The sequence below is a fragment of the Actinomadura kijaniata NBRC 14229 genome (genome assembly GCF_001552175.1).
GTDB lineage: Bacteria > Actinomycetota > Actinomycetes > Streptosporangiales > Streptosporangiaceae > Spirillospora > Spirillospora kijaniata.
The window spans coordinates 1-55,912 of record NZ_BCQR01000001.1; the positions used below are offsets into that span (position 1 = coordinate 1).

At 73.2% G+C, this 55,912-nt stretch carries 51 protein-coding genes, 4 tRNA genes and 1 pseudogene (1 of these 56 cut by a window edge); 32 read left to right on the forward strand and 24 right to left on the reverse strand.

The annotated features are described in order from the left end of the window. Positions 1-222, reverse strand: a 222-nt coding sequence (locus AKI01S_RS00005; protein ID WP_218009501.1) for a hypothetical protein, incomplete at its 3' end; no start/stop codon positions are given. A gap of 355 nt (positions 223-577) precedes the next feature. Here AKI01S_RS00005 and AKI01S_RS00010 point away from each other — a divergent pair. The 3 genes from AKI01S_RS00010 (at position 578) to AKI01S_RS00020 (ending at position 6,560) form a co-directional block, all read left to right on the forward strand. Next, on the forward strand, positions 578-2,947 hold the full coding sequence (locus tag AKI01S_RS00010) for an extracellular solute-binding protein (RefSeq protein WP_067810635.1): 2,370 nt from the start codon (positions 578-580) through the stop codon (positions 2,945-2,947). Between the two features lie 347 nt (positions 2,948-3,294). Continuing rightward, entirely contained in the window at positions 3,295-4,821 is a 1,527-nt protein-coding gene (locus AKI01S_RS00015; protein WP_067810643.1) for a sigma-70 family RNA polymerase sigma factor, read from the forward strand. Positions 4,822-5,069: 248 nt separating this feature from the next. Beyond that, positions 5,070-6,560 carry an RNA polymerase sigma factor gene (locus AKI01S_RS00020; protein ID WP_067810646.1) on the forward strand — a complete coding sequence of 497 codons (1,491 nt, stop codon included), beginning with the start codon at positions 5,070-5,072 and terminating at the stop codon, positions 6,558-6,560. 89 nt (positions 6,561-6,649) lie between these two features. On the opposite strand, the gene AKI01S_RS00025 is transcribed toward AKI01S_RS00020, so the two are convergent. Beyond that, complete coding sequence (locus AKI01S_RS00025; RefSeq protein ID WP_067810650.1) at positions 6,650-7,735, reverse strand: phosphotransferase family protein; 1,086 nt, start codon at positions 7,733-7,735, stop codon at positions 6,650-6,652. Between the two features lie 362 nt (positions 7,736-8,097). Here AKI01S_RS00025 and AKI01S_RS00030 point away from each other — a divergent pair, with 362 nt between their 5' ends. Beyond that, a complete protein-coding gene (locus AKI01S_RS00030) occupies positions 8,098-8,790 on the forward strand; it encodes a hypothetical protein (RefSeq protein WP_067810657.1) in 693 nt (230 codons plus the stop codon). 15 nt (positions 8,791-8,805) lie between these two features. Here AKI01S_RS00030 and pdxR read toward each other — a convergent pair whose 3' ends face one another. Continuing rightward, positions 8,806-10,176 (reverse strand): MocR-like pyridoxine biosynthesis transcription factor PdxR, encoded by a 1,371-nt coding sequence (gene pdxR / locus AKI01S_RS00035; protein WP_245681421.1) that lies wholly within the window; start codon positions 10,174-10,176, stop codon positions 8,806-8,808. A gap of 81 nt (positions 10,177-10,257) precedes the next feature. Between pdxR and AKI01S_RS00040 the strand changes: the two genes are divergently transcribed. From AKI01S_RS00040 to AKI01S_RS00050, 3 genes are all read left to right on the forward strand, one after another. Next, positions 10,258-10,899 (forward strand): pyridoxamine 5'-phosphate oxidase family protein, encoded by a 642-nt coding sequence (locus AKI01S_RS00040; protein ID WP_067810662.1) that lies wholly within the window; start codon positions 10,258-10,260, stop codon positions 10,897-10,899. 189 nt (positions 10,900-11,088) lie between these two features. Next, a complete protein-coding gene (gene orn / locus AKI01S_RS00045) occupies positions 11,089-11,691 on the forward strand; it encodes an oligoribonuclease (RefSeq protein WP_067810665.1) in 603 nt (200 codons plus the stop codon). Positions 11,692-11,770: 79 nt separating this feature from the next. Beyond that, positions 11,771-11,846, forward strand: a tRNA-His gene (locus tag AKI01S_RS00050). A 49-nt stretch (positions 11,847-11,895) separates the two neighbouring features. Here the strand turns inward: AKI01S_RS00050 and AKI01S_RS54125 are convergent. Further along, positions 11,896-13,638, reverse strand: coding sequence for a hypothetical protein (locus tag AKI01S_RS54125; protein WP_157419541.1), 1,743 nt, complete (start codon positions 13,636-13,638; stop codon positions 11,896-11,898). Between the two features lie 119 nt (positions 13,639-13,757). Here AKI01S_RS54125 and AKI01S_RS00060 point away from each other — a divergent pair, with 119 nt between their 5' ends. The 4 genes from AKI01S_RS00060 (at position 13,758) to AKI01S_RS00075 (ending at position 15,795) form a co-directional block, all read left to right on the forward strand. Next, positions 13,758-14,723: a TIGR03557 family F420-dependent LLM class oxidoreductase gene (locus AKI01S_RS00060; RefSeq protein WP_067810675.1), complete on the forward strand. Its 966-nt coding sequence runs from the start codon at positions 13,758-13,760 to the stop codon at positions 14,721-14,723. Between the two features lie 192 nt (positions 14,724-14,915). Beyond that, positions 14,916-15,494: a response regulator transcription factor gene (locus tag AKI01S_RS00065; protein ID WP_067810678.1), complete on the forward strand. Its 579-nt coding sequence runs from the start codon at positions 14,916-14,918 to the stop codon at positions 15,492-15,494. 122 nt (positions 15,495-15,616) lie between these two features. Beyond that, positions 15,617-15,689, forward strand: a tRNA-Lys gene (locus AKI01S_RS00070). A gap of 33 nt (positions 15,690-15,722) precedes the next feature. After that, positions 15,723-15,795, forward strand: a tRNA-Lys gene (locus AKI01S_RS00075). Positions 15,796-15,849: 54 nt separating this feature from the next. Here the strand turns inward: AKI01S_RS00075 and AKI01S_RS00080 are convergent. Continuing rightward, on the reverse strand, positions 15,850-16,869 hold the full coding sequence (locus AKI01S_RS00080; protein ID WP_218009502.1) for a M4 family metallopeptidase: 1,020 nt from the start codon (positions 16,867-16,869) through the stop codon (positions 15,850-15,852). A 151-nt stretch (positions 16,870-17,020) separates the two neighbouring features. On the opposite strand from AKI01S_RS00080, the gene AKI01S_RS00085 reads away from it, so the two are divergent. Continuing rightward, a tRNA-Lys gene (locus tag AKI01S_RS00085) sits at positions 17,021-17,093 on the forward strand. Between the two features lie 76 nt (positions 17,094-17,169). Here the strand turns inward: AKI01S_RS00085 and AKI01S_RS00090 are convergent. Further along, positions 17,170-17,856 carry a hypothetical protein gene (locus tag AKI01S_RS00090; protein WP_157419543.1) on the reverse strand — a complete coding sequence of 229 codons (687 nt, stop codon included), beginning with the start codon at positions 17,854-17,856 and terminating at the stop codon, positions 17,170-17,172. A gap of 355 nt (positions 17,857-18,211) precedes the next feature. On the opposite strand from AKI01S_RS00090, the gene AKI01S_RS00095 reads away from it, so the two are divergent. The 4 genes from AKI01S_RS00095 to AKI01S_RS00105 all read left to right on the forward strand — a co-directional run bounded on the left by AKI01S_RS00095 (position 18,212) and on the right by AKI01S_RS00105 (position 21,861). After that, complete coding sequence (locus AKI01S_RS00095; RefSeq protein ID WP_169813882.1) at positions 18,212-19,006, forward strand: helix-turn-helix domain-containing protein; 795 nt, start codon at positions 18,212-18,214, stop codon at positions 19,004-19,006. Between the two features lie 309 nt (positions 19,007-19,315). Then, positions 19,316-19,477 carry a sensor histidine kinase gene (locus AKI01S_RS53175; RefSeq protein ID WP_157419547.1) on the forward strand — a complete coding sequence of 54 codons (162 nt, stop codon included), beginning with the start codon at positions 19,316-19,318 and terminating at the stop codon, positions 19,475-19,477. Next, positions 19,474-20,139: a response regulator transcription factor gene (locus AKI01S_RS00100; protein ID WP_067810685.1), complete on the forward strand. Its 666-nt coding sequence runs from the start codon at positions 19,474-19,476 to the stop codon at positions 20,137-20,139. The genes AKI01S_RS53175 and AKI01S_RS00100 overlap by 4 nt, the downstream gene beginning before the upstream one ends. A gap of 120 nt (positions 20,140-20,259) precedes the next feature. Next, positions 20,260-21,861: an ArnT family glycosyltransferase gene (locus AKI01S_RS00105; RefSeq protein ID WP_083998624.1), complete on the forward strand. Its 1,602-nt coding sequence runs from the start codon at positions 20,260-20,262 to the stop codon at positions 21,859-21,861. Here AKI01S_RS00105 and AKI01S_RS00110 read toward each other — a convergent pair. Further along, entirely contained in the window at positions 21,846-22,478 is a 633-nt protein-coding gene (locus AKI01S_RS00110) for a TetR family C-terminal domain-containing protein (protein WP_067810687.1), read from the reverse strand. The two genes, AKI01S_RS00105 and AKI01S_RS00110, sit on opposite strands and share 16 nt — an antisense overlap. Before the next feature lie 166 nt (positions 22,479-22,644). On the opposite strand from AKI01S_RS00110, the gene AKI01S_RS00115 reads away from it, so the two are divergent. The 4 genes from AKI01S_RS00115 (at position 22,645) to AKI01S_RS00130 (ending at position 27,281) form a co-directional block, all read left to right on the forward strand. Further along, positions 22,645-23,172, forward strand: coding sequence for a hypothetical protein (locus AKI01S_RS00115; protein WP_067810691.1), 528 nt, complete (start codon positions 22,645-22,647; stop codon positions 23,170-23,172). A gap of 38 nt (positions 23,173-23,210) precedes the next feature. Then, positions 23,211-24,425, forward strand: a complete 1,215-nt coding sequence (locus AKI01S_RS00120; protein WP_067810694.1) for a cytochrome P450 — start codon at positions 23,211-23,213, stop codon at positions 24,423-24,425. Between the two features lie 145 nt (positions 24,426-24,570). After that, positions 24,571-26,442, forward strand: coding sequence for a neutral/alkaline non-lysosomal ceramidase N-terminal domain-containing protein (locus AKI01S_RS00125; RefSeq protein ID WP_067810697.1), 1,872 nt, complete (start codon positions 24,571-24,573; stop codon positions 26,440-26,442). A 20-nt stretch (positions 26,443-26,462) separates the two neighbouring features. Beyond that, the gene (locus AKI01S_RS00130; RefSeq protein ID WP_067810700.1) at positions 26,463-27,281 is read left to right on the forward strand and encodes an SDR family oxidoreductase; all 819 of its coding nucleotides are present in this window, start codon (positions 26,463-26,465) and stop codon (positions 27,279-27,281) included. On the opposite strand, the gene AKI01S_RS00135 is transcribed toward AKI01S_RS00130, so the two are convergent. From AKI01S_RS00135 to AKI01S_RS00165, 7 genes are all read right to left on the reverse strand, one after another. Then, positions 27,278-28,111, reverse strand: a complete 834-nt coding sequence (locus tag AKI01S_RS00135) for an alpha/beta hydrolase (protein ID WP_067810703.1) — start codon at positions 28,109-28,111, stop codon at positions 27,278-27,280. The two genes, AKI01S_RS00130 and AKI01S_RS00135, sit on opposite strands and share 4 nt — an antisense overlap. Next, positions 28,108-29,352 carry an RNA polymerase sigma factor gene (locus AKI01S_RS00140; RefSeq protein WP_067810706.1) on the reverse strand — a complete coding sequence of 415 codons (1,245 nt, stop codon included), beginning with the start codon at positions 29,350-29,352 and terminating at the stop codon, positions 28,108-28,110. The genes AKI01S_RS00135 and AKI01S_RS00140 overlap by 4 nt, the downstream gene beginning before the upstream one ends. After that, positions 29,349-29,702: a YciI family protein gene (locus AKI01S_RS00145; protein ID WP_218009510.1), complete on the reverse strand. Its 354-nt coding sequence runs from the start codon at positions 29,700-29,702 to the stop codon at positions 29,349-29,351. The genes AKI01S_RS00140 and AKI01S_RS00145 overlap by 4 nt, the downstream gene beginning before the upstream one ends. Before the next feature lie 117 nt (positions 29,703-29,819). Then, positions 29,820-31,889, reverse strand: a complete 2,070-nt coding sequence (locus tag AKI01S_RS00150; protein WP_067810711.1) for a xanthine dehydrogenase family protein molybdopterin-binding subunit — start codon at positions 31,887-31,889, stop codon at positions 29,820-29,822. Further along, positions 31,886-32,860, reverse strand: coding sequence for an FAD binding domain-containing protein (locus AKI01S_RS00155; protein WP_067810714.1), 975 nt, complete (start codon positions 32,858-32,860; stop codon positions 31,886-31,888). The genes AKI01S_RS00150 and AKI01S_RS00155 overlap by 4 nt, the downstream gene beginning before the upstream one ends. Further along, complete coding sequence (locus AKI01S_RS00160) at positions 32,857-33,369, reverse strand: (2Fe-2S)-binding protein (RefSeq protein WP_174567336.1); 513 nt, start codon at positions 33,367-33,369, stop codon at positions 32,857-32,859. Before AKI01S_RS00160 ends, AKI01S_RS00155 begins: the two co-directional genes overlap by 4 nt. A gap of 57 nt (positions 33,370-33,426) precedes the next feature. Further along, positions 33,427-33,861, reverse strand: coding sequence for a hypothetical protein (locus AKI01S_RS00165; protein WP_067810723.1), 435 nt, complete (start codon positions 33,859-33,861; stop codon positions 33,427-33,429). A 173-nt stretch (positions 33,862-34,034) separates the two neighbouring features. Between AKI01S_RS00165 and AKI01S_RS00170 the strand changes: the two genes are divergently transcribed. Continuing rightward, a complete protein-coding gene (locus AKI01S_RS00170; protein ID WP_067810726.1) occupies positions 34,035-36,245 on the forward strand; it encodes a terpene synthase family protein in 2,211 nt (736 codons plus the stop codon). Here the strand turns inward: AKI01S_RS00170 and AKI01S_RS00175 are convergent. Then, the gene (locus AKI01S_RS00175; protein ID WP_083998626.1) at positions 36,223-36,621 is read right to left on the reverse strand and encodes a phage holin family protein; all 399 of its coding nucleotides are present in this window, start codon (positions 36,619-36,621) and stop codon (positions 36,223-36,225) included. The two genes, AKI01S_RS00170 and AKI01S_RS00175, sit on opposite strands and share 23 nt — an antisense overlap. A gap of 55 nt (positions 36,622-36,676) precedes the next feature. On the opposite strand from AKI01S_RS00175, the gene AKI01S_RS00180 reads away from it, so the two are divergent. Next, a complete protein-coding gene (locus tag AKI01S_RS00180; protein ID WP_067810732.1) occupies positions 36,677-37,231 on the forward strand; it encodes a hypothetical protein in 555 nt (184 codons plus the stop codon). Here AKI01S_RS00180 and AKI01S_RS51520 read toward each other — a convergent pair. From AKI01S_RS51520 to AKI01S_RS51530, 3 genes are read right to left on the reverse strand one after another with little or no spacing between them, the layout of a single operon-like run. Further along, positions 37,158-37,565: an ATP-binding protein gene (locus AKI01S_RS51520; RefSeq protein ID WP_169813883.1), complete on the reverse strand. Its 408-nt coding sequence runs from the start codon at positions 37,563-37,565 to the stop codon at positions 37,158-37,160. The genes AKI01S_RS00180 and AKI01S_RS51520 overlap by 74 nt on opposite strands. After that, positions 37,562-37,738 carry a hypothetical protein gene (locus tag AKI01S_RS51525; protein ID WP_169813884.1) on the reverse strand — a complete coding sequence of 59 codons (177 nt, stop codon included), beginning with the start codon at positions 37,736-37,738 and terminating at the stop codon, positions 37,562-37,564. The genes AKI01S_RS51520 and AKI01S_RS51525 overlap by 4 nt, the downstream gene beginning before the upstream one ends. Then, entirely contained in the window at positions 37,735-38,070 is a 336-nt protein-coding gene (locus AKI01S_RS51530; RefSeq protein WP_169813885.1) for a hypothetical protein, read from the reverse strand. Before AKI01S_RS51530 ends, AKI01S_RS51525 begins: the two co-directional genes overlap by 4 nt. A gap of 341 nt (positions 38,071-38,411) precedes the next feature. Here AKI01S_RS51530 and AKI01S_RS53180 point away from each other — a divergent pair. The 3 genes and pseudogenes from AKI01S_RS53180 to AKI01S_RS00210 all read left to right on the forward strand — a co-directional run bounded on the left by AKI01S_RS53180 (position 38,412) and on the right by AKI01S_RS00210 (position 39,557). Then, positions 38,412-38,993 (forward strand): annotated as a pseudogene (locus AKI01S_RS53180) (DUF5753 domain-containing protein). Beyond that, positions 38,990-39,181, forward strand: a complete 192-nt coding sequence (locus tag AKI01S_RS00205; protein ID WP_067810746.1) for a DUF397 domain-containing protein — start codon at positions 38,990-38,992, stop codon at positions 39,179-39,181. The pseudogene AKI01S_RS53180 and the gene AKI01S_RS00205 overlap by 4 nt, the downstream one beginning before the upstream one ends. Positions 39,182-39,368: 187 nt before the next feature. Continuing rightward, complete coding sequence (locus AKI01S_RS00210; protein ID WP_067810749.1) at positions 39,369-39,557, forward strand: DUF397 domain-containing protein; 189 nt, start codon at positions 39,369-39,371, stop codon at positions 39,555-39,557. Positions 39,558-39,670: 113 nt separating this feature from the next. Here the strand turns inward: AKI01S_RS00210 and AKI01S_RS00215 are convergent, their stop codons facing one another. Together AKI01S_RS00215 and AKI01S_RS00220 are read right to left on the reverse strand one after the other, a co-directional pair. Continuing rightward, positions 39,671-40,147 carry a hypothetical protein gene (locus AKI01S_RS00215; RefSeq protein ID WP_067810752.1) on the reverse strand — a complete coding sequence of 159 codons (477 nt, stop codon included), beginning with the start codon at positions 40,145-40,147 and terminating at the stop codon, positions 39,671-39,673. 576 nt (positions 40,148-40,723) lie between these two features. Beyond that, complete coding sequence (locus AKI01S_RS00220) at positions 40,724-41,743, reverse strand: LacI family DNA-binding transcriptional regulator (protein ID WP_067811007.1); 1,020 nt, start codon at positions 41,741-41,743, stop codon at positions 40,724-40,726. Positions 41,744-41,869: 126 nt separating this feature from the next. Here AKI01S_RS00220 and AKI01S_RS00225 point away from each other — a divergent pair, with 126 nt between their 5' ends. Next, complete coding sequence (locus tag AKI01S_RS00225) at positions 41,870-43,087, forward strand: MFS transporter (RefSeq protein ID WP_218009504.1); 1,218 nt, start codon at positions 41,870-41,872, stop codon at positions 43,085-43,087. 327 nt (positions 43,088-43,414) lie between these two features. Here the strand turns inward: AKI01S_RS00225 and AKI01S_RS00230 are convergent, their stop codons facing one another. Then, a complete protein-coding gene (locus AKI01S_RS00230; protein ID WP_067810758.1) occupies positions 43,415-45,616 on the reverse strand; it encodes an MMPL family transporter in 2,202 nt (733 codons plus the stop codon). 111 nt (positions 45,617-45,727) lie between these two features. On the opposite strand from AKI01S_RS00230, the gene AKI01S_RS00235 reads away from it, so the two are divergent. Both AKI01S_RS00235 and AKI01S_RS00240 read left to right on the forward strand, forming a co-directional pair. Then, positions 45,728-46,465, forward strand: a complete 738-nt coding sequence (locus AKI01S_RS00235) for a response regulator transcription factor (RefSeq protein WP_067810761.1) — start codon at positions 45,728-45,730, stop codon at positions 46,463-46,465. Next, positions 46,462-47,904 carry a sensor histidine kinase gene (locus AKI01S_RS00240; protein WP_067810764.1) on the forward strand — a complete coding sequence of 481 codons (1,443 nt, stop codon included), beginning with the start codon at positions 46,462-46,464 and terminating at the stop codon, positions 47,902-47,904. The genes AKI01S_RS00235 and AKI01S_RS00240 overlap by 4 nt, the downstream gene beginning before the upstream one ends. 40 nt (positions 47,905-47,944) lie before the next feature. On the opposite strand, the gene AKI01S_RS00245 is transcribed toward AKI01S_RS00240, so the two are convergent. Both AKI01S_RS00245 and AKI01S_RS00250 read right to left on the reverse strand, forming a co-directional pair. After that, positions 47,945-48,481: an HAD domain-containing protein gene (locus tag AKI01S_RS00245; RefSeq protein WP_067810767.1), complete on the reverse strand. Its 537-nt coding sequence runs from the start codon at positions 48,479-48,481 to the stop codon at positions 47,945-47,947. Positions 48,482-48,513: 32 nt separating this feature from the next. After that, positions 48,514-49,713, reverse strand: a complete 1,200-nt coding sequence (locus AKI01S_RS00250) for a cytochrome P450 (RefSeq protein WP_067810770.1) — start codon at positions 49,711-49,713, stop codon at positions 48,514-48,516. 569 nt (positions 49,714-50,282) lie between these two features. On the opposite strand from AKI01S_RS00250, the gene AKI01S_RS50120 reads away from it, so the two are divergent. From AKI01S_RS50120 to AKI01S_RS00270, 4 genes are all read left to right on the forward strand, one after another. After that, positions 50,283-50,726: a hypothetical protein gene (locus AKI01S_RS50120; RefSeq protein WP_067810773.1), complete on the forward strand. Its 444-nt coding sequence runs from the start codon at positions 50,283-50,285 to the stop codon at positions 50,724-50,726. Positions 50,727-50,814: 88 nt separating this feature from the next. Further along, positions 50,815-51,615 carry a tetratricopeptide repeat protein gene (locus AKI01S_RS00260; protein ID WP_067810776.1) on the forward strand — a complete coding sequence of 267 codons (801 nt, stop codon included), beginning with the start codon at positions 50,815-50,817 and terminating at the stop codon, positions 51,613-51,615. Between the two features lie 301 nt (positions 51,616-51,916). After that, on the forward strand, positions 51,917-53,278 hold the full coding sequence (locus AKI01S_RS50125) for a hypothetical protein (RefSeq protein WP_157419553.1): 1,362 nt from the start codon (positions 51,917-51,919) through the stop codon (positions 53,276-53,278). Beyond that, on the forward strand, positions 53,275-55,797 hold the full coding sequence (locus AKI01S_RS00270) for a hypothetical protein (RefSeq protein ID WP_067810788.1): 2,523 nt from the start codon (positions 53,275-53,277) through the stop codon (positions 55,795-55,797). The genes AKI01S_RS50125 and AKI01S_RS00270 overlap by 4 nt, the downstream gene beginning before the upstream one ends. Before the next feature lie 99 nt (positions 55,798-55,896). Here the strand turns inward: AKI01S_RS00270 and AKI01S_RS00275 are convergent, their stop codons facing one another. Continuing rightward, positions 55,897-55,912, reverse strand: partial view of a catalase gene (locus tag AKI01S_RS00275; RefSeq protein WP_067810791.1) — the final stretch only. It continues 1,649 nt past the right edge of the window; the window shows 16 of its 1,665 coding nt (coding positions 1,650-1,665); its start codon lies beyond the right edge, outside the window; its stop codon occupies positions 55,897-55,899.

Below are 55,912 nucleotides of genomic sequence, written 5' to 3' on the forward strand. Positions count from 1 at the left end.
CAGCGCGGCCACCACCGGCACCGGTGCGGCGGCCGCGACCAGCGGGGTCACGGCCAGCAGCGGCGCGGCGAACACCCCGATGCCGCCGATCCGGTCGCCCCCGGCCCACCGCACCAGCGACCAGAGCCCCCAGGCGGCGACCCCGGCCCAGGCGAGCACGGTCCGGCCCCGGCCCGCGGCCGCCGCCGCGCCGCCGTCCGGCACGCGTTCGCTTTCCGCCATGCTCCCCCGCCCTTCCCCCGCGCCATTCAAGATCATTTTTTATGGCGGCTCACGAGCGCTATCTCCGGGCCCGGCCGCCGTTCCTCCCCGACCATGCCGCCCACTTCTTTTTTGATCTTCGATCAGAAGACCCGTCGCCCTCGGAGGTAATGACGATCGACGCGGAACGGGAGTTGCGTCGGCGAGCCGTGGCGGATCAACTGCGGATCGTCACCGCACCCGCCGGATGCCCTGATTGTCAAGACATAAGGGCATGACCTGCGTCATTCTCATTTTTGAGCTCTTTGTAACCTCTTCTCCGTACCACTACAGTGCCGGGGAACATCGACGGGTTTCTGGTGAAGCGAGGACAGCCGTGAGCGGACGTCATGTCAATGACTTCCCGGAGGGGACGCCGGGCGACGGCGGGCGCGACGCGTCCGGGGCGTCCCGGCCGGTCTTCGGTCCGGCCAACGACGGTTCCTCCGACTGGTTCGCGCCGCGCGACAGCCAGGGCACGCCGATCGGGCCGGACGGCCCGCCCCTCCAGGGCCCGCCCATGCAAGGCCCGCCCCCGCAGGGGCCGCCCATGCAGGGTCCTCCTCCGCAGGGTCCGCCCATGCAGGGTCCGCCCGCACCGGGTCCGGGCGAGTCGTCGGAGACCCCCGAGTGGTTCACCCCGCGCCGTTCGGCCGAGCAGCCCGTCTTCGGGCAGGGCGGGTTCACCGGCGCGTCCGACGCCGGGGGCTACGGCCTGGGCCGCGCGTCCGGCACCCCCGACGGCTACGAGCTGCCCGCCGAACGCGCCCGCGCCGAGGGCCGTCCCGAGACGCGCCCGCAGGAGGCCGCCGCGTTCGGGGCCGCCGCCGCACAGGAGCCCGGCTACGGCGGCTACGACGCGATCAGCCGGTCCGACGAGCGGCCGAGCGGGTTCTTCGGCGGCCGTGCCGGGGACGGCTCCGGCGGTTCGGGCGGCTACGGCGGCGGCTCGGGCGACTACGAGTACGGGCGCCGCCGCAAGAAGCGCAGCGCCGCCGCGTTGATCGGTCCGCTGGCCGGCGCGGTGGGCCTGGCGCTGCTGCTGGGCGTCGGCGTGTACGCGTTCGCCGAGAGCGGGAGCTGCGGCGGCGACGACGCGCTCGCCCTGTCGGTGGCGGTGGCGCCGGAGCTCGAACCCGCCGTGGTGAAGGCCGCCAAGCGGTTCAACGACGCCAAGCACGAGGTCTCCGGCAAGTGCGTCAAGGCCAACGTCACCAAGACCGAGCCCTACTCGGTCGCCACCATGCTGTCGGGCACCGGCGTGCCGACCGACGGCGACCAGCGGCCGGACGTGTGGATCCCCGACTCCTCGCTGTGGGTGTCGCTGGTGCGCGGGTCGGGCAAGGGCCGCGACGCCGTCCAGACCACCCGGACCTCGGTCGCCTCCAGCCCGCTGGTGATCGGCATGCCGCGCACCCTGGCCACCCAGGTCCGCCAGCAGGGCCTCAACACCTCCACGCTGACCTGGGACAGCCTGCTCAAGGTGGTCGGCGGCGTGCAGGGCGGCGGCGTCACCAAGAACCAGATGCTCCCGCCCAACGCGGTGCGGCTGCTGGTGCCCGAGCCGTCCCGCAACACCGCGGGCATGGCCGGTCTGATGGTCACCAACGCGCTGCTGGCCAACGACGCCAACCAGGAGTCGATCTTCACCGGCATCGTGCGGACGGTCCGCGAGAGCACGGTGCCGACGACGCAGGCGCAGTTCCAGCAGTTCCGCAAGGGCCGCACCGGCAGGCAGCCGATCACGCTGTCGTCGGAGCAGGCGCTGTTCAGCTACAACAAGACCAACCCGGCCGAGCCGGCGGTGGCGCTGTACCCGAGCGACGGCACCCTGCTGATGGACCACCCGTTCACGGTGACCGCCAAGGACGGCGACCGGCAGAAGGCCGCCCAGCTGCTCGAACAGGCCATGAACACCGAGAACACGCGCAACGACGTGCGCGAGCTGGGCTTCCGCTCCCCCGACGGCAAGGCCCCCACGGCGTTCTCGGCCCGGCTGGGCGTCAGTCCGTCCCGGCCGTTGCAGCTCCCCGCGCCCAAGCCCACCGAGGTCGTGGGGGTCATGCAGGCCTGGTCGAAGCTGTCGCTGGGCCTGCGGCTGCTGACGCTGATCGACGTGTCGGGCTCGATGGCCGAGAAGGTCGCCCCGACCACCAACCGCATGCAGGCCACCGCGAAGATCGCCCAGGGCGGGCTGAGCATGATGTCCAACGACACCGAGCTCGGCGTGTGGCTGTTCTCCACGAAGATGCAGGGCGACCAGGACTACCGGGAGGCGGTGTCGGTCGGCCCGCTGGGCGAGCGGATCGGCTCGACCACCCGCCGCGGCCTGGTGCTGTCGCAGCTGGCGCAGATGCAGCCGAAGATGGACGGCGACACCGGCCTGTACGACAGCGTGCTGGCGGCGTACAAGCACATGAAGCGCACCTACAAGCCGGAGTTCGGCAACTCGATCCTGCTGCTGACCGACGGCGCCAACGACGACCCCGGCGGCCCGTCCCTCAAGCAGACCCTCGCCGAGCTGCGGGGCCTGCGCGACCCCAACCGGCCGATCCAGGTCAACATGATCGGTTTCGGCAAGGGCGTGGACCCGGACGAGCTGAAGCAGATCGCCGACGCGACCGGCGGCAGCGTGCAGGTCGCGCAGACCCCGCAGGAGATCTCCAAGATCTTCCTGCGGATGCTGTCCCGCCGGATCAAGGAGTAGGAGCGGCGCGGACCGCCCCGGCGCGGGGCGGGGACCGCGGGTCGCACTTGTGGCAGGGCGCCTTCCGGAGCACCGGGGGGCGCCCTGCGCGCTCCCGTCCCGGGCAGATCAGAAATCTCCGATTTTTCTTTGCACCCGGTGTCAACCGGACGCCGGAGCCGCTCGTCAATCTAGTGGAGGCCCGACGGGGAGCGGGGCCGTCGGGCCTCCGACCTTCTCCCCTCCTCCGGCCCGCGACGGAGAGCGACCCGGGATCCCCGGGGACCGCGGGGAGAGGACGGCACTTCCCCATGGGTTCCGTTCCGGAGCCCTGACGGCTCCACGCCTCAGTTCGCGGGAGGACCATCGTGTCCGCTTGGCCCAGTCTCGACCGCGTTGACGACCAGCGCCTGGCGCTGTCCCTGGCCGCCGGGAATCCGGGCGCGCTCCCCCAGATCGTCGACCACTACGCCACCCGGCTGTTCGACTACTGCCACGCCCTGCTGCGCGACAGCGACGCGGCGGCGGGCGCGCTGCACGACGCGTTCCTGGCCGCGCACGCCCACGCCGGGCGGCTGCGCGAGCCCGCGTGGTTCCGCGGCTGGCTGTACGCGCTGGTCCGCAACGAGTGCCTGCGCCTGCTGCGCGACCCGGACCGGCCCGCCGAGCGCCACGAGGCCCCCGAGGTGCACGACGTCTTCCTCGACGCCGCCGAACGCGCGCAACGCCTGGAGACCCGGCGGCTGGTGCACGGCGCGCTGGCGGGGCTGCGCGGCCGCGAACGCGAGGCGCTGGACCTGATGCTGCGACACGGCCTGGACACCGGCGAGATCGCCGGGGTGCTGGCGCTGGACGAGGGCGGGGCCGCCGAGCTGGTCGCCGCCGCGCGCCGCCGCCTGGACGACGCGCTGGCCGCCGCCGTGATCGTGCGGACCGGCGCGGGCGACTGCCCGACCGTGGCGACGCTGGCCGACGCCGACGCGCCCCTGGACGGGCCGCTCGGCGACGAGGCGGCCCGCCGGGTGGTCCGGCACATCGAGTCCTGCCCGATCTGCGCCGACCGCTGCGACCGCACGGTCTCGACGGTGCGGCTGCTCCAGGTGCTCCCGGTCGCGCTGATGCCGCCCGAGCTGCGCAACCACGTCCTGGCGGACGCGGCCTCCCCGGAGACCGCCGGGATGCGCATCGCGGTCGCCGCGCGGGCCGAGCCGTTCGACGAGGAGGGCTGGCCGCTGCCGGTGGAGACCGCGCCGCGCCCCGAAGCCCCCGGCCGGTCCGTTCCGCCGCGCCTGTGGCCCGCCGTCGCCGCGGCGGCCGCGGTGATCCTGATGGTGGCGGGCGCGTTCGCGCTGATGCCCGACTCGGGCCGCGAGCGCACCGGCGCCCAGCACCCCTCCCCCACCGCCCCGGCCGAGGTCCCCGCCGATCCGGAGCGCACCCCGGGGGACCCGCCGACGACCGTGGTGTCCCCCACCGTCACGCCCACCCGGACGACGCCGTCGCGGACCCCGTCCGGCACGCCGTCGCCGACGCGCCGCCCGCCCAGCCGCAGCCCCCGGCCCCCGGCCACGTCCGGCCCTCCCGAGGCCGCCGGCCACCTCGGTGTGAGCGGCTGTTCGATCCCCGCCGGGCAGACCTCCTGCCCGATCTCCGTCACCGCCGTGAACGGCCCGGTGAGCTGGTCGGTCACCGGCGCGCTCAACGTGTCGGCGGCCGGCGGCGGCCGGCTGCGCGCGGGGCAGGGCGCCTCCGTCCGGGCGACGCGCACCGGTCCGTGCGAGGGCGAGGGCGGCAGCGGCGTGGTCCGGTTCGCGCCCTCCGGCACGGCGACGGTCACGTGGCGGTGCGCGGAGAACGGTCCTCCGGACGACCGTGAGCCGCGCCCCGTTCGCTGATCCGATCCACCCCGGAACACCCCTGCGGCCAAACGAGACCCAGATCACATTCGGCCCGCAAAAGCGGTGGTCATCGCGGGGTGACGAGCACAGCGCGTACCCGTGAGATCACGCGTCAACGCCCTCCGAGAGGAAATATCCCAACATCGGTGGCAGTATCGGGCAACCAAAGCGGCCCCCGGGCGTCGTCCCGGGTCCCGCTCGCAAGGGGGGACTGTCCGAGACACCGACGTATCTGGAGGATCTTCGTGGCCGGTGGGCCTGGGCCCGGTCGGTTCGACGACCCCCGCCTGGCGGAGTCGCTGCGCGCCGGGGACGCCATCGCGCTGACCAAGGTCTACGACACCTACGCGCCGTTCCTGTTCGACTACTGCCACGGCCTGCTGCGCGATCGCGTGGAGGCGGCGGGGGCGCTGCGCGGCTGCCTGGTGGCGGCGCGCGAACACGTGGGCGGACTGCGGGAACCCGAACGACTGCGCGGCTGGCTGTACGCGGTCGCCCGCAAGGAGTGCATGCGGCGGCGCGACAACCCCTCCGGGGGATCGGGCCAGGAGGCGCCCGAGGTCGACGACGGCCTGTCGGAGATGCGGCGCGCCCGGCGCGCCGAACGGCGGATGCTCACCCACAGCATGCTCGCCGCGCTGACCGGGCGGCAGCGCGAGGTCGTCGACCTGGCGGTGCGGCACGAGCTGGACGCGGGGGATCTGGCCGGGATCTTCGGGCTGCCGGAGCCGGAGGCCGAGCGGATGCTGGCCGGCGCCCTGCGCGACCTCGACGAGGCCGCCCGCGCGGTGGCGATCGCGCACGCGCTGCGGGACGAGTGCCCCAGCCTGGCGCCGCTCACCGCGTCGTGGCCGCTGTCGCCGGGGGACGCGCGTTCGCTGGTGCGGCACGTGGCGTCCTGCCCGACGTGCCACGGGCAGCAGGTCACGCCGCCGCCCGCCGACCGCCTGCTGGCGGTGCTGCCGGTCGCGGCGGTCCCGCCGGACCTGCGGCTGGAGACGCTGACCACCGCCACCCACCCCGACCGCGCCGAGACCCGCGCCGCCATCGCCGCGGCGGCCGAGCCGTTCGACCACCGCGGCTGGCCGCTGCCCTACGAGCCGCACCCGGCGGCCGCGCCCGAACGGCGGCGGCGCGGCCGGACGCTGGCGGCCGTCGGCGGCGGGATCGCGGCGGTGGCGCTGCTCGGGGTGACGCTGACGGCGTTCACCGGCGGCGACCAGACCACGAACTCGGCGGCGCGGGGACCGCTGCGGGTCTCCGTCCCCTCGACCACCCCGCACCCGTCGTCGCCGGACCTGCCGCCCAGCGAGACACCGACGCCCACGCCGTCCTCCTCGTCGCCGACGCCGACCAAGAGCGCGACGCCGTCCAAGAGCCCGACGCCCACGCCGTCCGCGTCGTCCACGTCGTCGACGCCGCCGGGCACGCCGACGACCAGGCCCCCGACGACCACCAGGCCGCCCGCGCCGCCGACGCCGGGACGGCTCGCCGTGTCGGGCTGCTCGATGGGCGTGTCGGAGTCCTGCGCGGTCACCATCACCGCCGTGGACGGCCCGGTGGACTGGCGCGTGACCGGGACCTCCGGGAGGCTGCGCGCGTACGGCTCGGGCCGGCTCGCCGCCGGGGAGTCGACGCGGGTGCGGGTGGAGCGGACCAACGACTTCTGCTGGGGCCGCAGGACCGGCTCGGTGTCGTTCGCGCCGGGCGGGTCCGCGTCGGTCTCCTACTGCTGACCCGTCGACCGTCCTTCCGCCGACGGAGCCGGGGCGGCGTGGTGCGGCATGATCCGCCCCGGCTCACCTTCCGCCGACGCCCCCGGGGGCTACCAGGGGGAGCGCTCGTCCAGGGTCCGGTGGGCACGGTCCAGCAGCACCGGCACCGCGTCGCCGATCCGGTCGAAGCCCTCGCCGACGGTGGCGTTCTGCAGGTAGCGGGCGTGGATGCCCTCCAGGATCACCGCCAGCTTGAAGCACGCGAACGCCACGTAGAAGTCCATCTCCGACAGGTCGAACCCGGTGAGCGCGGCGTACCGCTCGGCGAACTCACGGCGGGTGTGGAAGCCGGGCGCGGTGGTGATGGTCGCGCCGACCGGCAGCAGCTCGGCGTCGCCCGCCTCGGCCCAGTAGACCAGCGTGAGGCCGAGGTCGGACAGCGGGTCGCCGAGGGTGGACATCTCCCAGTCCACGACGGCGGCGATCTCCGGGCGGGGCTCCAGCCGGGCCAGCGCGTTGTCCAGCCGGAAGTCGCCGTGGACCAGGCGGGCGGGGGCGTCGGCGGGCAGGCGCTCGGCCAGCCGGGACACCAGCCGGTCGTACTCGGGCAGGTCGTGGACGTTGCCGGTGGCGCGGATCGCCTCCTGGGAGGCGTCCCACTGCTTGCCCCAGCGCTTGAGCTGGCGGGTCATGTACCCGCCCGGACGGCCGAAGTCGCCCAGCCCGACGGCCTCGACGTCCACGGTGTGCACGGCCGCCAGCGCCGTCGCGAGGGCCTCGGAGAGCCCGCCCGCCTGCCCGGGGGTGAGGTCGGCGGCGTCCTCGACGGTGCGCAGCACCCGCCCCTCGACGTAGTCCATCAGGTAGAACCGCGCGCCGATGACGTCCTCGTCCTCGCAGAACGCGAGCGTCGTCGGCACCGGGACGTCGCTGCCCGCGCCGAGCGCCGACAGCACCCGGTACTCGCGGCCCATGTCGTGCGCGGTCGGCAGCACGTGCCCGAGCGGCGGCCGGCGCAGAACGATCCTGCGCCCGCCGTCCAGCGTGATCCCGTAGGTCAGGTTGGAGCGGCCACCGGCGATCAGGTCGATGGCGGTGATCCGTCCGGTGCCGGGCAGGGCGCGCGCCAACCAGTCCGCCAGGCGGGGGACATCGATGCCGGGGACCCCGGCGGGGAGTTCAGCGTCAACCGTCATGACGCCTTATTAGAACGTGACTCGGTTCGCGCTGGGAACCCCACCCCCGGGAAAGCACGGCCCGGCCGCGCCGGAACTGTCCGGCCACTTCCGGCCGTCGGCCGAAAATTTTTTACACGACTCGGTGATCCCATCCTGACCAGGGAGGATGCCGCCCCAGACCGACATGCCCACTACACCGCGTGAAGAAAACGTCGTACCCAGGTGGATATGGGGAGCCGAGGGGGTACGCATCTGCGACAGCACCGGAGTAAACCGGATCTCTTGGATTTTCGAGCCGGAAGGCCCCATGCCGGTCCACCGTCACGCCTGGGGCGTTCGACCGGTCCGGGGCCGTACCGCCCGATTGGGGGGGACGCATCGTGGCTGACGCATGGCTGCCCGAAGCCGGCCGGTTGCCGGCCCGCACCGACGGTGGCGCGTTGGGGGGAGGAGCGCCCCGAGCGGTCTGGTTCAGCAGCGAGTCGGACGCCCGCACGATCTCGGCCCGTTCGGTGGCCGCCGACCTCGCCCGCGCCGACCGGGCCCCGCACCTGGTCTGGAATCCCTGGAGCGGCGAGTTCGTCCAGCTGCTGCCCATCGTCCGCGCCGCCCGGATGCTGGACGCGGTGGGACGCGAGGGCCGGGTCTGCGCGCAGATCATGGTGGTGGGGCAGGCGCGCGACCCGTTCACCGGGACCCCGCTGAACGGCCTGGACCCGCTCATGGCCTGGCTGGACTCCTGGGGCGTGGCCCGCCGCTGGCCCGCCGGGCCACCGCTGCCGACGCCGCAGTCCTACCAGGCCCGCCGCGACCGCCGTAGCTGGGCCCGGGGCGGCCACTTCGGCGCCTCCCAGGTCCCGGGCGCCGACCGCCCCGACCCCGGCGGCATCGACATCCGCCGCGTCACCGGCCCCGAGACCCCGGTCGCGCCGATCCCCCGCCCCCGCCCCTCCGTGGGCCAGCCCGGCGGAAGCCCTCCGGCCCCGGCGTCCCCGCTGCACAACGGGATCCTGCCGCCGTCCCCTCCGGTGCTGGAGGTCCCGGTCCCCGAACCGGCCAACGCCCGCTCCTGACGCGCCACGGCGCGCTCAGCGGTCCCGGCGCTCCGCCGCCAGCCCGCGGATCACGGCGCAGCCCCGGCGGAGCTCGGTCAGGTTCGCCGCCGCGCCGTAACCGATGATCAGGCCGCCGGCGCGCTCGGGACCGGCGTGGTGGCGCCGCAGGGTGTCGACCAGGACGCCGCGCCGCCGCGCCGCCTCGGCGAGGCGCGCGGCCTCCTCCGGGGAGGTCTCCACGACCACGTGCAGGCCCGCCGTGTCGCCGCGCAGGCGCAGGCCGCCCAGGGCCTCCGCCACGGCGGCGCGGCGGCGGGCGTACTCGGCGCGCATCCGGCGGACGTAGCGGTCCAGGTCGCCGCGTTCCAGCAGCAACCGCATCGCCTCCTGCGGGACGACGGCCGTGCGGTCGTTGAGGTCCCGGCGGCGGTGCGCGATCGCCGTCACCAGGTCGGGGCGGGCCACCAGCCAGCCGACGCCCACGTCCGAGGTGAGGATCTTGGAGGTGGTGCCGAGGTAGACGACCACCTCCGGGTCCAGCCCGTACAGGGCGGGCAGCGGCGCGACGTCGTAGCGGAACTCCCCGTCGTAGTCGTCCTCGGCGACCAGCGCCCCGGTCCGCCGCGCCCACGCCAGCAACGCCTGCCGGCGCGGCACCGGCAGCACCCCGCCCAGCGGGTACTGGTGCGACGGCGTCGTGTAGACCAGCCGCAGGTCGCCCGGCAGCGCGTCCACGACCAGGCCGTGCTCGTCGACGGGACAGGGCACCAGCGTGAGGCCGCGTCCCGCCAGCACGGCCTTGGCCCCGGTGTAGCCGGGCTCCTCGACACCGACCCGGTCGCCGGGCCGCAGCACCGTCGCCGCGAGCATGTCCAGGCCGTTGGTCGCGCCCCGCGTCACCAGCACCCGTTCGGCGGTGCACGCCACGCCCCGGCCGCGCCGCACGTGGTCGGCCAGTGCGGCGCGCAGCCCCGGCAGGCCGTGCGGATCGGGGCGGCTGACGCGTTCCACGGTCGCCGCCAGCCGCCAGGCCCGCCGCCACGCGGGGGTGTCCAGCGCGCCGATCCACGGCACCCCCGGCCGCAGGTCCACCATCCCGGCGGCGTCCTCGGCGGCACCGGGCGCCGGAGCGGGCCCGGCGGGCTCGGGGACGACGGTGATCGCGCTGACGAACGTCCCCGACCCGTGCCGCCCCTCCAGCCAGCCCTCGGCGTACAGCTGCTCGTACGCCTCGGTCACCACGGTCCGGCTGACCCCGAGCACCCCGGCCAGCGCGCGGCTGGAGGGAAGGCGCTCCCCGGCCGCCAGCCGCCCCTCCCGCATGGCGGCGCGCAACTGCCCCACCAGCTGGGCGCTCATCGGCTCCCCGCGCCCCCGGTCCACGACCAGCGGCAGATCGATCACGGCACGCGACAAAGTGGTCTCCCGCAAAAACATCCGAGTGGCTCTAAGCACCAGGCCACTTCGTCCCTACCGTAGTCGGGCATGAGCACGCCCCTCTCCCCCACCGAACGCACCCGCGTCCGCCGCATCCGCGAACGGGCCCGCTCCGACCGCGCCGACCTGTACGCCGTCCTGGACGAGGGCATGGTCTGCCACCTAGGCGTGGTCGTCGACGGCACGCCGCGCGTGATCCCGACCGCCTACGGGCGCTCCGGCGACACCCTCTACCTGCACGGCTCCACCGGCGCGGCGAGCCTGCGCTCCGGCGCGGCCCAGGAGATCTGCGTGACCGTCACACACCTGGACGGGATCGTGGTGGCGCGTTCGCTGTTCCACCACTCGCTCAACTACCGCAGCGCCGTCGTCTACGGGACGCCGCGCGCCCTCACCGACCCCGCCGATAAGCTCACCGCCCTCCAGGCGATCACCGAGCACCTCGTCCCCGGCCAGTGGGACGCCCTGCGCCCGCCCTCCCCCAAGGAGCTGGCGGCCACCGCCCTGCTGGCCCTCCCGCTGGACGAGGCGTCGGTGAAGATCCGCCAGGGCCCGCCCACCGACGAGGAGGAGGACTACGCGCTGCCGGTGTGGGCGGGCGTCATCCCGGTGCGGCAGGAGTTCGGCGCCCCCGAGCCCGACCCCCGGCTGCGCCCCGGCGTCCCGGTCCCGCCCCACCTGACCAGGTGATCCCTCCCCCCGCCCGCACCGTCTGTCAATGTCCGGGACGGCCCCTTAGGGTCGTAGCCTGACAGGGGACCGGATCAGTGGAGGCCAGGCCCGCCACGACGGGCGTCGCGGCGGTTCTCGCCCCCACCGGCCGCCACCGTGCGCGGTCCCCGTCTGACAGAGCGAGAGCTACCGCAGGTGAGAGGGCAGATGGTCGTGGAGAAGCTGGTGTGGGTCGACTGCGAGATGACGGGCCTCGACCTCCGCAGGGACGCGTTGATCGAGATCGCCGCGTTGGTGACCGACAGCGAGCTGAACATCCTCGACGAGGGCGTCGATCTGGTGATCAAGCCCCCGCAGGAGGCCCTGGAGCAGATGTCGAAGATCGTCCGCGACATGCACACCTCCTCCGGCCTGCTGGACGTGCTGCCGGGCGGCGTCACCCTCGCCGAGGCCGAGGAGGCCGTGCTGTCCTACGTCCGCTCGCACGTCAAGGACCCCAAGAAGGCCCCGCTGTGCGGCAACTCCATCGCCACGGACCGCTCGTTCCTGGCCCGCGACATGCCCGCCCTGGACTCCCACCTGCACTACCGGATGGTCGACGTCTCCTCCATCAAGGAGCTGGCCCGCCGCTGGTACCCGCGCGTCTACTTCGCCAGCCCGGAGAAGAAGGGCGGCCACCGCGCCCTGGCCGACATCACCGAGTCCATCCAGGAACTCCGCTACTACCGCGCGGCCCTGTTCGTCCCCCAGCCCGGCCCCGACTCCGAGACCGCCCGCGCCCTCGCCGCCCGCATCATCGCCGAGGCGTGACCGGCCCCTCCCCGAGCCAGGTCGAACCACCCTCCCGAACCCGCTATGCTTACATCTGCCGGAAGCGATTCCGGCCCTGGTGGGTGTAGCTCAGCTGGCAGAGCACTTGGTTGTGGTCCAAGATGTCGGGGGTTCAAGTCCCCTCACTCACCCCAACGAAAGGCCCTGGTCATCATGATGACCAGGGCCTTCGTCGTTCTCGGGTCAGAGGGACTCCAGGTGGCGGGCCGTCTCCCGGGCTCGTTTCGCCAGGTCGTCGTCGCCCTCGGTGTGGGAGCGGATCGCCGGGAGGGCCGGGAGGGCCGCCTTTCCCATCGACGTCAGGGCGTGCAGGACGCGCATGGGGTCGTTCGGGATCTGGGGGATCAGGGTCGGCAGGGCCTCGTCGGGGTCGCGCGTGATGTGCCACAGGGCGTCGGCCGCCGCCACGCGGAGGGCGTCCACCGGTGAGGTGTCCCGGTGGACGCGCAGGGCCGGGGCCGCCGCGCGGGCTCGGGGGCCCAGCTCTCCCAGCCAGCCGCAGGCGTTGCAGTCGTAGCGCCATCCCCGGCGTCCCTCCTGGCGGCCGTGGACGTCGCAGCGGGACAGGACGCCCAGGAGCAGGGCCACGATCTCGGGATCGGCCCGCTCGCCCAGGCCCATGAGGGCGCGGATCGCCGCCAGGGCGGTCTCCAGGTCCGGGCCGGCGGCGACCTCGCGCAGGACCGTCAGGGCCCGTTCGTCGGTCAGGGCGCGTCTGCGCAGGAAGCCGCAGGCCCGCGCGGCGGCCTCCAGCGCCTCGGGGTCGGGGTGTGCCAGCAGGTCGCGGGACAGGCGTTCCAGGATGCCGATCACCTCGGGGACCGCCTCGGCGCCGCCCGGCCAGTCGGCCGTGCCCTTCAGGAGCTCCTCGATCTCGGCCGGGGCCGTGGTCTCGGCCAGGCGGGCGCGGACGTGCGGCCAGAGCGCGTCGGCGAACGCCTTCGCCTCCCGCAGCGGCAGGCGCGCCGCCTCGCCCGCGGAGATCCTCCGTTGGAGCGTGGGAACGCAGCGCGGGTCGGCGCGGTGGGTGAGCAGCAGCAGGGCCCTGCCCGACAGTTCCGGATCGTCGAGCGCTTCGACCAGGGCGCCGGCGTAGGCGTCGTCGGGGTACAGGGCGTGGGCCTTGAGCGCCGTCCTGCGGACGTCCGGGTCGGGGTGGGCCAGCAGGGCCGTCACGGCGGACGCCTGGCGGCGGTGCTCCTCGCGGTCGTCGCGGAAGAGCCGGTCGGCGGCCTGCACCAGGACGGCGGCCGACGAGGCGGGCAGAGCGCCGTTCCACAGCAGCGGGAACATGCGGTCCAGCCAGCGCGAACGCAGCTCCGGCGAACGCCACAGCCAGCTGTCCACCGCCTCCACCGGGCCGCTCCACTCCGGATCGCACCAGGCGAGCTCCCGCAGGGCCGCGCCCGCCTCGCCCGCGCACAGCGTCAGGGCGTCGAGCACCGGGTCGTCCACGGCCGGGGGCGCGTGGAGGAGGAACGCCAGCGCCGCGCCCAGCGACGACGCCGGATCGGCGTCCAGGCGGCGGCGCAGCAGGGTCCCGACCTCGGGGTCGTCCGCGTACGGTCCCAGCGCCACCAGCAGGCCGAGGCGCGTCGGAGCGTCCGGTTCCCGCTCGATCCGGGCCGCCACCGCCGGGACCATCCGCGCGGACCGGACGTACGCCAGCACCACGGCCAGGATCCGCCGGATGCCGGCGTCGGGGTGCGCCAGCCGTTCCAGCAGCGCGGGCAGCCCGGCGTCGCGGGTGCGGCACAGGGCGTCCGTCCACTCCCCCAGCGGATCGAACCCCTCGGCGTCGGCCGGCACCTCCAGGTCGTCCAGCAGCGCGTCCAACGCCGCCCCGCTGCGCCGCCCCGGCTCGTCCAGATCGACGTCGAAGTCCCGGTAGACGACCGCCTCCCAGTCGAACCCCATGGTCTCCACGCCGCGCACCCTAACCCGGATCACGCGGACACAGCGATCGGGTTTTGCCCAGATGAGGGTGTAAACACCCGGTGCCCGGACACCTCTCGCGAGGAGGACAGAACGTCGAGAGGAGCTCCATGAAGATCGGGTACAAGCTGCTGGCCGAGGGCTACGACCCCAAGGAGATCGTCCGGCAGGCGGTGGCCGCCGAACGCGCCGGGTTCGACTTCGTCGAGGTCAGCGACCACTACCATCCCTGGCTCGCGGAGCAGGGGCATTCGGGGTTCGCCTGGGCGATGCTGGCGAACGCCGCGGCGAAGACCGAGCGGATCACCCTGATGACGGGCGTGACCTGCCCGACGATGCGGTACCACCCGGCGATCGTCGCGCAGGCCGCGGCGACGCTGGCGATCCTGAGCGACGGGCGGTTCAAGCTCGGCGTCGGATCCGGCGAACGCCTCAACGAGCACGTCATCGGCGGCGGCTGGCCCGCCGTGCACGTGCGGCAGGAGATGCTCCGCGAGGCACTGGAGATCATCCGGCTGCTGTGGTCGGGCGGCTACCACTCCTACGACGGCCAGTATCTGGAGATCGCCGAGGCGCGGGTGTTCGACCTGCCGGCGGAGCTTCCGGAGATCGTCGTGGCGGCGGGCGGCCCCAAGGCCGCGAAGATCGCCGCCGATCTCGGGGACGGGATCTTCAACACCGAGGACGACCCCTCGGTCCTGGAGACCTACGCCTCCGAGGGCGGCAAGGGGCCGCGCTACTGCGAGGTGATGATGTCCTACGCCGGGCGCGAGCAGGACGCGGTCGCGGCGGCGCGGGAGAAGATGCGGTTCGGGCTGACCGGCTGGAAGGTGATGGCCGAACTGCCCAACCCGGGCAGCTTCGACGCGGCCACCGCCACTGTCACCGAGGATGACATCCGTCAGAACTTCAGTTGCGGACCCGACCCCGAAAGCCACATCAAGTCCGTCCAGAATTACGTGAATGCCGGTTTCGACCATCTGACGTTGGCGAACGCCGGTCCCGACGTCGACGGCTTCTTCGAGTTCTTCACCAGCGAGCTCCAGGGCCCGCTGCGCGAGCTCAAGACCGCGTGAAGCCCCGCCGCACCGGGCCTCCGGACGCGTTCACCGGCGTTCGGGGGCCCCGCGGACGCGCCACCGTCCGTTATCCGGAAGTCCCCGAACGGCCGCCCCGTCCGCCCGGCACATTGGATCTGGGTGATCGGGCAGTTATGCTCCGACCTTATAAATGCCAATGGCACCCCAAGGGTGAACGCCGGAGACCGGATGAGTGTCGACGAAACGGCCCCGCTGCGCGTTCTGGTGGTGGACGGTGACCCCCGTGTCCGCGCCAGCGTGGTGTCGCTGCTCGAAAGCAGCGACGAACTTCAGGTGATCGCCGAGACCGACGGCGGTTCCGACGCGGTCGACCTGGCCGAACGACTACGCCCCGACGTCGTGCTGCTGGCCGCCGACGCCGCCCGCACCGGGCACACCGCCCCGCTGAGCCGCGCCTCCCGGGTGTTCGTGCTCGCCGATCCCGAGGACCGTGGAACGGTCGAGGTCGCGATCCGGGCGGGCGCGTGCGGGCACCTGGTGCCGGGCGCGTTCACGGTCGGCGACCTGATCCGCGGCATCCGCGACGCCAGCCGGGTCAGCCTGGGGCTGTCGGCGCGCGAGGCCGAGGTCATGGACCTGATCGCCAGCGGCCGCTCCAACGGGGAGATCGCCCGCCAGCTGTTCCTGAGCGAGAAGACCGTCAAGAACCACGTCAACCGCATCTATTCCAAGCTCGGCGTGTCCTCCCGCGCCACCGCCATCGCCCTGTGGCGGGGCATGGTGAGCGTGCTGCCGGGCAAGGACTGAGACGGCCGGTCACAGGCCCCGGGGCCTGGACAATCGATTCGCACTCGGTCCGCCGTGCCTGCTACTGTTCTTCCTGTCGTCAACGAAGACCCGGCCGAGGAGCCGGGGCCGACGGACGGCATGCGCCGTTAGCTCAATTGGCAGAGCAGCGGACTCTTAATCCGCGGGTTCGGGGTTCAAGTCCCTGACGGCGCACCCGCCCTCGTCATCGGGGCCAACAGATGGCATGCGCCGTTAGCTCAATTGGCAGAGCAGCGGACTCTTAATCCGCGGGTTCGGGGTTCAAGTCCCTGACGGCGCACCGGGTGACCCCCGCCCGTTCCTCCGGGAAACGGACGGGGGTTTTCGGCTTTTCTCACAGAATGCCGCGCTCCACGAACGCCGCCCGGGTCGCCTCCGCCGCCCGCGCCCCGTACAGCCGCTGCGCCGCCGCCACCGTGGCCTGCGCCGCCGCCCGGAACGTGGTGTCGGGCGCGAACGCGAACTGCGCCTCGACGATCAGCGTGCTGGCCTGGGTGTCGCCGAGCGACCGCCGGATGTCCCACAGGGCGCGCGACCAGATCTCGCCGTCGGCGTGCACCTCGCCGACCACGTCCCGCGGGTAGCGCTTGTCCTCGTCCAGCCTCCGCAGGCAGTGGACGGGTCCCGACGAGTAGGACACCGCGTCCCAGTCGGCGACGCACGCCTCCGGCGCGGCGGTGGGACGGCCGTTCGCCCAGCTGGTGACCGTCACCGCCAGGTAGTCGCTGAACGCCTCGCCGATCGCGCCGGATTCCAGGGTGGTCCCGAAGCCGGGGACCTGGCCGTCCTGCACCGAGTGGCCGTACTCGTGCACGATCACCTCGGCGTCCTCGGCGTCGTCCACCCCGCCCTTGCCCAGGGTGATGTCGCGCTTGTTCTCGCGGAAGAACGAGTTGTCGCCGCCGTACTGGTTGATCCGCAGCTCGATGCGGCGCTGGTTGACCGGCCGCAGCTTCGACCCGAAGCCGAGGGACTGCAGGTAGTGCTGGGCCTTAGTCACCCAGTGGTAGCCCATCACCTGCTCGAACTGGTCGACGTCGCGGTGGTAGGAGGGCAGGGCCCCGCCCGTCACGCGCACCGGAGCGCCGGTCTCGCTCTTGACGGTGACGTAGCGGCCGCTCAGCCCGCCCGAGCCGTCGAGGTCGGTGAGGGTGACGGTGCGGTAGGCGGGCGCGAGGGCCGGGTAGTCGGCGTCCTTGGCGTCGGTGAGCGACTGGTCGCCGAGCTGCTGGACGGGGTTGGGGGCGAAGACGGTCCCGGTGACGGTACCGCCGGAGTCCGCCGCGAACGCGGGGGTCGCCGCCAGCGGGAGCGCGGCGGCGGCGACCAGGGCGAGGGCTCGTGTCATGCGCATGCGCGGACGATATGGGGCGGCCGACCTGCTTTGAAGGTCCAATCGCCGGGGGCTTTCGCCCGGATTTCCCGATCCAATCGGGCGGACGGGGCATCTCCCCCGGGCTGCTAACCTTGAGAGGTCCCCACGGCGCGAGGCGCCCCGGGGACACGCGCCGTTAGCTCAATTGGCAGAGCAGCGGACTCTTAATCCGCGGGTTCGGGGTTCAAGTCCCTGACGGCGCACCCGCTCCGAACCGGGCATCCGCAGCATGACTGCGGATGCCCGTCGGTCGTTGCAAGGACCACCAGCCGGTGATCACTACGTTGGCAGATCATGGGCCTGCGAGGGGCCGTTGTCATGGTTCGGAGGAAACCACACCCGGGCCACGGTGTTGGTCTCCTTGCATGTGACCCGTAGGCGACGGTAGGCGTCGCCGTCGATGAAGCCCCCATAGCCGCACGTGTCGGCGTAGAGCCGATCGGAGACGATGAGCCCGAGGTCGGCGTCGGTGGCGGCGACGGCCTGTTTGAACTCGCCGGACTCCAGGAGCCGGAACAGGTGGATGAGGGGACGTCCCGCGACGCCGTGGGCGTCATGGTGGACATAGCCGGCGTGGACCGCCAACCGCAGCCGGAGCCGTGCGGCTGCGGAGACGATCCGGTTGTACCGGCGGAGTAGAACGGTCAGATGATGGGCCAGCGGATCCAGAAAATAGTCGGAGGGAACGTTGGGCGGCGCAATAATGAGAACGCCGTCGCCGCGGTCTTCCCGGTAGCAGGCCGACCACGGGATCCGGGTCATCTCGAACGCGTTGGCCGCCTGTGCGTACATCTCCCGGCGCTGGTGCAACTGGATGCAGTCGTCGCGCTCGCCGAACGAGCAGATGTCGAGCGCGACCACAGTGGCGTAGCGGATCGAAGGCTGCGCGTGGGTTCCGGAAACGGGATCGGGTTCCGGATGGAGGCGTTCGCCTTTCTTTACCAGGCGAAGACTGGGAACGGACATGACCATGGGCTCCAAGGAAGGCATCAGCGGTGTTCGGTCGGTGACCGCCGGTTCAACCGGTGCGTTCGGCAGGAACGGCGACGGATTTCACGGGCATGATGGTCCTGACGACCGGCCTTGACTTGCTCTTCGAGTTCACTCCGTTCTGATCGGGTGCGTTCTCTGTCCAGTCTCTGCCGGGGCCGCGGCGAAGCCGCCGGGAGTGAACAAGGATGCGGCCTTACCTCACAAGGAGCTACGGCAAGAGATCTTGTCGAATGCGGTGGAAGAGAACTGATGATGGCGGACAATGGCGGGCAACGCTCCCCTGGAGGCTTGAGCCGTGCCCCCACGTCCACGTCGTCTGGATCCGGCGGTGCCCGTCGAACGCTTCGCGCTCGAACTACGGGAACTTCATCGCGACGCAGGAAAACCCAAGCAACAGCTACTAGCCGCCGCGATGCACTGCAGCCACGCCACCGTTTCGGCCATCCTCAATGGTCACCGCTTCCCTTCCTGGTTCCAGACGGAAGCCTTCGTGCGTGCCTGCAGGGGGGACGTCGACGCGTGGCGGTACAAGTGGACGGAAACCGATAGGGAGATCAACGCCGATCTCCCCGTGCCCGGCGCGGGTGACGTTCCAGCGACTTCGCGTCCGGCCGTTCGCCACCTGACTGGGCGTGAGTTCTACCTGACTCTGGCCGCAGAGGTCCGCCGAACCGAACACCGCATCTTGACCACCTACATTCGGACGACGCCTCCGCACTACTTCGCGGGGTTCACCGACCAGGAGACCGGTCGGGCCGCGAACGAGTACTTCAACGCGATCCTCTCTTGGGCCGCCCTATCGGAATCTCATTCGGTTCGTCGGCTCGTCTGCCTACCCAACGCCGAAATGCTCGACTGGGGCCAGGAGGTCCGCCGCCACACCCAGAAGATTCCCGGCTACGAGGTGCGTGTATTGGACTGGCAGATAAACACTGATCCAGTCAATATCGCCATCTTCGACGATACGTCGGTTTTCCTCGCTTTCGACGCCGGGGCGTCCCCGCGGATGGGTGGGTTCAGAATCGATGACCAGGAGTTCGCGCGCGGCGCCATCGGCTATTTCAGCCGCCTGTGGTCCAGTGGGATCCGCCTGGCCGACCACCTGGCCTCACTGTCCGGCTGATCGGATCATCGAATCAGGGCCCCGCCGCCCCTGAACCCTCCCCTGATTTGCGTCGCCACTGCGCCGACATCCCCGGTGCGGCTTCGCTCGTTTCGGACGGTACGAGCCGAACGGGTGGGAACGCCTGCCGGAGGCGATCCTTGACCTGTTCCCGGATCTCCGCCGGTCCGTGTCCGATGGCGGGGTCGACACAGCACTCACGGAGGACCGGGTGGCTGCGGGGCTCCCGGAACATCAGCACGGTCAGGACGCAGATCGGCCAGATCAGGCGGAACGCGTCCTCGGGGCGACGCCGGCGCCGTCCACCTGGTGATCAGCGACGACGGGCACGGCGCTCCGGCGCCGCCCGGCCACGGGCTGACCGGCATGCGCGAACGGGTGGACCTGCTCGGCGGCGCGTTCGAGGCGGGCCCCGCCGGGACCGGCTGGCGGCTGTCGGCCGAGCTGCCGCGGGCGGGGGCGCGGCCGTGATCCGCGTCCTGGTCGCCGACGACCAGCACCTGGTCCGGGCGGGCCTGCGCGTGCTCTGCGAGTCGGCCGCCGACATGGCGGTCGCCGGGGAGGCCGCCGACGGGCGCGAGGCGGTGGCGCTGGCCGGGCGGCTGCTCCCCGACGTGGTGCTGATGGACCTGCGGATGCCCGTCCTGGACGGCGCCGCCGCCACCGAGCGCATCCTGGCGGCCCGCCCCGCGACCCGGGTGCTGGCGCTCACCACCTTCGGCGACGACGACCATCTCTATCCGGCGCTGGCCGCCGGGGCCTGCGGGTTCCTGCTCAAGAGCGCGCCGCCGGGCGAGCTGCTGGACGCCGTGCGCCGCGCCGCCGCGGGCGGGACGCCGTTCAGCCAGGAGGTCCTCGGCCGCCTGGTCGAACGGGCCGTCAGCGTCCGCCCCGAGGCCGACCCCGGCGACCTCACGCCACGCGAGCGCCAGGTCCTGGTCCTGGTCGCCGCCGGGCTGACCAACCAGGAGATCGCCGCCCGGCTCCACCTCGGCGTGACCACGGTCAAGACCCACGTCGCCGCGCTGCTCGCCAAGACCGGCTGCCCCAACCGCATCCGCCTGGCCGTCTTCGCCGTCCGCGCGGGCCTGGGCCCGGGCGACTCCCCGTCACCCCGGCCCCCGGGCCGTTGAGGGAGCGTCGCGCCGACCGGGCGAGGCCCCTCGTTGTTCACTTGCCTTTGATACACAGCAGGGGTTTCTCACGTACCGAGGTGGAGTGGGCGATGCGGGCCCGCCGGTGTGGGGTGGGTGATGGCGGGGCGGGTGGTGGTGGCGTTCGCGGTGGTCGTGCTGCTCGGTCAGATGGCGGCCGGGATGGTCACGGCGGCGCTGCGGCAGACGCCGACCGTCGACGAGCCGGTGTACGTGGCCGCCGCCGTCGTCTACCAGCGGCAGCACGACCTGCGTTACAACCCCGAGCATCCGCCGCTGGGCAAGCTGGTCGTGGGGGCCGGGGTGGCGTTCGCCGATCCGCGGTTCGATCCCGCGTTCGCCGGCTCCCAGTACAGGGCCGGGCGGCACCTGCTGTACGGGGCGGGCAACGACCCCTGGCGGCTGATGCTGTGGGCGCGGCTGCCGGTGATCGTGCTGACGCTGCTGTTCGGGCTGGTGGTCTTCGCGTTCGCGCGGGATCTGGCCGGCACGGCGGGCGGGCTGGCGGCGCTCGGGCTGTACGCGTTCTCGCCGGACGTCATCGCGCACGGGTCGCTGGCGACGCTCGACGTCCCGGCCGCCGGGTTCCTGCTGACGGCGGTCTGGCTGGTGTGGCTGGCGCGGCGGCGGCCGGGGCTGTGCCTCCCGCTCGCCGGGGTGGCGCTCGGCGCGGCGATGGCGACCAAGATGAACGCTGTCGCGGCGGTCCCGGTGGTCTGCGGGCTGGTGGTCGCCTCGGTCCGGAACGCGCGGCGGACGCGGCGGCTCGCGGCCGGCCTGCTGGCGGCGGCCGGGGTGGCGGTGACGGCGGCTGTCGTCGTGTGGGTCTGCTATCTGGCCGTCGATCCCCGGTTGCGCTGGACGCCGCCGGGCGGCGTGCCGGACGTCGGGGGCCTGCGCGGGCTGCTCGTCGACGCGCTGCCGCTCCCCCGGCCGTACCGGGACGGGATGCGGATGCAGTTCGCGTTCGACCGGTACGGGTTCGACTACGCCAGCCGGGTGGAGGGGTTCCTGTTCGGGCGCCGCTACGCGGGTTCGCTCTGGTACTACCTGCCCGCGGCGCTGCTGGTGAAGACGCCGCTCGGCGCGCTCGCGCTGTGGGCGGCCGGCGCCGTCGTGATGGTGGCGCGGCTGCGCGCCGCGGCGGTGTACGTGCTCGTTCCCGCCGCCGTGCTGACGGGCGTGGCGATGACCGGGTCCCGCGACCTCGGCGTCCGGTACGTGGTCTTCGTTCCGATGTTCCTGGCGGTGGCGGGGGCGTGCGTGTTCCTCGTCCGGCGGCGGTGGGCGCGGGTCGCGGGGGCGGCGGCGCTGGCGTTCGTCGCGGTCAGCTCGCTGCGGACGTTCCCGTACTACCTGCCGTACTCCAACGAGGCGTTCGGCGGTCCCGCGCGAACCCACCGGCACCTGCACGACTCCAACGTCGACTGGGGGCAGGACCTGGGCAGGCTCGCCGACCACCTGCGGGAACGCCATCCGGGTGAGCGGGTGTGGCTGCTGTACAAGGGCAGCGGCGTCCCCGAGCACTACGGGATCAGGGCGTCCGATCCGCTCGCGGTGCCGCCCGAGCGGGTCCGGGGCGTGCTCGCGGTGTCCAACAGCCGGATCGCCAAGGCCGACCGGCGGTTGCGCGCCCTGCTGGCCACCAGCCGGCCGGTCGGGACCGTCGGGCACTCGATCACGGTCTACCGCCGGGACTGAGCCGTGCCCTCGGCGGAGAGGCGCAGGCCCGCGACGATGTGGCCGATGACCTCGCCGTACTCGGCGCGGACGCGGGCCTTGTCGGCCTCGGGGGCCGCCGCCAGGGCCATGCCCGCCGCGCCGAGGACGTGGAACAGGACGCGCGACGCCGCCTCCAGCGGCATCTCCGGCAGGCCGCCCGCGGCCATCAGCTCGCCCACGAGTTCCTCGACCAGGCCGTAGCCGTACTTCTCCTCGCACTCGTTCCACCGCTCCCAGCCGAGCGCGATGGGGGCCTGCTGCCAGACGATCCGCCCGTAGACCGGGTCGCAGCACTGGTCGAGGAACTTCTCCTGCGCCGCGAGCGCGGCGGCCCAGGGGTCGGAGTGGGCGTCGGCGGCCTCGGCGGTCTGGCGGACCGCGTCCTCCTCCAGGCGTTCGAACACGGCCTGGAACAGGGCGGTCTTGTTGGCGAAGTGGTGGTAGACCGCACCGCGCGTGGCGCGGATGTCGGAGGCGACGTCCTCCAGGGAGGTCCCGGCGAACCCGTGTTCGGCGAACCGGCGGGTGGCCGCGTCCAGCAGCGCCGTCCGGGTCTCCTCGGAGTACTGCTCGCGTCGGCTCTTCACGGTCGGCATGCCGAAACCATACGACAAGCACAGCGTAGGTCACATACGCGCCGTACGCGCATGCCCTGCGCAAACGCGTCCGAGTGACGTAGGCCACCTTGACGGCCCGGCGGCGGCCGACATAGGAACGGAGACATACACAGCGTATGTTTCCAACACCAAGTAGGTGCCCACAATGTCGTGGAACAGCACGCACCACTCCTTGGTCCGGGACGTCCTCGACGAGGTCGCCCGCACCGGGGTCCCGGAGGTCCCGGGCGGACGGCGGGCCGAGATCGACGCCGCGTTCGGCGGGCTCGGCGCCTTCCTGCTGGAGGTCCAGCGCCGCTGGTACCGGGCGTTCGACACGCGGCTGGACGCGTTGCTGGAGAACCGGCCCGAGGACATCGACTCCGCGCTGGCCGCCCTGTGGCACGGCCTGGCCGCCGACACCCCCGGCGAGCGCCTGCTGCTGGACGCGCACCTCGACCACCCCGCGCTGGCGGAGCTGCACCTCCGCCACCGCCGCATGCTGCACTGGGCGACCGGCGTCCATCTGGACCTGCTCCCGGCCGCTCCCCCGCCCGGCGTCCCGACCGGTGACGCGCTCTGGACCCGCCCGGCCACCCGCCGCGGGACCACCGCGTCCGTCCCGCCGCGCCGCGCCGCGAGCAGGCGCCGGCGGTGCCCCGCGTTCTTCCGGCCCCGCCCGGCCACCCCCTGAACCCCTCCCCCGACCTTCCGACACCCCGGAGGCATCTCATGACCGAGACGGAACTGCTGTTCAACCCGTTCGAGCCCGGCTACACCGACGACCCCTACCCCACCTACCGGCGGATGCGGGAGACCGACCCGGTCCACGACCACCCGTTCGGGCTGTGGATGGTCACCCGGTACGAGGACGCGGTGACCGTGCTGCGCTCCAAGCTGTCGGTGGAGGAGAGGCTGGTCAACGCGGGCATGCTGCGCGATCAGTACGACGCGATCGACAGCGACACCGGCGCGGGCACCATCCTCAGCCTGTCCATGCTGGACCGCGACCCGCCCGACCACACCCGGCTGCGCTCGCTGGTGGCCAAGGTGTTCACGCCGCGCTCGGTCGGGGCGCTGGAGCCCCAGGTCGCCGAGCTGGTGGACGAGGGGCTGGACCGGATCGCGGCCGACGGGGGCGGCGACCTGGTGGAGTCGCTGGCGTTCCCGCTGCCGTTCGAGGTGATCTCGCGGATGCTGGGCCTGCCGCCGACCGACCACCTGCGCATCCGGGAGCTCAGCGGGTGGCTGGTGCGCTCGCTGGAGCCGGTGCCCGACGACGAGACGCTGGCGCGGGTCATCGCGGCGGGCGACGAGCTCGCCGAGATCGCCCGGGACCTCATCGCCTACAAGCGCGAGCACCCGGGCGACGACCTGCTCACCGCGATGATCGCCGCCGAGGAGGACGGCGACCGGCTCAGCGACGACGAGCTGGTCGCGCAGCTGGTGCTGCTGTACGTGGCCGGGCACGAGACGACCGTGAACCTGATCGCCAACGGCACCGTCGCGCTGCTGGGCAACCCCGACCAGCTCGCCCTGCTGCGCGAGCGCCCCGAGCTGGCGGCCAACGCGGTGGAGGAGTTCCTGCGCTACGACAGCCCGGTCCAGCAGACCCGCCGCGTCACCACCGCGCCGTTCGAGCTGGGCGGCAAGGTGATCCCGGAGGGCTCGTTCGTGTCGGTGGTGCTGGCGTCGGCCAACCGGGACGAGGCGTTCTGGGGCTCCGACGCCGACCGGCTGCGGATCGACCGGGACAACGCCCGCCAGCACGTGTCGTTCGGCTCCGGGGTCCACCACTGCCTGGGCGCGGCGCTGGCCCGGCTGGAGGGGCGGGTGGCGTTCGAACGCCTGGTGACCCGCTTCCCCGGCCTCGCCCCCGGCGGCGAGGTGCGGTGGAACGGCCGGATCAACCTGCGCGGCCCCGCCGAGCTCCCGATCACGGTGTAGCGGCACGGCGGCGAGGCGGCGGGCGCGACGCGCACCCGCCGCCTCGCCATTTTTCTGACCTATCCCCTTTCGCCCCATTGTCAGCGGGTTTCCGGCGCGCGAGGATCGCAACGCGAAGGATCTTCAGGTTGGAGAGGGGCGGCGGGTGACCTATCTGGCCGGGCGCGGGATCGCGGACGTCACGGGCGAGGCCGCCGAGTGCGGGATGCTCGGTTACGGCATGAAGTGGCAGGTCAGCGACGGGATCCACACCCGGCTGCGGGCGCGGGCCTTCGCGTTCGAACGCCAGGGGGACCGGGCGCTGCTGGTGGTGTGCGACCTGCCGCTGATGTTCGACTCGGTCGTGCGGGCGGTGCTGCCGCGCCTGCCGGACGGCTACGACGAGACCAACGTCATGATCACCGCGACGCACACCCACTGCGGCCCCGGCGGCTACGCCAGGCACGCCCTGTACAACTCCACCGCCGGCGGCTTCCGGGACAGGACGTTCGGCGCGATCGTGGACGGGATCGTGGAGGCCGCCACGCGCGCGCACGAGGACCTGGCCCCGGCGCGGCTGCTGCTCGGGCACGGCGAGCTGCGGGACGCCAGCGTCAACCGGTCCCGCCGGGCGTTCGACCGCAACCCCGCCGCGGACCGCGCGTTCTTCCCCGACGCGATCGACCCGCAGGTCACGGTGCTGCGGATCGAACGCGAGGGCCGCCTCGTCGGCGCGGTCTGCTGGTTCGCCACCCACAACACGAGCCTCACCAACCGCAACACCCTGATCTCCGGCGACAACAAGGGCTACGCCGCCTACCACTGGGAACGCCTCGTCGAGGGCGTGGACTACCTGGACGGGCCGGGCTTCGTGGCGGCGTTCCCGCAGACCAACGCCGGGGACATGTCCCCCAACCTGTGGCTGGCCGAGGGCCGGGGCCCCACCGACGACCAGTGGACCAACGCCCGCCTGATCGGCGAACGCCAGTACCGGGCCGCGACCGCCGTCCGCTGCGCGGAGATCGACGGCCCGATCGACGCGCGGCTCACCCACGTGGACATGGGGAACGTGCTGGTCCGCCCGGAGTTCACCGGCGACGGGAGGCCGCACCGCACCGGCCGTCCGGTCGCCGGGGCGTCCGCCTGGGCGGGGGCCGGGGTGGACGGACCGGCGTTCAAGGGGTTCCGGGAGGGCCGCAACCCGGTGTGGGACGCGCTGTCCCACTGCCTGGTCTACCCCCTGGCACCGCGGCTGCGCGACGCGCAGTACCCCAAGGCCGTCACGCTTCCCGCCGGGGTCGCCAACCGGTTCCGGCCGATGGTCGCCGAACGGTTCGCGTTCCAGCTGCTGCGGATCGGCCCGCTGTACCTGGTCGGGATCCCCGGCGAGGTGACGATCGTGGCGGGCCTGCGGCTGCGCCGCGCCGTCGCGGGGATCGTCGGCGCGGAGCTGGAGAACGTGCTGGTCGCGGGCTACAGCAACGGCTACATGCACTACACGACCACGCCCGAGGAGTACGACGCGCGCGAGTACGAGGGCGGCAGCACGCTGTTCGGCCGCTGGCAGCTCCCGGCGCTGTGCCAGATCGGCGCGGGGCTGGCCACGGCCATGCGCGACGGCGCGCCGGTGGGGCGCGGCACGCCCGAGCCGGAGCCGCCGGCGCGCCGCGCCCGGCACACGATCCCGCCGGACCGGCCGCACCCGCGGCGCGCGTTCGGGGACGTGCTGTCGGTGGGCCGCGACGACCGGACGGTGACCGCCCGGTTCGTGGGCGCGCACCCCGGCAACGACCTGCGGCGGGGCGGCACCTACCTGGCGGTGGAGCGCCGGGACGGCGACGCCTGGACGCGGGTGGCCGACGACGGCGACTGGTGCACGACGTTCCGCTGGGCGCGCACCGGCGACGCCGGGTCCACCGTGACGATCACCTGGGACGTTCCCGGGGACGCCCCGGCCGGGACGTACCGGATCCGCTACCTGGGCGACACCCCGGACGGGCCGTTCACCGGCGCGACCGACCCGTTCGAGATCCCCTGACCCCTCCGGGAGGACACCCCATGCCCCATATCGTGATCACCGGCTGCGGGTCCGGCTTCGGCCGCCTGTCGGCGCTGGACCTGGCCCGGCGCGGGCACCGGGTCTTCGCGACCCTGCGCGACCCGGACCGCTCCGACCTGGCCGGGATCGCCGAACGGGAGGGGCTGCGGCTGACGGCGCACCGCCTGGACGTCACCGATCCCGGCTCGGTCGCCCGCGCGATGGCGGAGATCGGCGACCGGGTCGACGTGCTGGTCAACAACGCCGGGTACGCCCAGCGCGGCCCGCTGGAGACGCTGTCGGACGCCGAGATCGCCGCCCAGTTCGACACCAACGTCACCGGCGTGCTGCGCATGGTGCGGGCCGTGGTGCCGGGGATGCGGCGGCGGGGCGGCGGCCGGATCGTCAACGTCTCCTCCTCGTCCGGCCTGTTCGCCGCGCCCTACGAGGGGCTCTACAGCGCCAGCAAGCACGCGGTGGAGGCGCTGTCGCAGGTGCTGAGCTTCGAGCTGGCCGGGGCGGGCATCGGGGTGCGGCTGGTGGAGCCGGGGGCGTTCGAGACGGGGTTCGTCGCGAACGCCCCGGTGGCGGAGGCGTTCGCGCCCGGCCACCCGCTGTGGGAGGAGTACCACCTGTTCTGGGAGCGGGCGGCGGGCCTGACCGGCGGCGAGCGGAACGAGCCGACGCCGGTGGTGGAGGCGATCCGCCGCGCCGCCCTCGACGACGACGCGCCGTTCCGGCAGCTGGTCGGCGACGACGCGAGGTTCATCGTGGAGTCGCAGCGGGCGGCGGGGCTGGAGGACACCGCGCCGCTGATCCGCGAGGCGCTCGGCCTCTAGTCCGCGAGCAGCCCGGTGAGGTGGGCGGCGTACTCGGCGGGGTGCTCGCCGAAGCCGCCGTGGCCGCCGGGGAGCGTCGTCGCCGCGACGCCCAGGCGTTCGGCGACGGCGAGCCCCGCGCGGTGCGGCGGCTCCCCGGCCGAGGCCGCGCCCACCGTCGGGACCACGCGGACGCCCTTGAGCGCGTCCAGGTCCGGGTCCTCCCGGCTGAACGGGACCGCCTCGTGCCCGACGAAGAAGTCCATGTTGCGCTCCATGCGGGCCATGGCCTCCAGGAACGCGGGGTCGGGCTCGCCTCCGGGGGCCTCCTGCCCGCCCTCCTGCCCGTCGTCCTGCCCGTCGCCGCTCATCCCCATCAGCTCGCCGAACCGCCCCATCGCCGCGCCCGCCCCGGCCTCCCGGTACACCGCCTCGACCTCGGCGAACCCGGCGCGGAAGTCGGCGGCGTCCGGCAGCAGCCCGAACGCGGGCGGCTCGTGCGCGACCAGGGCGCGCACCCGCTCGGGGTGGCGGGCGGCCAGTTCCATGCCGATCAGCGCGCCGGAGCTGACGCCGAACACGTGGGCGGGCTCGTCGGTGACGGCCGCCAGGATCCGGTACGCGTCGTCGGCGTGCAGCGCGATCGTCTGCGGCTCGTCGGGGTCGGCGAGGGGGCTGCGGGAGTTGCCGCGCCGGTCGTAGCGGACGACGGTGAACCGGTCGGCCAGCCGCGCGGCCAGCGGGAGGTAGGCGTCGGCGTCGAAGATCCCGCCGCAGATCATCAGCAGGACGGGGCCGGTGCCCTGGACCTCGTGGTGGAGGGTGGCGCCGGGGACGTTCAGGGTGCTCATGAGGGGTCGCTTTCGTTGAGCCGGGCCGCGCGGGTCTCCAGGTAGCGGCGTTCGGGAAGGCTGGTGGTGAGGCGCGCGGCGCGGCGGTAGGCGTCGCGCGCGGCGGAGCGGTCGCCGTCGCGTTCCAGCAGGTGGGCGCGGACGGCGGTCAGGCGGTGGTGGTCGGTGAGCCGGCCGTCGGCCTCCAGCCCGTCCAGGATCTCCAGGCCCGCGCGGGGCCCGTGGACCATGGCGGTGGCGACGGCCTCGTTGAGGGTGACCATCGGGTTCGGCGCCAGGTGGGACAGCAGCCGGTACAGGGCGAGGATCTGCGGCCAGTCGGTGTCGGCGTCGCCCGCGGCCTCGGCGTGCACGGCGGCGATGGCGGCCTGCACCTGGTAGAGGCCGGGCGGCGACCAGGTGAGCGCGTCGGTGACGAGAGCGACGCCCTCCTCGATCTCCGCGCGGTCCCACCGGGAACGGTCCTGCTCGGCCAGCGGCACCAGCAGCCCGTCCGGCCCGGTGCGGGCGGCGCGGCGGGCGTCGGTCAGCAGCATCAGCGCCAGCAGCCCCGTCACCTCCCCGTTGCCGGGCAGCAGCGCGCGCAGGGCCCGGGTGAGCCGGATCGCCTCGGCGGTCAGGTCGGCGCGCCGCAGGTCGGGGCCGCTGGAGGCGGTGTAGCCCTCGTTGAAGATCAGGTAGAGGACGTGCAGCACCACCCCGAGCCGCCGCGCCCGCTCCCCCGGCGGGGGCGGCTCGAACCGCGCCCCGGCCTTCCGGATGGTCGCCTTGGCGCGGCTGATGCGCTGGGCCATGGTCGCCTCGGGCACCAGGAACGCCCGCGCGATCTCGGCGGTGGTGAGGCCCCCGACGGCCCGCAGCGTCAACGCGACCTGCGACGGCTCCGACAGCGCCGGATGGCAGCACAGGAACAGCAGCGTCAGCGTGTCGTCCCGCCCGGACGGCTCCTCGTCCGGCGCGGGCGCGACCCGCTCCTCCTCGACCGCGACGGCGGCCTCCCGGTCGCGCCGCGCGTGCTCGCTGCGCCACAGGTCGGTGAGCCGCCGCGTCGCGACCGTCAGCAGCCACCCGCGCGGGCTGTCCGGAACGCCCTCCTCGGGCCACTGGACGGCCGCCGCGAGCAGCGCCTCCTGCACGGCGTCCTCGCAGGCGTCGAACTGCCCGTGCCGCCGCACCAGCGTCCCGAGGACCTGCGGCGCGAGCGCGCGCAGCAGGTCCTCGGGAACGGCCGGCGTCGTCACATCTCCGTCCCGGACCCGCCCATGAACGGACGGATCTCCATCACGCCGCCGTAGCGCACGTCCGGCCAGCGGGCGGCGATCTCGGCGGCGCGGTCGGCGGAGCAGTCCACCGCGACGTACCCGGCGAACACCTCCTTGGACTCCAGGAACGGCCCGTCGGTCACGGCGGGGGCCCCGTCGCCCATCCGCACGGTGCGGGTGTGCGAGGGGTGGGCCAGCGCCTCCCCGCCGACCAGCTCCCCGGCCTCGGTGAGCTCGCGCATGATCTCGTCGACCTCGCCGAACAGCGCGGTCCGCTCCTCCTCCGACAGCTCGTCCACGAACCCGGGCCGGTTGTAGATCAGCAGCATGTACTTCACGGTCGGTTCCCCTGTCCCGGCGCCCCCTGCGGGCGCCCTTCACCCTTCGGTCGGAGCCGGGACCCCGTCCTCGACATCCCGCCCGAAGAACTTCGGAGAATTCTCTCCCTACAGCTCCGGGAGGACGCGCGGCGGGGTGAGGGGCAGGGTGCGGAAGCGGACGCCGGTCGCGTGGTGGACCGCGTTGGTGATCGCCGCCGCCGCGCCCACGATGCCGATCTCGCCGATGCCCTTGGTGCCCATCGGGTTGACGTGCGGGTCGTGCTCGTCGAGCCAGACCGCGTCCAGGTCGCGGACGTCGGCGTTGGCCGGGATGTGGTACTGGGCCAGGTCGGCGGTCAGATGGTCGCCGAACGCCTCGTCCAGCACGCTCTCCTCCATCAGCGCCATCCCCAACCCCATGATCATTCCGCCGAGGAACTGGGAGCGGGCGGCCTTGGCGTTGACGATGCGGCCGGTCGCGAACACGCCCAGCATCCGGGGGACGCGGATCTCGCCGGTGTCGACGTCCACCTCGACCTCCGCGAAGTGCGCGCCGAACGAGTGCCGCGCGTACTCGTCGCCCTGCCCCTTCACCTCCTCGGTGGTGTCGGCCGCCGCCTCGACGCCCTCGGGCGGGACGTGCCCGTTCAGCTTGGACAGCAGCGCCTCGCACGCGCGCACCACGGCCGTGCCCCAGCCCGCGGTGCCCGCCGAGCCCCCGGCCAGGCCGGCGCGCGGCAGGTCGCTGTCGCCGATCTCGACGGTGACCTGGGCGGGGTCGGCCTTCAGCGTCTCGGCGGCGATCAGTCCCAGCGCCGTCCGCGCGCCGGTGCCCAGGTCGATCGCGGCGATGCGGACGGTGTAGCTGCCGTCGGCGTTCGCGCGGGCGGTGGCCTGGGCGGGGCTGCGCAGCACCGGGTAGGTCGCCGCCGCCACGCCCGTGCCGACGAGCCTGCGGCCGACGCGCCGCACGCCGGGCGTCGGGTCGCGGTCGGACCAGCCGAACCGCGCCGCGCCCTCGCGCAGGCACGCCACCAGGTTCCGGGAGGAGAACGGCCGGCCGTCCTCGGGGTGCCCGTCCGGCTCGTTGCGGACGCGCAGCTCGATCGGGTCGAGGCCGAGGACGACCGCCAGCTCGTCCATCGCCGACTCCAGCGCGAACATCCCCGGCGCGTCGCCCGGCGCCCGCATCCACGACGTGGACGGGACGTCGAGCCTGGTCAGGTGGTAGGCGGTGCGGCGGTTCGGGGCCCGGTACATCACGCGGGTGGGCGTGGTGCTCTCCTCGGCGAACTCCCGGACCGTGGAGGACTGCTCGAACGACTCGTGGATGATCGTGGTGAGGCGGCCGTCCTCCGCCGCGCCCAGCCGGACGCGCTGGACCGTGGGGCTGCGGTAGCCGGTCAGCGCGTACATCTGGCGGCGCGTGAACGCCAGCTTCACCGGACGGCCGACGGCGCGGGCGGCCATCGCGGCGAGCACGACGTTGGGGCGGGGCGTGCCCTTGGAGCCGAAGCCGCCGCCGATGTGCGGGGAGATCACCCGGACCCGCGCCGGGTCCAGCTCGAACACCTTGGCGAGGGTGGAGCGGACCGTGGAGGGGCCCTGGTTGGAGTCGTGGACGGTGAGGGCGTCGCCGTCCCAGGCCGCGAGGGTGGCGTGCGGCTCCATGGGGTTGTTGTGCTCGGCGGGCGTGGTGAAGGTGCAGTCGATCCGCACCGGCGCGGCCCGGAACGCGTCCTCCGGATCGCCCTGCCGCGCCTGCCAGGGGCCGTCCTCGGCCTCGTCGGGCGTGTAGCGGCCGGGGTGGTCGGGGGTCAGGCGCACGTCGTGCCGCCTGGCCGCGTAGGTGACCCGGACCAGGCGGGCGGCCTCGCGGGCCGTCTCCAGGGTCTCGGCGACGACGGCCGCGACGATCTGGCCCCGGTAGGACACCTTCCGGCCCTGCAGGACCGCCAGCTCGCCGTCGCTGACCGGGGCCAGCTCGGGGGCGTTGTCGGGGGTCAGCACGGTCAGCACGCCGGGCAGCGCCTCGGCGTCCGCGGTGTCGAACGCGGTGATCTCGCCCTTGGCGACCGTGGACTGCACGACCCACGCGTACGCGGCGCCCGGCACGGGGTGCTCGACGGCGTACCGGGCCTCGCCGGTGACCTTCTCGCGGCCCTCGACACGGCTTCGCGAGCCGATGGCGTTCATGCGCGCTCCCCCAGTTCCAGCAGGGTCCGGACGATCAGGTTGCGGGCCAGGCGCAGCTTGTAGGCGTTGTCGCGCAGCGGGTGCGCGGCGGCCAGCTCCTGGTCGGCGGCGCCGGCCAGGTTCTCCCGGGTGAGGGGGCGGCCGCGCAGGTGGTCCTCGGCGCGGCGGGCGCGCCAGGGCCGGTGGGCGACCCCGCCGAGCGCGATGCGGCAGTCCCGGACCACGCCGTCGCGGACGTCGGCCGCGGCGGCGATCGACACCAGCGCGAACGCGAACGACGCGCGTTCGCGGACCTTCCGGTAGCGGGACGGCATCGCCAGCGGCGGGACCTCGACGGCGGTGACGAGCTCGCCCGGTTCCAGGGTGGTGTCGCGCTCGGGGTGGGAGCCGGGCAGGCGGTAGAAGTCGGCCAGCGGGATCGCGCGCTCGCCGCCCCGGCCCCTGGTGAGGACGGTCGCGTCCAGCGCGGCCAGCGCCACCGCCATGTCCGACGGGTGCGTGGCCACGCAGGATTCCGAGTGGCCGAGGATCGCCAGGTTGTGGTGCTCGCCGTCGATGGCGGGGCAGCCGGTGCCGGGCTCGCGCTTGTTGCAGGGCTTGGTGATGTCCTGGAAGTAGGAGCAGCGGGTGCGCTGGAGGAGGTTGCCGCCGACGGTGGCCTGGTTGCGGATCTGCCCGGACGCGCCCGACAGGACCGCCTGGACGAGCATCGGGTGGTGGCGGCGGACCGCCGGATGGGCGGTCAGGTCGCTGTTGCGGACGGCCGCGCCGATGCGCAGCGCGCCGCTGGAACGTTCCTCGATCCGGTCGTGCGGCAGCCGGGTCACGTCCACGAGCCGGGCGGGCCGCTCCACGCCCAGCCGCATCAGGTCCACCAGGTTGGTGCCGCCGCCCAGGTAGCGGGTCTCCTCGTCGCACCGCGCCAGCGCCTCCTCGGCGGTCGCGGCCCGCTCGTAGGCGAACGGCCTCATGCCCGCGCCTCCTTCACGGCCGCGACGATGCCCTCGTACGCGCCGCAGCGGCACAGGTTCCCGCTCATCCGCTCGCGGATCTCCGTCTCGTCCAGGTCCGGGTCGGCGGTGAGGTCCCCGGTGACGGCGCTGGGCCAGCCCCGCGCGGCCTCCTCCAGCATCCCGGTCGCCGAGCAGAGCTGGCCGGGCGTGCAGTAGCCGCACTGGAACGCGTCGCGTTCGATGAACGCCCGTTGCAGCGGGCTGAGCGCGTCCCCGTCGGCCAGCCCCTCGACGGTCGTCACCTCCGCGCCGTCCTGCGCGACGGCCAGCGCCAGGCACGCGTTGGCGCGGCGGCCGTCCAGCAGCACCGTGCACGCGCCGCACTGACCCTGGTCGCAGCCCTTCTTCGAGCCGGTCAGGCCCAGATCCTCCCGCAGCACGTCCAGCAGGGAGGACCGCACGTCGATCCGCAGGCGATGCTCGCGGCCGTTCACGGTCAGGGTGATCGAGGTGTCCACGCCGTCCATGATCGTGGTCCTTCCCCCGTGGGCGTGAATCGAACGGCCGCGAGCCGTTCCCGCGCGTCAGCCGGTCGCGGCGGCGAGCGCGTCCTTCCAGAGACGGCCGTTGGCGCGGCTCGGCGCGATGCCCGCGAGACCGGGGTCCCCGGCGGTGTTGCCGGGCCGGACGAACGACAGCCGGAAGCCCGCGCCGCCCACCTTCAGCTTCATCCCCGCGCCGAAGTTGTACCAGGGGAAGCGGACGTCCTCGACCTTCTCCACCGGGACGTCGAACAGGACCAGCTCCCGGCCCGCCGCCAGCTGCTCGGCCAGGCCCTCGGTGCCCAGGCGGCGTTCCAGTACGCGCAGGTGCGCCGGGCCGAGCGCGCCGCGGCCGGTCACCCGCAGGGCCAGGCGCCCGCGCGCCGCCCGCAGCACGCCCGGAACGCTGCCGGTGGCCCCCATCAGCAGCCAGACCGGTGTCTCCAGAGGCCGGTCGCCCCCGTGGTCTCCTCGCATGTCCCCGTTCCCCCGTTCGGTCGGTTCGTCTTTCCGGGAGCGTAGGAAGGGGGGCGTCCCGGGCGGCACGGCCTGGTGTCCGGCCGTTTCCGGGACGGCCGTCCCGGCCGGGTTATCCACAGGCAGGCCATTGTCACCTCTGGTGACCGGGCGATTGCATTAGGTTCTGGGACATGCAGCCGTTCGCACTGCCGGACTTCTACGTCCTCCACCCCGCGCGGATCAACCCGCACCTGGAGCGGGCCCGGGCGCACACCCGCGCGTGGGCGCGTTCGATGGGCATGCTCGACGAGACCCGCGACCCCGGCACCCCGGACATCTGGGACGGGGCCGCCCTGGAGGCGATGGACTACGCGCTGCTGTGCGCCTACACCCATCCCGACTGCGACGCCGACGAGCTCGACCTGGTCACCGACTGGTACGTGTGGGTCTTCTACTTCGACGACCACTTCCTGGAGGTGTTCAAGAAGACCCGCGACCGGGAGGGCGCCGGGCGGTACCTGGAGCGGCTGGACGCGTTCATGCCGCTGGAGCCCGGCGCGCCGGTGCCCGAGCCGACCAACGCCGTCGAACGCGGCCTGGCCGACCTGTGGGCGCGGACGGCTCCGGCGATGTCCCCGGCGTGGGCGGAGCGGTTCGCCGAGAGCACCCGGCACCTGCTGCACTCCTCGCTGTGGGAGCTGTCCAACATCGACGAGGGGCGGCTGCCCAACCCGGTCGAGTACGTGGAGATGCGCCGCAAGGTCGGCGGCGCGCCCTGGTCGGCGGGGCTGGTCGAGCACGCCTGCCGCGCCGAGGTGCCCGCGCGGGTGGCGGGGACCCGGCCGCTGCGGGTGCTGCGCGACACCTTCTCCGACGCCGTCCACTTCCGCAACGACATCTTCTCCTACCAGCGCGAGACCGAGAGCGAGGGCGAGGTCAACAACTGCGTGCTGGTCCTGGAGCACTTCCTCGGCGTCCCGGCGCAGCGGGCCGCCGACATCGTCAACGACCTGGTCACGTCGCGCATGCAGCAGTTCGAGAACACGACGGTGACCGAGCTGCCACCGCTGTTCGAGGAGCACGCGCTGACCCCGCCGGAACGCGCCGCCGTCCTCGCCTACGTGAAGGGCCTCCAGGACTGGCAGTCGGGCGGGCACGAGTGGCACATGCGGTCCAGCCGCTACATGAACAAGGGCGCGACGACCGTGCTGGGCGGGCCGACCGGCCTCGGAACGGCCGCGGCGCGCCTGCCCGGCCTCCTGCGGGCGGCGCGGGCGCTGCGGCCGCACGTCCCGCACCAGCGGGTGGGGCCGACGGCGTCGCCGGACATCGAGATCCCCTATCCGCTCCGCACCAACCCGCACCGCGACCGCGCCCGCCACAACTGCGTCACCTGGTGCGAGGAGATGGGGATGTACGGGACGCCCCCGCGCCTGCCGGAGCCGATCTGGGACGCGGAGATGCTGGCCGGGTTCGCGTTCGAGATCTGCGCGGCGGCGTTCAACCCCGACGCCACGCCCGAGGGCCTCGACCTGGCCACGCAGTGGCTGGCGTGGGGCACCTACGGCGACGACTACTTCCCGGCGGTGTTCTTCCGGGACCGCGACACGGCCGGGGCGAAGGTGTTCCACGCGCGGATGGGCCTGTTCATGCCGCTCGACTGCGGGACGACACCGCCGCCGCTCAACCCCGTGGAGGCGGGCCTGGCCGACCTGTGGCGGCGCACCGCCGCCCCGCTGCCGGTCGACGCGCGGGCGGAGTTCCGGGAGGCGGTGGAGACGATGACCGAGAGCTGGCTGTGGGAGCTGGCCAACCACGTCCAGCGGCGCGTGCCCGACCCGGTCGACTACATCGAGATGCGGCGGCACACGTTCGGGTCGGACATGACCATGGCGCTGGCCCGCATCGACCGGCGCGGGACCCTGCCGGGCGAGCTGTTCCGCACCCGCGCGATGGAGGCGCTGAACCACGCGGCGATGGACTACGCGTGCCTGCTCAACGACGTGTTCTCCTACCAGAAGGAGATCGAGTTCGAGGGCGAGATCCACAACGGGGTGCTGGCCGTGCAGCGCTTCCTGGAGTGCGGGATGCCGGAGGCCATGACGATCGTGAAGGACCTGATGGCGGCCCGGCTGCGCGAGTTCGAGAGGATCGCCGCCACCGAACTCCCCCTGGTGGCCGCCGACCTGGAGCTGGACGGCAGAGCGCTGGCCGCGCTGGACGGCTACGTGGACGAGCTGCGCGAATGGATGGCGGGCATCGCCAAGTGGCACCACGAGACCCGCCGCTATCCGGAACCGGAGCTGCTGCGCCGCTACCGTCCGTCCCCGTCCCCGCCCACGAGCCTGGGCGTGTCCGCCCTCGCGGGCGTCCCCGGCCTCAGTCGGCGGCCTCCTGGATGATCTCGGCGACCTGCTTGGCGGTCTCGGTCGGCAGCGGCGTGGGCAGCCCCCGCCACCGCCGCATGGCCGCCAGCGCCGCCGCGCTCGCGCCCCCGCTGTAGACGGCGGTCGCCACCAGGGCCGCGGCCTCGGGCGGGAGCTTGCGCTCCAGCAGCGCGAGGTTCATCCGATAGGACGCAGCGACGGCCATCGTCCCCAGCACCCCGGCCACGGCCCCCATCCGCAACGCGGGCACCCGCTTGCGTGCCTTCTCGGCCATCTCCCGCTGCGCGGCGTCGATCACGTATTTGGCCAACATGAGGTTCTGCTCCACCGGACTGTCGGCAGTCTCGGCGAGCTCCTGCTTACTGGGCCGACGGCGCGCCTTACTGCTCATGCGCGCCCCGTACCCGCTGAGAGCGGGACCATTCACCCCCTTTACGGTCCTCTGGATGGACCACCGCTCCCGGATCCGGCGACGCCTGCGATCACTGGCCGGACTCGAACTGTTCAACATCCCGTTCCAGGCGGCCGTCTGGTTCGGCTCGCTCGGCCTGCCGCTCACGGCGGCGAACGCGACGGGCTTCGCGCTGGTCGCCCTCGTCCTGCTGGAGGGCGCGGCGTACTGGGCGGCGAAACTCCGCCGCCTCCGGGCACCGGGAGGACCGCTGCCGTTCGCCACCGCCTTCGCGTCCGCCCGCCTGGCGAACCCGCCGCTCCTGGCCGCGGGCGTGGCGTTCACGACCTGGTCGGTGGTCATGGACCCGGGCGCGGGCACGATCCCCGGCCTGGGGTTCGCCGTGTTCGGCGTGCTGGAACACGTGAACTACTTCCACACGCAGCTGATGTACGACACCCGCGAGGACCTGCGCCACCTGCGCTCGAAGGGCTTCCGCCGCTCCCACCTCGCCCGCGACCTGGAACGCCGCTCCCTCACCCCCGCAGAACGGCGTGAACGATCTTTCCGCCGTCCGCGAGCGGCGCGACGCCCCAGCTCTCGGCCATGATCTCGACCATCGCCAGCCCGCGCCCGTCGACCTCGTCGAGCCCGAACGGCCGGACGACGGGCCACGCGTCGCTCCCGTCCCCGACCTCCACCACGGCCCGGCTCCCCGCCCGGTGGAGCCGAACGAAGATCTTGTCTCCCGGCCCGGACCCGTGCCGGTAGGCGTTGGTCACCAGCTCGGTGACGACCAGCCGCGCGGCGTCCGTGACGCACCCGGAGAACCCCTGGGCGAGGAACCAGCGCGCGGTGAAGTCCCGCGCCGTCCTGACCGCCTCCGGCATGGCCGCGACCACCAGCGACGAACCGTCACGGCAACGTCCCTGATCGGCGGTCATGGGACATCGTCGGCCGCGCCGTCGGGGAAGCCGTTCAGAGCGGCCAGATTGGCCTCGGCGTAAGAGCTGATCAGCTCGATGGTGCTCGACAGAAGCCCATGGGCGCGCATGGCCTCCTCGTACGCGGCCCTGACGATCTCGATGGCCTGGCTCAGCTCCCGGTGAACGTTCACCGGCACCCCCGCCCGGCAGCCAGCTCACGCGCGAGGACGCGCACGGCACCCGCCACATCCCCGACCGGAGCGATGACCTCACCGCTGTCGGCCCACACATACCGCCAGCGGCCGTCGCGGTGGTCGCACCCGACCTCGACCATCCGCCGCGCCGCCCCGACCTGCACGACGTTCAGGATCGGAGTCCCCCTGTGGATCACGATCCCGCACGCCAGCCCCGGATCAGCGGCCACCCCTCTATCCAGAGCCGACAGGTAGGCCCGCCGCTCCCCGCCCGAGAGCATTCCTTGATCTTTTTCTGTCACTGCGCAGCGCGGCTGCATGTTCTCCATTCGAACCACTCGTTGAGCGCTCGCCGCCTTTTTCTTGCTCCACGGACAAGAGTGCGCCGCGCGGACTAGCTTGACTACGCGAGTTCTCCAAATTCAACGCGGAGAGGATCACCATGCGCGTCCGCCCAGCCTTCGATCCGGACGGGAACCTCTGGGACTTCATCGCTTTTGAACTGCGTCAACAGCGTCACGAGCGCGGCCTGTCACTCTCCGCCATGGGTGAGATCATCGACCGCGACCGTTCACTAGTCGCACGCATTGAGTCCGGGCATACGAAAATGCAGGAGGCACACGCCATAAAGATCGACATGGCGTGGGAGACCGGCGGCCGCTTCCGGCGTATGGTCAAATTCGCCAAAGCCGGACATGACGTGGAGTGGTTCAAGACGCACCTGGAGCTGGAGGCCCGGGCGTCCGAGCCGCGGATCTGGGAACTCGGGTGGGTGCCCGGCCTCTTCCAGGTCGAGGGCTACATCCGCGCGATGTTCGAGGCGGCCGGTGTCGAGGATCCGGAAGAGGGGATCAAGGCGCGGCTGAACCGTCAAACCTGTCTCCACCGCAAGCCCCGCCCGCGCGTATGGGCGATCCTGGCCCAGAGCGTGATCGAGGAACTCGTCGGCTCTCCCGAGATCATGCGCGAGCAACTCGCTCACCTGGTGGAACTCGCCCAGTAACCGCACATCACCATACGGATCGTCCCGCGATCAGCCGGGGCACACGCCGGCCGTGACGGCTCGTTCAAAATCATGACCGTGGACGGCGCGGACGTCGTCTACTCCAAAGCACCCGGCGGCGGGAGACTTATCCAGGATGCAACCGATATACCCTCATACCGGGTGTGGTTCGACCTCATCGGAGACGTAGCGCTACCCAAAGATGCATCGTTGCGCCTGCTCAAGGAAGCGATGGAACGGTATTCATGACTACTTGGCGGAAGTCCAGCCACAGCGAAAGCACCACTGTCGAGTCCGACTGCGTTGAACTCGCCGAACTCATCAACGTCGTAGGCATCCGGGACAGCAAGGCCCCCGGCTCCGGGCACCTCGCGGTTTCCAGGGCGGACTTCGGGGTGCTGGTCGCCCAGGTGAAGCGGGGCTCGCCCGAGAGCTGAACCCGACGAACGCGCGCAAGCCCCGGCCTCGGAGCCGGGGCCTGGTCACGTGCGGCGATCGGCGCGACCACGGCACTCCGCCCGGTCGGTGATCACCATGCCTTCGGGTCAGGTCAGCCACCGCAGCCGGTGTACCGCGGGCTGGAGTGACGCGTTGTGGCCAGAAGGAAGATGGAGGCGTTCCAGGATGGTTCAGTGGCGCAAGTCCACCCGAAGCAGCGGAGCTGAGAACACCGACTGTGTCGAAGTAGCCGCGTTCTTCGGCTCCGTGGCCGTCCGGGACAGCAAAGCCCCCGAGTACGGGCACCTCGCGGTTTCCAGAGCGGACTTCGGGGTGCTGGTCGCCCAGGTGAAGCGGGGCTCGCCCGAGAGCTGAACCCGACGAACGCGCGCAAGCCCCGGCCTCGTGGCCGGGGCTTGGTCACGTGCGGCGATCGGCGCGACCACAGCACTCCGCCCGGTCGGTGATCACCGTGCCTTCGGGTCAGGTCAGCCGCCGCAGCCGGTGTACCGCGGGCTGGAGTGACGCGCGACCTGCTTACCGCCCTTGGTGAGCCCGAAGACCTCGACCCGCATCGGCCACACGCCGCACCTCACGCTGCCCGTGGTGACCGATCCCTTCGACTTCGCGGATACCTTCAGACAGTTTCCGGCGGCCATCTGCGGACCGGTCACGCCCGCCCAGATCAGGTAGACGCAGACCCTCCTCATCTTGGACTTCTTGGAGGCCGTCCAACTGGCCTTGGCATAGACGTACTTGCCCTTCTTGCCCTTCCTCTTGTGGACGACCGGCTTGTACGCCTTGACGGTCTGCGCCTTGGCCTTGGCCGTGACATCCGCGACGTCCGCGACGGCGACCTGGGCGTTCACGGGCTGGGCGGTCGTGGCCTGGGCGGGCAGGGCCGACAGGCCGGCGAACGCGACCGCCGCCGCCGTCACCGATGCCCCGAGACGGTAGGTCAGCATCAAAGGCTCCTTCCAAGAATTGAGTCGCCTTTGTGCTTTCCTTTCACCATGCCCCCAAAACGCGAAATTCCATCTTGCACCGAAGAACAGTGCCGGGGCACTAAAGAATAGTTCCCGGGGTCTATGGGCGCGCATTTCCGCTCGCCTCGACGCCCGCGGAGATTCGCCGGAGGACACGGGGCCCGACCACCGTTGACCCGGCAGGCGGCCTCCATGCGCCGGGACCTGGGGGTCACCTCGCGTCCAGTGGCGTCATTGACGCCGCGACGGACCTGTCCGGTGAAGCCTGAGGCGGACGGCGTCGCTGGTCGGTTGGTTGTCGCGGCGAAGTTCACGATGACGGGGGTGGTGTGCCCACAACCGCCGGACACGGCATCGGGAGGTCGGCGACCGCGCGGCGGCGGGGCTTGGTTCCCTTCTGGTAGGCCGGGCGCGCGCAGGCTTCGCCGGTGGCCAGGACCCGGCTGGCCTCCTGCTGTCCGGCGCACTGGCGGACGGGCACTTCCCGGGGTTACCCGGGGCCGGGCCGGGAGGGTAGGGGAGCACGGGCGGAACGGGCCGTTCCCTCTCCCGGGCTCAGGTCGTACCGCGGACGATCAAGTGTGGGGTCAGGACCGCCGGAGGCGGCAGTTCTCCGGTGAGCAACCGGTCGACCTGGTGGACGGCCAGCTCGCCCAGCCGCCGTTTGTCGAGGTGGAGGGTGGTCAGTGGCGGGTCGACCAGTTCGGCGATGCTCAGCCCGTCGTAACCGATCACCGCGCAGTCGGCCGGGACCCGGACACCGAGCCGGCGCGCGGCCCGCAGCGCGCCGATCGCGACCAGGTCGTTGAACGCGAACACGGCGGTGACGTCCGGGTGCGCGGCCCTGAGCGCCTCGAACGCGGTGGCGCCGCCGTCCAGGGACTGGTCGCCGACGGTGATCCAGCCGTCGTCGACCGGCAGCGCGTGTTCGGCGGCGACCTCGAGGAAGGTGCGGCGCCGGACCTCCGGGGCGCAGACCGACGGGCAGTCGATCATGCCGATCCGGCGGTGGCCCCGGTCGATGAGGTGTCGCAGCCCGGCCCGGACCCCGGCCGCGGTGTCCACCTGGACCAGGGCGTGGGAGGAGGAGTCCGTCCCACGGTCCATGATGACCAGCGGCACCGTGCCGACATGCGGGTCGAGTTCCGGGTCGGGATGGCTGAGGTAGCCGACGAGCGCGTCGACCTGCCGGCCGAGTGACCCGACCATCGACGGCTCCCGGGACCGGTCGTTCTCGGTGCTGGTCACGACGACCGTCCAGCCCCGCCGGTCGGCGGCGGCGATCACCCCGGCCACGAACTCGGGAAAGAACGGGTTGACCACGTCGGGGACGATGAGCCCGATGGTCACGGCGTCCGGGCGGACCAGTCCCCGGGCGAACCGGCTGGGCCGGTACCGAAGTTCCCGGGCGACGTCGAGCACGCGACGCCGGGTCCGCGGATCGATCTCCCCCTTGCCGTTGATCGCCCGGGAGACGGTCTGGTGGGACACGCCCGCCGCCCGGGCCACGTCGTGAAGCGTGACGCGCTTGGTGGCGCGTCCGCGTTCGCCTTCCGGCCTCTGTTGTTCAACCACGCCGTTCACTCATCCGTGTTCGTGTCCGCCCCGCGCTCCCAAGTCAACCAGGCCGACGCGTTGACGAGGGCCGACGGGGTGAGGAAGACTCCGTTACCGCTCACGTTAACGTTAACGGAGGATCCTGTGCGCACCCCCTCTGCCCCGTCCCCCCTCGGAGTGGTCACGGCCTGCGCGGCGTTCGTCCTGATCGGCGCGCTCCAGGCGCTGTACGGCCCGGCCGTCTCCGCGTTCCGCGCCGACTTCGGCATCGGGCTCGGCACCGCCGGGCTCGCCCTCGGCGCGCACTTCGTCGGCGGTGTCGCCGGAGTCCTCGTCCACGCCGGGCTGAGCCGCCGGTTTCCCGCCCGCGCGCTGCTCGCGACCGCCCTGGTCATCATGGCGATCGGCGGCGCGGGCGTCGCGCTGGCGCCTCGGTGGCCGCTCGCCCTGCTCGCCGCGCTCGTTGCGGGGATCGGCTTCGGGGGGATCGACTACGGGCTCAACGACCTGTTCGCCCGCGCCTACACCCGCCGCGGGCCCGCCATGCTGAACATCCTCAACGCGCACTTCGGCATCGGCGCGGTCGCCGGCCCGTTCCTGGTGGCGGCACTGGGCCCGCAACGCTATCCGGCGATCTTCCTCGGCTTCGCCGTGGCGTCGCTGCTGCTGGTGCCGGGCCTGCGGGGGATCCGCCCAGGCGACGGGCGAACGCCGACCGGGACGACGGCACCTGGAGCGATGGCGCGCAGTTTCGCCCTGCTGGCGGCGTTCATCACCGTGTACGTGTTGAACGTCGGCATCGAGGCGGGCGTGGGCGGCTGGGAGCCCACCCATCTGGAGACGATCGGCCACTCCGCCGCGAGCGCCGCCTCGGCCACCTCGGTCTACTGGCTCATGCTGACCGTTGGACGGTTCCTCGTCGTACCGCTGACCCTGCGCTGGTCGGACCAGACCATCGTGGTCGGCAGCTGCGTCGGCGCGGCCGTCTGCCTGGCGCTGAGCGCGGTCCCGTCGATCGCCGCCGTGGCCTACGCGGGCGTCGGCCTGTTCATCGCCCCGGTCTTCCCCACCGCGCTGCCCTGGCTGCGCCGCGCGGTGCCGGGGGCCCAGGGGGCCGGGGCCTACGTGATCGCCGCGTCCATGATCGGCGGCGTGGTGGTCCCGCCGCTGGTCGGCGGGGGGATCGCCTGGACGGGTGTGGCGGCCCTGCCCGTACTGCTGTCCGCCCTCAACGGGCTGTGCCTGGTGACGCTGTGGTGGATCATCCGGGCCCAGCGGACCGAGCGGCACCGCCGGTCCGGCCACGACCCGATCGACTCTTCGTCCGACGCCGGTGACCCGATGGTGAAGAGGCACGGGTAAGGGCAGGGGGCCGTTCCGGCGAGGCCAACGGGTCACGGAGGAACGGTCCGCCCTGGACCACTGCGGCTCTCTGGTCGCGCTCCCTCCTCTGGAACACGCGGGGGGAACGCCGCGCGTCGACGTCGGTGCCGCAGGACCTCGTATCGACGGACGCGGAGTGGTCACGCGGGAACTGTTCCCTGCGACTGTCCCCGCGTCGTCGCGCTTCGTGTCGCGCTGAGGTCAGAACCCGAGCTCGACGGTCTCGACCGGGGGAACGCCGCTCCCCTAGGCGATCAAGCCCGGGTGCGCGCCTGGAAGCGGTCGATCGGGTCCGTGCCGGTGTGGTCACCGGTGAAGGGCGTCCTCCCGGGGTCGTGCCGCCCGGTGCCGTCTCCGCGCGGGCGGTGACGGCTCGACCCGCAGCAGGCGGGCCGCCCAGGAGGGCAGCCACCAGTTCCACTCGCCCATCATCGCCACCGTGGCGGGCAGCAGCAGGCCGCGGACGAGCGTGGCGTCGATCAGGACGCCCAGCGCGACGCCCGTGGCGAAGATCGACACGTCCAGTTCCCCGCCGGCGGCCATCGAGGCGAACGAGCAGAACAGGATCAGCGCCGCGCAGGTGACCAGCCGTCCGGTGCGTCCGACGCCGTCGACCACGGCGGTCCGGGTGGAGCCGGTGCGGTCGTACTCCTCCCGGATCCGGGACAGGATGAACACCTCGTAGTCCGTCGACAGCCCGTACAGGAAGGCGAACACGGTCACCGGGACGAACGTTCCGATGGAGCCGTCCGGCCGGATGCCCAGCACGGTCTCGGTGCCCCAGCCCCACTGCCACAGGACGACCATCGCGCCGAGCACCGCGCCGAGCGACAGCAGGTTCAGCAGGATCGCCTTCAGGGGCAGCAGCAGCGACCGGAACGCCCGCGCCAGCATCACGAAGGTGACCAGCGACAGCGTCGCCAGCATCCACGGGAACGCCGTGTAGGTGACCTTCACGTAGTCCATCTGCTGGGTGACGTTGCCGCCGACCAGCGTGCCGTCCGGGACCCGGTCGACCACGCGGGTGACGGTGTCCTCGCCCGCGGCCGAGCCTCCCTCGTGGCGCGGCAGCACGGTGAGGACCGCGGAGCCGTTCCGGCGCCACTGCCCGCCGTCGGGCGCGGCCACCGCGTACACCCCGTCCGTGGCGCGAAGGGTCCGCGCGACCCGTGCCGGGTCCGTGCCCGCGGGCACGTAGACGTCGAACGAGGTGAGGACGCCGGAGGGCACCCCGCTGTCCGTCAGGGCGGTGAGCCCCGCCCGGCCCTCGCCGGAGCCGGCCAGCCGGTCGGTCGTCGGCACCGACAGGTTCAGCCCCAGCGCGGCGGCGGACAGCGCCAGCAGGACCGCGCCGCTGGCCGCGGCCGTCGGCCACCGGAAGCGCACCACGTTCCGGGCCACCGCGGTCCAGAAGAGCCCGGCGGACGCCTCCCGCCCGAGCGCGGGGCGGTCCGCCCGGCCGGTCTCCCGGCGGCGGCGCAGGCGCCGGCCCGAGGAGCTGAGCAGCAGCGGCAGCAGGGTCAGCGAGACCAGCGCGCTCGCCGCGGTCACCAGCATGCCCCCGACGCCGAGGCTGCGCAGCAGCGGGATCGGGAGCAGCACCATGGTGACCAGGCCGATGGCGACCGCGCCGGCCGAGAAGACGACGGCGTGCCCGGACGTGGCCATCGCGCGCCGCACCGCGTCGTCGCCGTGGTGCCCCCCGGCCTCCTCCTCCCGCCAGCGGATGACCAGGATCAGCGCGTAGTCGATCGCGATGCCGACGCCGAGGAGCGGCAGCATGGCGACCGTCGTCTCGTGGACGGGGACGAACGGGCTCACCACGAGCAGCCCCAGGAACGACACGGGCACCGCGACCAGGGCGGTCAGCAGCGGCACCAGGGCCAGGGCGGACCGCAGGGCGTACAGCAGCACCGCGATCGCCGCGCCGATGGTGACCAGCAGTTTCAGCGGGACGTTGAGGCCGCCCCGGTCGGCGCCGGTCGCCAGCGTGTCCAGCCCGGTGACCCGCACCTTCGATCCCGGCGGCAGCTCGGCGCGCAGGGCGTCGGTGATCAGGGGGCCGAGCGCGGGGGTCTCCCCCAGCGCGCTGCCCGGGAGGCCGCCCTGCTCGACGGGGCCGCCGAACACCAGCCCGAAGGTCGTCCTGCCGTCCTTGCCGAGGAACGCCCGGTCACCGGTGTCGGCGTACGAGACGACGCGCGCCTCGACCCTCTCGGCGGCCCTGCCGAAGGCCCGGCCGAGGGCCTCCCTCATCTCCGGGCTGTCGGCGCGCCGCCCCTCCGGCAGGGTCACGACGGGGACGAAGGGGCGCTCGTAGCCGCCGTTCCCGTAGGTCTTCAGGATTTGTTGGTTGGCCTCGTATCCGGGCAGCCCCGGGTAGGCGTTGCGCTCGTCCACGTTCGGGAGCAGCAGGGCGATAGCGCCGCACCCGGCGAGCAGCAGCAGGACGACGAGCGTCCGGACGAGGCGCCTCCGGCCGAGGACGAGGTCGCAGATTCTCTCCATGCCCCCAGGCCACCAGAGGGTTCTTCGGCGCCTCGTCGAGCGTTCTTAGAGAACTCTGTCAATGCGGCGACATCCCTCTCGAACCGCCGGAAAGCGGGCGACACTTGCGGTGTGAACCCGACGATTCTCCGTGTCCTGGTGGTCGACGACGAGAGCTACCTCGCGGACCTCATCGCCACCGCGCTGCGGTACGAGGGGTTCGACACCGCCGTGGCGGGCACCGGGAGGGCCGCCGCCGAGCTGGTCGAGGCGTTCCGCCCGCACCTCATCGTGATGGACGTCATGCTGCCGGACGGCTCCGGCATCGACGCGTGCCGCCGGCTGCGGCACGCCGGGTGCGAGGCGCCCGTGGTGTTCCTGACGGCCCGCGACTCCACGGAGGACAAGATCGCCGGGCTGACGGTGGGCGGCGACGACTACGTCACCAAGCCGTTCAGCCTGGAGGAGCTCATCGCCCGGATCCGCGCGGTGCTGCGCCGGACCGCGCCGCCCGGGGAACGCGCGCGGCTGGCCTTCGCCGACCTGGAGATCGACGACGGGGCGCACGAGGTCCGCCGGCACGGGGTGCGGGTGGACCTGACGCCGACCGAGTTCAAGCTGCTGCGCTACCTGGTGGCGAACGCCGGGCGCGTCCTGTCCAAACGCCAGATCCTCGACCACGTGTGGGAGTACGACTTCGGCGGCAACGACGCCGTGGTCCAGACGTACGTCTCCTACCTGCGGCGCAAGATCGACGTCTTCGAGCCCGCCCTGATCCAGACCGTGCCGCGCGTCGGCTACGTCGTGCGCGTCCAGGAGGCGGACACCGCCCGGCGGACCGGGCGGCCGGGCTCCGGGGTGGGCCGATGACCCTGCGAGCCCGGCTGGTCCTGGTGCTCGCCGGGCTGCTGGCCCTCGGCATGGCGCTCTCGGTCGGCGCCACCTTCGGCGCCCTCCAGGACTGGCGCCGGGACCGGACCGACGAGGTGCTCGCCGCCGTGGCGGAGCGGTTGCGCGAGGACCTCGCCACCGGGCGGGACGGCGGGCGGCTCGTGCCGCCCGACCCGGCGGACCGGCTGACCGGCCTCTGGCGGGCGGCCGCCGACAGGGGCGACCTCCCCTCGTTCTTCCAGATCCGGTCCCGGGACGGGCGGGTCCGCCAGACCTCGGGGTTCGGCGGCCGTCCGGAGCTGCCCCGCACCCTGCCCGCCGGGCGGACGTTCCACGTACGGGACGGCGGGGAGGGCAGGTGGCTGCTGCACTCCTCGCCGCTTCCCGACGGGGTCCTGCTCGTCGGCATGCGGACGGCCGTGGCCGACGAGCTGACGCACCGCACCGCGATGGTCGCGGCCACCTCCGCCGTGGCGGCCCTCCTGGCGGTGACCCTGCTCTCGTGGCACGCGGTGCGCCGCGGGCTGCGCCCGCTGGAGTCGATCGCCGCCACGGCCGCGGCGATCGGCGGCGGCGACCTGGCGCGCCGCGTCCCGGCCGCCGGGCCGCGCACCGAGGTGGGCCGGCTCGGCGGCGCGCTGAACGCGATGCTCGGGCAGATCGAGTCGGCGTTCGAGGAGCGCCGCCGGGCCGAGGAGCGGCTGCGGCGCTTCGTCGCCGACGCCTCGCACGAGCTGCGCACGCCGATCGCCACCGTCCGCGGCTACGCGGAGCTGTTCCGGCGGGGCGCGGCGACGCGGCCGGACGACCTGGCCCGCGCGATGGCGCGGATCGAGTCGGAGGCCCGGCGGATGGGCTCCCTCGTCGAGGAGCTGCTGCTGCTCGCCCGGCTCGACCAGGGCCTTCCCCTGGCCCTGGCCCCGGTCGATCTCGGGGCGCTGGCCGCCGAGGCCGTCGACGACGCCCGGGTGCTGGCCCCCGGCCGTCCGCTGCTGCTGGAGACCGAGACGGACGGCGGCCCCGTGATGGTCCGGGGCGACGCGGACCGGCTGCGGCAGGTCCTGGCGAACCTGCTGTCCAACGTGCGGCAGCACACCCCGGACGGCACCGGGGCGCGGGTGCGCGTCGTCGCCCGGGACGGGCAGGCCGTGGTCGAGGTGGCGGACGGCGGACCGGGACTCGACGAGGAGCAGGCCCGGCACGTGTTCGAACGTTTCTTCCGCGCCGATCCCTCCCGCGCCCGGACCGCCGGCGGGGGCCGCGGGGAGGGGACCGGGCTCGGGCTGGCCATCGTGGCGGCCGTCGCCGGGGCCCACGGCGGGAGCGCCGAGGTCGACCCGGCCCCCGGCGAGGGCGCGGTCTTCCGCGTACGGCTGCCCCTGATGGACGGGGCCTTCCAGGCACGCGGGCGCGGTTGATGACGGGGCTGGGCGAAGAACCGGCCTCGGGCCGTGCGGTTCAGGACCGGGCCCAGTGGAGCAGGCGGTCCACGTGACGGCGGGTCAGGCCGGTGGCGGGGTCGGTGCGGAGCAGGCGCGTCGAGCGGTACGGGAGGGCCTGGCGGCGGGCGCGGAACGGGATCACGTCGTCCACCCACGCGAAGCGGCGGCCGTTCGCGTGGCGCAGGATCGGCACCCACTTGTACATCTGCGGGATCCGCAGCGGCGGGCAGTAGGGGTCGTCGGGGCGCGTCCTGTACTCCTTGAACGCGACGTACGGCAGCGGCGGGAGGTCGAGGAGGGGCGCGATGTGCTCGTTGGCGTGTTCCTCCCAGGTGGTGGCCCAGGTCAGGTCGTAATGGGCGGCGAGTTCGGCCAGCCAGGCGGCGTGCGCCGGGTTGATGCGGATCGTGAGGTTGCCGACGGTGTGCTCGGTGAGGCCGGGGGTCGGGTGTTCGGGGTTCAGGACGCCGTCCACGTCCAGGTAGAGGAGCGGGCGCGGGTTCGGGTGGGTGCCGGGGCGGGGGACGCCTCCGAGTCCTCGGCGGCGGGGCATGGGGTCGAGGGTAGAGCCGCCCCGGCACGGGGTCACCAGGTGACCGGCAGCCGCCGCGGGCGGCGGACGAAGCGGCCGTCGTCCCAGGGGACCTCGTCGAGCGGGACGGCCAGGCGCAGGCCGGGCAGCCGCCGGGTGAGCGTGGACAGCGCCACCTGCAACTCCATCCTGGCCAGGGCGGCGCCGACGCAGCGGTGCGGTCCGAATCCGAAGGCGATGTGCGGGTTGTCCTCGCGGGCGACCTCCAGGACCTCGGGGTCGGGGAACACGGTCCCGTCGCGGTTGGCGGCGGCCAGCTCGACCAGCACCTGGTCGCCCCGGCGCAGCCTGACCCCGCCGAGTTCCACCTCCTCCAGCACGAAGCGGGTCAGCGACCCCTGGGTGATCAGGGGCACGTACCGCAGGAGCTCCTCCACCGCCGTGGACACCAGGCCGGGTTCGTCGGCCAGCCGCCGGTAGTCCCCGCCGCGCAGCAGCAGGTACACGAAGTTGGGGATCTGCGAGGCGGTGGTCTCGTGGCCCGCGGCCAGCAGGGCGCGCAGCAGGTTGACCATCTCGGCCGGGCTGAGGCGGTCGCCCTCGACGCGTTCGCGCACCAGCGCGCCGATGAGGTCGTCGGTGGGGTGCCGCGTGCGCCGGTCGGCCTGGTCGGCCAGGTAGTCGTTCATCGCGTCGATGCTGGCCGCGGCCTGTTCGGCGGTCTTGCCGGTGGTGCTGAGCAGGGCGTCGGTCCAGGCGGTGAAGCGGGCGCGGTCCGCGGCGGGCACGCCCAGCAGGTCACAGATGACCTCGATGGGCAGCGTCAGCCCGAACGTCTCGAACAGGTCGGCCGGCGGCCCGGCCTCGATCATGGCGTCGACGAGGCGGCCCGCGATGCGTTCGGTGCCCGCCCGCAGTTCCTCCACGCGCCGGGGCGTGAACGCGCGGAACACGAAACGCCGCAGCCGGGTGTGGTCGGGTGGGTCGGTGCTCAGCAGCGTCCGGACGGTGATCTCCACCGGGGTCGTCCGGGCAATGTCGGCTTCGGGGATTCCCGCGCGTTCGGGATCCCGGCCGAAGACGGGGCTGCTGAGAACGTGGCGGGCGTCCTCGTAGCGGGTGACCAGCCAGGCCGGGGCGCCGTAGGGCAGGCGGACCCGGATCGGGGCCCGGCCGTCGCGCGCCTCGGTGAGCAGCGGGGAGGGCTGGAGGGCGTGGTCGGCGGGGAAGGGGAAGGCGGGAAGTCCGCGCATGGCGACTCCAACGGGGGGTGTTCACCGGAGTGTCCGGCGAAGAGGAGGACCGAATCGCGCGCAATTCCCGATGAGATGTTAGATATCCAAATTATTCTCGCTGCCCTGTTTCGACCAGGACATGTTCCCCTAACCGGAGCCGCAATGGCCTTTCCGTCCGCCCGGAGAGGCCTGTCCGAAAAACGGCGGAATGGTGACAGCGGGTGAGACGGCACCGGAAGGAACGATCCACGCACCGACGACGCGGCGCGGGCGGCAGGCCCAGCGGGCCGCGAGGGCCAGGCCCCACAGGTGGACGGCGCCGTCCGGCCCCGCGTGACGCGTGGATCTCGTCCTCAGAGGGGTCGGCGGGATCGGTGCGGAGCGCACGTCGGCACCGGCTCCCGTTCCCGGCACCGTCCGGCAGGGCCCCGGCAGTGCCTGGGCACCAGATCCCTCCGGGGAAGTTGATCCTTCGGACCCTGTTTGACGCCTTCGGTGGTCGGAGACCATGAGCGACGCCGTCGCGGCTCGATCAAGCTCGATCGCGCCCGAAGCCGACCGGCTCCCGATTCTTCCGGAAGGACCTCATGCGCACCCTCACGCTCGCCGGAGCCACCGCTGCGACCGGCGTCACCCTGGCCCTCCTCACCACGCCGGGCGCCGCGTCCGCAGGCACCGCATCCGCGGCCAGTGCATCCGCCGCCGCCAGCGTGGACGGCGCCCCCGCCGTCTCGGCCGCGGCCTCCCTGAAGAGGGACTCCATCAAGTGCGGCAAGGGCCGGGGTGGCGACCGGAAGGTGAACTTCAGTTACAAGCCGAGCTCCTACTCCACCACGATCTACTTCAACAACCACTGCGCCAAGGGGAAGAGGATCCCCGCGACGGTGAAGTCCTGGGCGTGGTCCAGCACCGGGAAGATCTACATGTACAGGTGCATGACCACCAACGGTCAGACCGATGGGAGGAAGAAGTTCAACACCGGCAAGTGGACGTTCATGGACATCTACGGCAAGAGCGAGCACTGCAAATGAGCCGGCCGGTGGCGCTTCGTACAGACATGTGCGTCTTCTTGATGGTTTGATCGAGGGTGTGTTGATCGAGCCGGGTTCGGGAGCGCTGATGGATCCGCAGGAGGCCGCCGCCGATCCGGAACGCGGGCGCGCGTTCTACCGGGAGGCCATCGATTCCGGGGACGCCGACCGGGCGGCGGAGGCGACGTTCCTGATGGGCGCGCTCGAACGCAACGTCGGCCGGACCGACGCGGCACGGGACTGGTTCGAACGGGCGATCGCGACCGGGCACGCCGAGGTCGCGCCCAAGGCGTGGGTCAACCTCGCGGTGCTGGAGGCGGTGGCCGGGCGGGTCGAGCGGGCGCGGGCCGCGTTCGGCCGGGCGATCGACAGCGGGCATCCCCGGCACGCCCCGCAGGCGATGTTCAACGGCGCGATCCTCGAAAGCCGCCGGGGCGACCTGGAACGGGCGCGCGACCTGTACCGGCGGGCGATCGACGGCGGGGACGTCGAGCACTCCCGGAAGGCTCTGATCAACCTCGCCGACCTCGAATCCGAGCAGGGGCGGGCCGGTGTCGCGCGGGAGCTGTACGAGCGGGCGTTGACGTGCGGCGACGCCGAGACGGAGGAACGGGCGCGGACCGGGCTGCGCAACCTCGGCCAGAGCTACTTCCGGAGTCCCCCGCCGTACCGCGGGGCCGACCCGGCGGTGCTGCGGGGGCGGCTGGGAGTCGATCCCGACGACGTCACCCACGCCGGTTGGGCCACGGGGCGCAGGCCCGGCTACGGGTCGGGGTACCTGGAGTACTGGACGCGGGACGACGAGACGCACATCCTGTTCGTGGATCTTCGGGAGCCGGACGACTTCCACGTCTACATGTACTTCAAGGAGCGTTTCGGTCTCGCCTGACGTCGCGACCGGCGGGGAGCCGTGGTTCCACCTCCCCCAGTGCGCGCTGGGCGCGGTGGACCGTCGACGGCGCAGGTCGCAGGTGAACGCTTCGTGATCGTTATGAGGGCGGGTTCCCGGCGTCCCGGACGGGCGGTACGTTCTTCGGGGAACGGTGGATTGAGGGTGGAAGTTGACGGCTGTCATCGAGGGACCCGGCTGGTCGGCGCGGGGGTTGGACCAGCGTTCCGGGCGTTATCCCCTCGCGGTCGAGGGACCCGTTCTGCGGGCGGTGGACGTGTTGGTCCCCGGGGTCTCGACGGTGACGTGGTTCGTTCGCTACTACGCGCTGTACGCGGCGCTCGGCGCGCACGCGGAACGCCACGGGCTCGGCGCGGAGGCGTGCCGGAACCTGCTGAGACGGTCCGAGGTCGTCATGGCCGGGGTGTCGGAGCTGTTCGACCAGGGGGTCGTGGCGCACGGCGCGGACCGGGTGCGGCCGTGGCTGGATGACGTTCTGGACGTCGCGGGCGCGGCCGCTTCCTATTCGCCCCGGGCCTGGGGGTTCTGGGAGCGGTACGGCGGGCCGGGACAGGTGCTCGGGAGCGTCGCCGTGGAGGACGGGGCGTTGCGGCCGGGGCGGCACTCGTGCCCGGAGGAGGTGCGGGGGCTGTTCGCGCCGCTGTTCGAGGCGGCCGGGCGCGACCGGCTGGACTTCGGGGAGCTGGAGGGGCTGGAGCCGCTGGCGCTGTCGGGCGCCGAGCGTCCCGAGAACCCCTGGATGCGGGACCTGTTCACCGCGACCCGGCGCGGGCGGCACGACCCCGGCGTGTGGGAGGCCGACGACCTGCGGCGGCGCGGCGCGATGCGGATGGTGCTGCGGTCCCTGGTGCTGAACGGCGGCCGGGGCGACGGCGAGAGCTGGGAGGACGTCGTCCGCTCGGTGGTGGCGTTCGGGAACCGCGCCGCGACCGATCCGGTGCTGGCGTCGATCCGCGAGGTGCCGGACTGGCGCGGGGTGCTGCTGCGGCACTACTCGGTCGGCGCGTGGCGGCGGCTGTGGGCGGCGCTGGCCGCCACGATCGGACGGGACGGCGAGGACGCCGACCGGAGCCACCGGGAGCTGCGGGACTGGCTGGCCGACCGGATGCCGGACCAGACGGTGCGGGCGTTCCTGGACGAGCTTCCGGCGACGATGGTCGGCGGGCATCCAGCCCCCATCGAACGGGCCGTGCTGACCGTCGGGGACGCCGACGACCCGCTGACGAACGTCCGGCTGCTGCTGGTCGGCGGGCGGCGCGGCGCGGAGCTGGAGGGCGGGACGCGCGCGGCGTTCCTGGGCGCGCGGCACGACATCCTCAACCCCGAATGGGTGCGGCTGCGCACCGAGGACTTCCTGGACCGGCCGCTGCGGGAGCTGGCGGCCGGGCTGGTGGACGACATGCTGGCGCAGGCGCGGCGGGTCGCGCTGGCGGGGATGGCGCCGGACCCCTCGGGACGGCTGCGGGTGTTCTCGCAGGTCCACGAGCGGAACGGGCGGTACTACCGGGCCGGCGACGAGGGAACGGCGGAGCCGGAGCCGCGGATCGGGCGGCTGGCGTCGTTCGCCCGTCAGCTCGGGCTGGTCGACGAGGGCGGGGCGGTGCTCCCGCTCGGCGCGGAGCTGCTGGGGGTGGGCGCGTGACCGGCTGGGAGTTCACTTCGCCGTTGGCGCTGCTGAACGAGTGGCGCGACCGGGAGGACGGGGCGGACCTGCACGAGTTCCTGCTGCTCGGGTCCGCCGTGGACCTGCCGTTCCTGGAGAGGGTGGCGGTGCCGGCGGCGCGGGCGATGGGCGCGCGGATCACCGTCGTCGGGGACGCGGCGCGGGGCCGCTACGAACCGGTGGACGTGCGGATGGCGGGACGCGCCTACTTCCACGGGCTGGCGGCGTGCGCGGGGGCGTTCCACCCGAAGGTGGCGCTGCTGGTCGGCGAACGCGACATCGTCGCGGCCGTCGGCTCCGGGGACCCGACCATGGCTGGGTGGGGTCACGACGACGAGCTGTGGACGGTGCTGCGCGGCACGCGCGAGACGGTCCCGGCGGCGTTGGCGCAGCTCGGCGAGTGGTTGCAGATGCTTCCCGCCGGGGTGGCGGTGCCGGAGTACGTGGACGCGCTGCTCCAGGAGATCGCCGCGCCGCTGGAGGGCGCGCGGCCGGCCGGCGGCGACGTGCGGCTGCTGCACAACCTGGACGAGGGGCTGCTCGGGCAGGTGCCGGGCGGGCCCGTCGACGAGCTGTGCCTGTACGCGCCGTCCGTCGACGCGGGCGGGGACGCGCTCGCCGAGATCGTGGCGCACTTCGATCCGGCGCGGGTCGTGATCGGCCTCCAGGAGCGCTGGACCGGCTATGACGGGGACGCGCTCGCGCTGGTCCTCGACGGGCGCGACGCCGAGATCCGGCTGCTGGCCGAGGACGTCCCCCGGCACGGGAAGCTGGTGGAGTGGGCGAGGGACGGGCGTCGCTGGGCGCTCACCGGCAGCGCCGACCTCACCGGCGAGGCGCTGCTGCGTTCCCTCGGCGAGGGCGGCCACTGCGAGCTGGCGGTGCTGTCGCCGGTCGGGACGTCCCTGATGCCCGAGGGCACCGCGTGCCCACCGGACCGGATGGCCGGGCGGCGCACGATCCGCGAGGTCGAGCCGCGGCGCGGCCCGTCGGTGCTGGGCGCGCTGGTCGGCGCGCGGGGCGTGCGGATCACCCTGGCGCGGCCGTACGACGTCGAGGTCGCCGTGGAGGCGTCGCCGGACGGGTCGCCGGGCTCGTGGACGGCGGCCGGGACCGTTCCGGCCGGGGAGACGGTCGCGGTGTTCGCCGTTCCCGGACCGGCGGGCGCGGTCGTCCGGGTCCGCGCCGACCTCGGGGCCGGGGCGGAGGTGTCGCCGCCGGTGTTCGCGGCCGATCCCGGCCGGTGCGGGCGGTGGGCCGACGACGAGCGGCCCCGGCTGCGCGTCCCCTACACCGAGCAGGAGATCCTCACCGGTGAGCAGGGGCGGCGGTTCCGCCACGACCTGCTGCGGCTGGCCGAGCGGCTCACCGCCCTGCGGACGGCCGGGACGGAGACCGCGCGCGACGCGAACGTCCAGGACCGCTACGCCGCCTGGCTGGAGGACCACGAGCGCGCCATCGGCGCCCCGCTGACCGGCGCGTTGTTCGGCCACCGGGTGGACGCCCCGTTCGGGCCGCGCTGGGGACCGGGCGAGGGGGTAGCGCTCGACGAGCCGGTGGCCGGAGAGGAGGCCGTTCCCGCCCCCCTGCCCGCCGGCGAACGCGAGGAATGGCGCGGATGGACCTCCCGCGCGGTCGGGGCCGTCGCGCCGGAGGGGGCCGCTCCCCCGCTGCCGGTGCGGATGCTGGTGGCGCGGCTGTTCGTGCGGCTGCTCGGGCACGGCGTGTGGACGCCGGACGACCCGTCGTGGCGGGAGGACCTGGCGCGGCTGCTGCGGCGGCTGCCGCCCGAGGACGCCGACGGCGTTCCCGAGGAGGCGTCGCAGCACGTCAACGCGCTCATCGCCGTGTGCATGGGCCTGCTGAACAGCGGCGCGCCGCCGACCGGGGACGCGCCGGAGGACCTGCCGGCCGCCGCCGCGTGGGAGCGGGTGCGGCCGCTGGTCGCCGACGCCGACCCCGCCCTGGCCGGGGACCTGCTGATCCCGCCGGTCCTGCCGCACGCGCGCGTGCTGAGCCGCAGCGAACTGGAGGGACTGGTGCAACTGGCGCACGACGACGACCCGGTCGCGCACATCGCCGCCGAGCTGGCCGACAACGGCTGGGAGCTGGAGGAGGACGAGGGCGTCCACCGGGTCCGCGGGTCGTTCACCAACCCGGTGCCGATCGCGGCGCGCGTCGCCACGCTGCTCGGCGAGCACCGCGACATCGCGCTGGTGCAGGCGGTGTCGGGCGGACGGTGGGCGTTCGTGGCGTGGCGGCGGCCCGACCTGCTGCTGGCCAGCGCCCCGATGGGCAACGCCTGGCGGCTCTACCGGCTCACCGGGCTGGCCACCCCCGAGTCGCGGCTCGGCAGCGGCGACGGCATGAACAACATCGGCCTGGTCGGCCGTCCGATCCGCCTCGGCCAGGTCCCGCCGGACACCGCCCAGCGCCTCCTCAAGGACGCGGGCACCGACCACCTGGAGCTGCTGGAACGCCTCACCTCGGCGATCTGACCGCCGCCGTCGCCGGGTGAGCGCGGCGGTGGGCCCCGCCGGTGCGGGGCCCACCGTGCCGCCCGGCCGGGTGGGCGCCCGGGCGGGGCCGTGGCCGGGTCATTCGCCGAAGTGA

Excerpts from the sequence above, each read along its gene's own strand:
- AKI01S_RS00080 (WP_218009502.1), bottom strand. The coding sequence starts at position 16,869 with ATGCGCATGACACGAGCCCTCGCCCTGGTCGCCGCCGCCGCGCTCCCG.
- AKI01S_RS00240 (WP_067810764.1), top strand. The coding sequence starts at position 46,462 with ATGACCCTGCGAGCCCGGCTGGTCCTGGTGCTCGCCGGGCTGCTGGCC.
- AKI01S_RS00120 (WP_067810694.1), top strand. The coding sequence starts at position 23,211 with ATGACCGAGACGGAACTGCTGTTCAACCCGTTCGAGCCCGGCTACACC.
- AKI01S_RS00205 (WP_067810746.1), top strand. The coding sequence starts at position 38,990 with ATGACTACTTGGCGGAAGTCCAGCCACAGCGAAAGCACCACTGTCGAG.
- AKI01S_RS00135 (WP_067810703.1), bottom strand. The coding sequence starts at position 28,111 with ATGAGCACCCTGAACGTCCCCGGCGCCACCCTCCACCACGAGGTCCAG.
- AKI01S_RS51530 (WP_169813885.1), bottom strand. The coding sequence starts at position 38,070 with ATGGAGAACATGCAGCCGCGCTGCGCAGTGACAGAAAAAGATCAAGGA.
- AKI01S_RS00065 (WP_067810678.1), top strand. The coding sequence starts at position 14,916 with ATGAGTGTCGACGAAACGGCCCCGCTGCGCGTTCTGGTGGTGGACGGT.
- AKI01S_RS00025 (WP_067810650.1), bottom strand. The coding sequence starts at position 7,735 with ATGACGGTTGACGCTGAACTCCCCGCCGGGGTCCCCGGCATCGATGTC.
- AKI01S_RS00105 (WP_083998624.1), top strand. The coding sequence starts at position 20,260 with ATGGCGGGGCGGGTGGTGGTGGCGTTCGCGGTGGTCGTGCTGCTCGGT.
- AKI01S_RS00060 (WP_067810675.1), top strand. The coding sequence starts at position 13,758 with ATGAAGATCGGGTACAAGCTGCTGGCCGAGGGCTACGACCCCAAGGAG.
- AKI01S_RS00130 (WP_067810700.1), top strand. The coding sequence starts at position 26,463 with ATGCCCCATATCGTGATCACCGGCTGCGGGTCCGGCTTCGGCCGCCTG.
- AKI01S_RS00155 (WP_067810714.1), bottom strand. The coding sequence starts at position 32,860 with ATGAGGCCGTTCGCCTACGAGCGGGCCGCGACCGCCGAGGAGGCGCTG.
- orn (WP_067810665.1), top strand. The coding sequence starts at position 11,089 with ATGGTCGTGGAGAAGCTGGTGTGGGTCGACTGCGAGATGACGGGCCTC.
- AKI01S_RS00230 (WP_067810758.1), bottom strand. The coding sequence starts at position 45,616 with ATGGAGAGAATCTGCGACCTCGTCCTCGGCCGGAGGCGCCTCGTCCGG.
- AKI01S_RS00165 (WP_067810723.1), bottom strand. The coding sequence starts at position 33,861 with ATGCGAGGAGACCACGGGGGCGACCGGCCTCTGGAGACACCGGTCTGG.
- AKI01S_RS00110 (WP_067810687.1), bottom strand. The coding sequence starts at position 22,478 with ATGCCGACCGTGAAGAGCCGACGCGAGCAGTACTCCGAGGAGACCCGG.
- AKI01S_RS00150 (WP_067810711.1), bottom strand. The coding sequence starts at position 31,889 with ATGAACGCCATCGGCTCGCGAAGCCGTGTCGAGGGCCGCGAGAAGGTC.
- AKI01S_RS00180 (WP_067810732.1), top strand. The coding sequence starts at position 36,677 with ATGGACCACCGCTCCCGGATCCGGCGACGCCTGCGATCACTGGCCGGA.
- AKI01S_RS00210 (WP_067810749.1), top strand. The coding sequence starts at position 39,369 with ATGGTTCAGTGGCGCAAGTCCACCCGAAGCAGCGGAGCTGAGAACACC.
- AKI01S_RS50120 (WP_067810773.1), top strand. The coding sequence starts at position 50,283 with ATGCGCACCCTCACGCTCGCCGGAGCCACCGCTGCGACCGGCGTCACC.
- AKI01S_RS00215 (WP_067810752.1), bottom strand. The coding sequence starts at position 40,147 with ATGCTGACCTACCGTCTCGGGGCATCGGTGACGGCGGCGGCGGTCGCG.
- AKI01S_RS00145 (WP_218009510.1), bottom strand. The coding sequence starts at position 29,702 with ATGCTGCTGATCTACAACCGGCCCGGGTTCGTGGACGAGCTGTCGGAG.
- AKI01S_RS51520 (WP_169813883.1), bottom strand. The coding sequence starts at position 37,565 with ATGACCGCCGATCAGGGACGTTGCCGTGACGGTTCGTCGCTGGTGGTC.
- AKI01S_RS00175 (WP_083998626.1), bottom strand. The coding sequence starts at position 36,621 with ATGAGCAGTAAGGCGCGCCGTCGGCCCAGTAAGCAGGAGCTCGCCGAG.
- AKI01S_RS00040 (WP_067810662.1), top strand. The coding sequence starts at position 10,258 with ATGAGCACGCCCCTCTCCCCCACCGAACGCACCCGCGTCCGCCGCATC.
- AKI01S_RS00245 (WP_067810767.1), bottom strand. The coding sequence starts at position 48,481 with ATGCCCCGCCGCCGAGGACTCGGAGGCGTCCCCCGCCCCGGCACCCAC.
- AKI01S_RS00160 (WP_174567336.1), bottom strand. The coding sequence starts at position 33,369 with ATGGACGGCGTGGACACCTCGATCACCCTGACCGTGAACGGCCGCGAG.
- AKI01S_RS00170 (WP_067810726.1), top strand. The coding sequence starts at position 34,035 with ATGCAGCCGTTCGCACTGCCGGACTTCTACGTCCTCCACCCCGCGCGG.
- AKI01S_RS00115 (WP_067810691.1), top strand. The coding sequence starts at position 22,645 with ATGTCGTGGAACAGCACGCACCACTCCTTGGTCCGGGACGTCCTCGAC.
- AKI01S_RS00090 (WP_157419543.1), bottom strand. The coding sequence starts at position 17,856 with ATGTCCGTTCCCAGTCTTCGCCTGGTAAAGAAAGGCGAACGCCTCCAT.
- AKI01S_RS00250 (WP_067810770.1), bottom strand. The coding sequence starts at position 49,713 with ATGCGCGGACTTCCCGCCTTCCCCTTCCCCGCCGACCACGCCCTCCAG.
- AKI01S_RS00260 (WP_067810776.1), top strand. The coding sequence starts at position 50,815 with ATGGATCCGCAGGAGGCCGCCGCCGATCCGGAACGCGGGCGCGCGTTC.